Here is a 56300-nt window from a genome sequence, read left to right on the forward strand (position 1 = left end):
TGTGACTCCTCGGCGAGGGCCGCGTTGTCCAGTTTCGCGACTGCGGTCAGCAGTCGGTCCGTGGCCTCACGTACAGATCGCAGGTCGTGCACATGATCAGTCATGACGGCGAGCCTAGTGGCTCACCCGGCCCGGCCACACGATTGGGTGAAGCGGTCTGCGGAGTGCCGTAAATCGAATGTGCGTGCTATACGCTCGGAAGTCCAAGGACCCAGTCCATCGCAGAGGCGCCCCCCATACCCTGGGACGGGGGCCCGTGCCCCCGCTCTCTCAAGAAAGGTGCGGACCGGCGTGACCGACCGTCTCATCGTTCGTGGCGCTCGCGAGCACAACCTGAAGAACGTCTCGCTCGACCTGCCCCGCGACTCACTCATCGTCTTCACCGGACTCTCCGGGTCGGGCAAGTCCTCCCTGGCCTTCGACACGATCTTCGCCGAGGGCCAGCGCCGCTACGTCGAGTCGCTCTCGTCGTACGCCCGCCAGTTCCTCGGGCAGATGGACAAGCCCGACGTCGACTTCATCGAGGGCCTCTCCCCGGCCGTCTCGATCGACCAGAAGTCGACCTCGCGCAACCCGCGCTCGACCGTGGGCACCATCACCGAGGTCTACGACTACCTCCGCCTGCTCTTCGCCCGCATCGGCAAGCCGCACTGCCCCGAGTGCCGCCGCCCCATCTCGCGCCAGTCGCCGCAGGCCATCGTCGACAAGGTGCTCGCGCTTCCCGAGGGCAGTCGCTTCCAGGTGCTCTCGCCGCTGGTGCGCGAGCGCAAGGGCGAGTTCGTCGACCTCTTCGCCGACCTTCAGACCAAGGGCTACAGCCGGGCGCGGGTGGACGGGGAGACCATCCAGCTCTCCGAGCCGCCCACGCTGAAGAAGCAGGAGAAGCACACCATCGAGGTGGTCATCGACCGCCTCACCGTCAAGGAGAGCGCCAAGCGCCGGCTCACGGACTCCGTGGAGACCGCCCTCGGCCTCTCCGGCGGCATGGTCATCCTGGACTTCGTCGACCTCGCCGAGGACGACCCCGAGCGTGAGCGGATGTATTCCGAGCACCTCTACTGCCCGTACGACGACCTGTCCTTCGAGGAGCTGGAGCCGCGCTCCTTCTCCTTCAACTCGCCCTTCGGCGCCTGCCCCGAGTGCACCGGTATCGGTACGCGCATGGAGGTGGACCCGGAGCTGATCGTTCCGGACGAGGACAAGTCCCTGGACGAGGGCGCGGTCTCGCCGTGGTCGCTCGGCCACACCAAGGACTACTTCCAGCGGCTGATCGGCGCGCTCGCCCAGGAGCTGGGCTTCCGTACCGACATCGCGTGGGCCGGGCTGCCGGCGCGCGCGAAGAAGGCCCTGCTGTACGGCCACAAGACGCAGATCGAGGTCCGCTACCGCAACCGGTACGGGCGGGAGCGGGCGTACACGACGGCCTTCGAGGGCGCCGTGCCGTTCGTCAAGCGGCGGCACGCGGAGTCGGAGAGCGACGCCAGCCGCGAGCGCTTCGAGGGCTACATGCGCGAGGTGCCCTGTCCGACCTGTGAGGGAACCCGCCTCAAGCCGATCGTGCTCGCGGTGACGGTGATGGAGAAGTCCATCGCCGAGGTCGCCGCCATGTCGATCAGCGAGTGCGCTGACTTCCTGGGGCGGATGCGGCTCGACGCCCGCGACAAGAAGATCGCCGAGCGGGTCCTCAAGGAGGTCAACGAGCGGCTCCGCTTCCTCGTGGACGTCGGTCTCGACTACCTCTCGCTCAACCGGGCCGCCGGCACCCTGTCGGGCGGCGAGGCCCAGCGCATCCGGCTCGCCACCCAGATCGGGTCCGGTCTGGTCGGCGTGCTCTACGTGCTGGACGAGCCGTCCATCGGTCTGCACCAGCGGGACAACCACCGGCTGATCGAGACCCTGGTGCGGCTGCGGGACATGGGCAACACGCTCATCGTGGTCGAGCACGACGAGGACACCATCAAGGTGGCCGACTGGGTCGTGGACATCGGCCCCGGCGCCGGCGAGCACGGCGGCAAGGTGGTCCACAGCGGCTCGCTGAAGGAGCTGCTGAAGAACACCGAGTCGATGACCGGGCAGTACCTGTCGGGCAAGAAGTCCATCGAGATCCCGGACGTCCGCCGGCCCGTGAACGGGGAGCGCAAGCTCACCGTCCACGGTGCCAAGGAGAACAACCTGCGGGACATCGACGTGTCCTTCCCGCTGGGTGTGCTGACGGCCGTCACCGGCGTCTCGGGCTCCGGCAAGTCCACCCTGGTCAACGACATCCTCTACACGCACCTGGCGCGCGAGCTGAACGGCGCCCGCTCGGTGCCGGGCCGACACACGCGGGTCGACGGCGACGACCTCGTCGACAAGGTCGTGCACGTCGACCAGTCGCCGATCGGCCGCACCCCGCGCTCCAACCCGGCCACGTACACGGGCGTCTTCGACCACGTGCGCAAGCTGTTCGCGGAGACGATGGAGGCGAAGGTGCGCGGCTATCTGCCGGGCCGCTTCTCCTTCAACGTGAAGGGCGGCCGGTGCGAGAACTGCGCCGGTGACGGCACGATCAAGATCGAGATGAACTTCCTGCCGGACGTCTACGTCCCGTGCGAGGTCTGCCACGGCGACCGGTACAACCGGGAGACGCTGGAGGTCCACTACAAGGGCAAGTCCATCGCGGAAGTCCTGAACATGCCGATCGAGGAGGCCCTGGGCTTCTTCGAGGTCGTGCCGACCATCGCGCGCCACCTCAAGACGCTCAACGAGGTCGGGCTGGGCTACGTCCGCCTCGGCCAGTCCGCGCCGACCCTGTCGGGTGGTGAGGCGCAGCGCGTGAAGCTGGCCTCCGAGCTCCAGAAGCGGTCGACGGGCCGGACGGTCTACGTGCTGGACGAGCCGACCACCGGTCTGCACTTCGAGGACATCTCGAAGCTGATCAAGGTGCTCTCCGGGCTGGTGGACAAGGGGAACTCGGTGATCGTCATCGAGCACAACCTGGACGTCATCAAGACCGCCGACTGGGTCATCGACATGGGCCCGGAGGGCGGCTACGGCGGCGGTCTGGTGGTGGCCGAAGGCACGCCGGAGGCGGTGGCCTCGGTGGGCGCCAGCCACACCGGCAAGTTCCTGCGGGACATCCTGGGCGCGGACCGGGTCTCCGACGCGGGTGCGTCCCCGGTGCGGGCCACGGCGAAGAAGGCTCCGGCCAAGAAGGCTCCGGCGAAGAAGGCCGTGGCCACCAAGGCGGCGGCCGCGAAGAAGACGGCCCCGGCGAAGAGGACGACGACCCGGGCGCCCAAGGCGTAGCCGCCGCGCGGCGTCCGGGAGCGGTTCGCGTACGACGGAAGGGTCCGGCCGACGGCCGGACCCTTCCGTCGCACGCCCCGGCGGGAGCGGACGCCACCGTGGGCCGGGCCGGGCCGAGCAGGGCGGAGCCGAGCAGGGCCGGGCCGCCCTGTCAGAGTTCCGCCGCGTACGGCGGCTCCGCGCCCGCCCGGGTGCAGGTCAGGGCCGCCGCGTGGGCGGCGTGGGCCAGGACCTCCGGCCAATCCACCGGTCCGCCCGGCCGGGCGGTGAGCCGGTGCAGCAGGGCGGCGTTGACGGTGTCGCCCGCGCCGATCGTGTCCACCACCGTCACCGGACGGGCCGCCGCCGAGTGCTCCCCGCCCTCCCGGGTCCGGACCGTCAGACCCGCCGCGCCCCGGGTCAGCACCACGGCCGACGGCCCCGCCGCCAGCCAGTCATCGACCCGGCCGCCCAGCCAGGCCGCGTCCTCCTCCGACAGCTTGAGCACGCTCGTGTGCGGCAGCAGCCGCTCCAGGAACCGCGCGCGATACGCCGCCGGGTCCGCGATCAGCGCCGGCCGGATGTTGGGGTCCAGCAGGGTCAGCACCCCGCGCCCGGACTCCCGGCGCAGCAAGGCCTCGTACGCGCTCGCACCCGGTTCCAGGACCAGCGAGCAGGTGCCGAGCGCGAGGGCCCGTACCCCGTCGGGGAGGGCGGGCGGCAGCGTGAAGAGCCGGTCCGCCGTGCCCTCGATGTAGAAGCCGTACGAGGCCGAGCCGTCCGGGGCCAGCGAGGGCACGGCGAGCGTGGTCGGCTCCGGTCCGCGCTGGACCAGCGACAGGTCCACCCCGGCGGCCCGCAGCCCGGCCAGCAGACTCTCGCCGAAGCCGTCCGAGGAGACCCGGGAACAGAAGGCCACCTCGGCGCCGAGCCGCCCGAGCGCGAGCGCGGTGTTGTACGGTCCGCCGCCCGGCCGGGGCAGCAGGGCCCCGGGCGGCAGCGCGACGGGCACCAGGTCGATGAGGGCTTCTCCGCCGACGACGATCACGCGGGGGAAGCTACCTCATGGGGCGCGGGTATCGTCGGGTGGGCCGGTGCCCCGGCCGGGTTCCGACCCGCGCCCCCCACCCGCGCCCGCACCCCTCCCCGGGTGCCCGCACCTCGTCCCGTAGCTCAGGAGAACCGCATGTCCGCGCCGCAGTCGCCCGCCCGCCGTACCGTCCTCAAGGGCGCCGCCGCGCTCGCCGGGGCCGCGGGCGCCGGAGCGACCCTCGCGGCCTGCTCCACCGAGACCGACAGCGGGGGCAACACCCCCGCCACCCCCACCGCGCCGGTGGAGCTGGGTGCCGCGGCCGACGTCCCGGTGGGCGGCGCCAAGCTGTACCGGGAGAACAAGCTGATCGTCAGCTGCCCGGCGGAGGGCGAGTACAAGGCCTTCAGCGCCCAGTGCACGCACGCCGGCTGCGTCCTCGACAAGATCGTCGAGGGGGAGGGGAACTGCCCCTGCCACGGCAGCCGCTTCGACGTGAAGACCGGCAAGGTCCTGCGCGGTCCGGCCGCCACCCCGCTGCCCGCGGTCCCGGTCCGGGCCGAGAACGGCAAGCTCGTCGCGGGCTGAGCCGCGTCCGCTCCGACGCCCGCCCCCGGGACCGCGTCCGCGCGTCCGGATCAGTCCCAGTCCCAGGCGATCCCCAGGATCCCGCGCCGCACCGACTGCTCCACCAGGTGCACCGCACGGTGCCGGCCGCTGGGCGTCAGGTCCGCGAGGCCGGTGCGCGGGGCCTCGGGGCCGCCCCGGGCGAAGCGCCGGCAGCGCACCGGCAGGGCCGCCTCGTCGAAGCTGACCTGGAGCATGTACTGGCCGCCGGCGTAGCTGAAGCCGCGCACGTACTCGCCGCTGCGGGCTCCGGTGCCGTCCTCGACCCCGTAGCCGAAGACGTGGGTGTCCCCGCGCCGCAGCCGCGCGTCGAAGAGCAGCTCCGCGACCACCACCCCGGACTCCGGGTGGCGCCGCACCCGGCCCGCGCGGCAGTTCTCGTACGCCGTCACCCGCATCCGGGACACGTCGCAGCCGGGGTCGCCGTGGTGGACGGCGAGATAGCGGTCGACGCCGTCCCGGTGCGCCCGGACGATCTGCTGCGACTCGCGGACCCGTAGCTCGCCCGCCGGTCCGATGCGGACCCGCTCGTGGTGGCCGACCGAGTGCAGCCCACCGTCGGGCGGGAGGTCCATCCCGTCCAGCAGCCGCTCGACCGTCCCGCCCATGCTGAACAGCGCCCGGTAGGAGCGGGTGGGCGGGCGCGCGGACCCGGGGCCGGGATCCTCGGCGGCCAGCAGACGCAGGAGGGCGCCGCCGGGCAGGTCCAGGATCCGCTCCAGGGCGGTGACGGCCCGCAGGGACTCCGGGTGACGCGGGCGCCGGGCGCCCTGCTGCCAGTAACTGAGGCTCGTGACTCCCACCTTGATGCCCTGGGCGGCGAGCCGGTGCTGCACCCGGTGCAGGGGCAGGCCGCGTGCGGCGAGGGCGGCGCGCAGGGCGAGGTGGAAGGGGCCGCCGCGCAGCAACTGGCCGAGTTCCGCCGTGTCCTCGGTCGGTCGCATGGCGACTCCTTCGTGAACGTTCACACGGGCCGGCGCGGGGGATCGCGGCGGTGGCTCCGGGAGACCAGGTGACACGGCAGCAACCGTTCACACCGCAGCCCCACCGTTCACATAGCAATGTCACCGCGTATTGAAGCGTGTTGACCTGATCGCGACAACTCCCTGATGCTCCTGAACAGCGTCCGGACGCGCTCCTCCACCCCCCACACCCCACATCGGGAGGAACGCGATGCGCAACCGAAACAGGCGGCGATCCCCAGCCGCCTGCCTCACCGCCGTACTCACCGCCCTGCTGTTCGCCCTGCCCCTCGGCACCGGCACCGCCGCCGCTGCAGAGGCCGGCACCGACTCCGCCCTCGCCACCAAGCGGCTGAACATCACCATGCAGGCCCAGACGAAGACCAACTGGTGCTGGGCCGCCGGCGGCAACACCATCGCCACCTGGTTCGGCCGGAACTACAGCCAGAACCAGTTCTGCAACGCCGCCTTCAACCGCCAACAGGGCAGCGAATGCCCCAACAACCAGGCCACGCTCGGCAACGTCCAGACCGGGCTGCGCTGGGCGGGCATCAACCCCGGCTCGTACGTGACCGGCTGGCTCCAGTACTCCACCGTCCAGAACGAGATCAACGCCAACAGGCCGATCGAGACCCGCATCCAGTGGTCGAACGGCGGCGGCCACATGCACGTCGTGTACGGCTACGACACCACGAACAACTGGGTCTACTGGGGTGACCCCTGGCCCTCCAGCGACCGCTACAACTGGGCCTCCCACGCCTGGTACGTCGACAACAGCACCTTCTCCTGGACCCACTCCCTCTACCGGATCGGGGCGTGACCGCCATGACCCAGCGCGCCGCCACCGCCGCCGCCGCAGCCGCGGTCCTCGCCGCCACCGCCCTCCTAGGCCTCGCCCCGCAGGCCGCCGCGGCCCTCGCGGGCCCGGTGCCCCAGCCGCAGTCCGCCACCGCCGAGAACAAGGCCGCCGCCGCGCGGGCGGCCACCGCCCCCGACACCCTGGCCACCCTCTCCCGCTTCTTCGCCCGGGAAGGCAAGGTCTCCCTCACGGCCGCGCGTCCCCGGATCGAGGGCGAGGCGATACCGGTCAACCACCTCTCCCCGGAGTTCGTCGCGGGCAGAGCGGGCGCACCCGTCGCCCGCCTGGAATTCCTCGCCGGCAAGGCCGTCTCCTCCGACGGACAGCAGGCCACGCTGTGGACCGCCCGGACGGAGGCCGGCTGGCAGGTCGTGAACATCGCCACCGGCGACGACGAGTTCCGCTACGCGCAACTGGGCGCGGCGAAGCTGCCCGGCGGGACGGTGTTCCGGGAACCGCAGATCGACGCCTGGTACGTGGCCGGGGGCAGCCGGGTGCTGCCGCTGGACGAGGACGCGGTACGGGCCGTGGGCGCCGACGGGACGAGCCTGGCCGCGTATCGCGTGCGCGTGGCTCGGGCGTACGGGGACAAGCTCCCCGGCTCCGCCTATGCCGAGGGCGGGAGGGCGGGAGGCTACGCGGAGGCCGAGGCCGTGCCGGCCGCCGTGACCGCCGTGGCCGCCGACGCCGAGGGTGCGGGGGTGCCATGGGCGGCAGGCGCCGGTGCGCTGGTGCTCGGGGTGCTGGGCGTTGCCGCCGTCCGGCGGTCCCGCCGGGTGGGCGCGCGGGCCTGAGCGGCTGGTCTCCGCCCGCAGGGCCCGGCCCGACCCCCACCTCGGGGCCGGACCCTGCGGGCGGCTCTCCCCGCCCCACCCTCTCGCCGTCTCCCGGGCTCCGCCCGGACCCGCGCCTCAAACGCCGGCGAGGCTGAATCTGCCCGGCGGGGCCTGAAACACCCGGGCTCCGCCCGGACCCGCGCTTCGAGCGCCAGGGGCTGAAAATCCAGCCCCGCCGGCGTTTGAGGCGCGGGTCCGGGCAGAGCCCGCGCAGCTGCCCGCAGCGTTGCGCTCGGATCCGCGGACCGCGCCGGAGGCGTACGGTCCGTTGTCGGTGCGCGCAAGTAGGGTGGTTGGCATGGCCGACCCTTCCAGCTACCGCCCCGAGCCGGGCCAGATCCCGGACTCACCGGGGGTCTACAAATTCCGCGACGAGCACCGTCGGGTGATCTACGTCGGGAAGGCCAAGAGCCTGCGCCAGCGACTGGCCAGCTACTTCCAGGACATCGCCGGCCTGCACCCGCGTACCGCCACCATGGTGACCACGGCCGCCTCCGTCGAGTGGACCGTGGTGTCCACCGAGGTCGAGGCGCTCCAGCTGGAGTACTCCTGGATCAAGGAGTTCGACCCCCGGTTCAACGTCAAGTACCGGGACGACAAGAGCTACCCCTCCCTGGCCGTCACCCTGGGCGAGGAGTACCCGAGGGTCCAGGTCATGCGGGGGCCCAAGAAGAAGGGCGTGCGGTACTTCGGCCCGTACGGGCACGCCTGGGCGATCCGCGAGACCGTCGACCTGATGCTCCGGGTCTTCCCGGTACGGACCTGCTCCGCGGGCGTGTTCAAGCGGTCCGCGCAGATCGGCCGCCCCTGCCTGCTCGGATACATCGGCAAGTGCTCCGCCCCCTGCGTCGGCAAGATCACCCCCGAGGAGCACCGCGAACTGGCCGAGGACTTCTGCGACTTCATGGCCGGCCGCACCGGCGCCTACCTCTCCCGGCTGGAGAAGGAGATGCACATCGCGGCCGAGGACATGGAGTACGAGAAGGCCGCCCGGCTGCGCGACGACATCGGGGCCCTGCGCCGGGCGATGGAGAAGAACGCCGTCGTGCTCGCCGACGCCACCGACGCCGACCTGATCGCCGTGGCCGAGGACGAGCTCGAAGCCGCCGTGCAGATCTTCCACGTACGCGGCGGCCGGGTCCGCGGCCAGCGCGGCTGGGTCACCGACAAGGTCGAGGCCGTCGACACGGCCGGGCTCGTGGAGCACGCCCTCCAGCAGCTGTACGGCGAGGAGAAGGGCGAGGCCGTGCCCAAGGAGGTGCTGGTCCCCGCCCTCCCGGAGGACACGCAGGCGCTGGGCCAGTGGCTCGCCGAGCGCCGGGGGTCCCAGGTCAGCCTGCGGATACCGCAGCGCGGCGACAAGAAGGCGCTGATGGAGACCGTGCACCGCAACGCGCTCCAGTCCCTCGCCCTGCACAAGACCAAGCGCGCGAGCGACCTCACCACCCGCTCCCGGGCCCTGGAGGAGATCGCCGAGGCCCTGGACCTCGACAGCGCCCCGCTGCGCATCGAGTGCTTCGACATCTCCCACCTCCAGGGTGACGACGTCGTCGCGTCCATGGTCGTCTTCGAGGACGGGCTGGCCCGCAAGAGCGAGTACCGGCGCTTCCAGATCAAAGGTCGTGTCGGAGACACGCAGGTCTGGCACGGCGAGGGGCAGGACGACGTCCGCTCCATGCACGAGGTGGTCTCCCGACGCTTCCGCCGCTACCTCCAGGAGAAGCTGAAGACGGGGGAGTGGGACCCCGAGGAGGGCGAGGACGCCGCCGGTTCGGTCCCGGAGGACGACGGGCGGCCCAAGCGGTTCGCGTACCCGCCCCAGCTCGTCGTGGTCGACGGCGGACAGCCGCAGGTCGCCGCCGCCAAGCGGGCCCTGGAGGAGCTCGGGATCGACGACGTCGCCGTGTGCGGCCTGGCCAAGCGGCTGGAGGAGGTCTGGCTGCCCGGCGAGGACGACCCCGTCGTGCTGCCGCGCACCAGCGAGGGCCTCTACCTGCTCCAGCGGGTGCGTGACGAAGCCCACCGGTTCGCCATCCAGTACCAGCGGAACAAACGCGGCAAGCGCCTGAAATCCGGCCCGCTGGACGAGGTGCCCGGCCTCGGTGAGAGCCGCAAGCAAGCCCTGATCAAGCACTTCGGTTCGGTGAAGAAGCTGAGACAGGCGACAATCGACCAGATCTGCGAGGTCCCGGGCATAGGTCGTAAGACGGCCGAGATCGTGGCTGCGGCCCTCGCCCAGGCGGTTCCCGCCGGTCCTGCCGTCAACACGGCCACAGGAGAGATCATTGAGGATGAGACCCCCGCGCCAGCGGGAGCATCGTCCGAACGGGGGACCGAGCAATGACCGAGCACGAGACCACGCACGACCGAGACGGAGCACAGGTGAGTACGGGCACGACAGTGGAGCCCGGCGAGACCGCCGAGGCGGCCATCCCCGAGCTGGTGATCATCTCCGGCATGTCCGGGGCCGGCCGCAGTACGGCGGCGAAGTGTCTGGAGGACCTCGGCTGGTTCGTCGTCGACAACCTCCCGCCGGCCCTGATCCCGACCATGGTCGAGCTCGGCGCGCGCTCCCAGGGCAACGTGGCGCGCATCGCCGTCGTCGTCGACGTCCGCGGCCGCCAGTTCTTCGACGCCCTGCGTGAGTCCCTCGCCGACCTCGACAGCAAGGGCGTCACCCGCCGCATCGTCTTCCTGGAGTCCTCCGACGACGCGCTGGTCCGCCGCTTCGAGTCGGTCCGCCGCCCGCACCCCCTCCAGGGCGACGGGCGCATCACCGACGGCATCGCCGCCGAGCGCGACCTGCTGCGCGAGCTGCGCGGCGACGCCGACCTGGTGATCGACACCTCCAGCCTGAACGTGCACGAGCTGCGCGCGAAGATGGACGCCCAGTTCGCGGGCGACGAGGAGCCCGAGCTGCGGGCGACCGTCATGTCCTTCGGCTACAAGTACGGCCTCCCCGTCGACGCCGACCTCGTCGTCGACTGCCGCTTCATCCCCAACCCGCACTGGGTTCCGGAGCTGCGCCCCTTCACCGGGCTCAACGAGGAGGTGTCGGGGTACGTCTTCAGCCAGCCCGGCGCCAAGGAGTTCCTCGACCGCTACACCGAGCTGCTCCAGCTGATCGCCACCGGCTACCGCCGTGAGGGCAAGCGGTACGTGACCATCGCGGTCGGCTGCACGGGCGGCAAGCACCGCAGCGTGGCCATGTCCGAGAAGCTCGCCGCCCGCCTCGCCTCCGAGGGAGTCGAGACCGTCGTCGTCCACCGGGACATGGGGCGCGAGTGACCTCACGGACCCCGCGGCTGAGCCGCCTGCGCCGCCTCACCCCGGGACGGGGCGAGGACGGCGTGGGCCGCTCCGGCCGCTCCGGCCGCCGACGCGGTGCCACCCCCAAGGTGGTGGCGCTCGGCGGCGGCCAGGGCCTGTCGGCCTCCCTCGCCGCCCTGCGCCGGATCACCGGTGACCTCACCGCCGTGGTCACCGTCGCCGACGACGGCGGGTCCAGCGGCCGGCTCCGGGAGGAGCTCGGCGTGCTCCCGCCCGGCGACCTGCGCAAGGCGCTGGCCGCGCTGTGCGGTGACGACGACTGGGGCCAGACCTGGGCCCGGGTCATCCAGCACCGCTTCCAGTCCGAGGGCGACCTGCACGGGCACGCCGTCGGCAATCTGCTGATCGTCGCCCTGTGGGAACAGCTCGGCGATCCCGTCCAGGCCCTCGACCTGGTCGGGAAGCTGCTCGGCGCGCAGGGCCGGGTCCTGCCGATGTCGGCCGTGCCGCTGGAACTCCAAGCCCTGGTCAGAGGGCACGACCCGGCCCGCCCCGAGGAGGTGGACACCGTCCGCGGACAGGCCACGGTGGCACTGACCCCGGGCGAGGTGCTCTCCGTACAGGTGGTGCCGAGCGACCCGCCGGCCGTGCCGGAGGCCGTCGCCGCGGTCCTGGACGCCGACTGGGTGGTACTCGGTCCGGGGTCCTGGTTCTCCTCGGTCATTCCGCACCTGCTGGTGCCGGAACTGCTCGACGCGCTGATGGAGACGAAGGCCCGGCGGGTGCTCTCGCTGAACCTCGCGCCGCAGCCCGGCGAAACAGAGGGCTTCTCTCCGCAGCGTCATTTGGAGGTTTTGGCCCGACACGCCCCTAAACTCGCCCTGGACGTGGTGCTGGCCGACGAGGCCGCCGTGCCCGACCGCGAGTCCCTCGCCGATGCCGCGAAACGGTTCGGTGCCGCGGTCGAGCTGGCCCCCGTGGCCAGGCAGGACGGTTCTCCGAAGCATGATCCGGAGCTGCTGGCCGCCGCGTACGACCGTATTTTTCGGATGCATGGAAGGATCGGCCCATGGCGATGACGCCTGCGGTGAAGGATGAGATCTCCCGCCTGCCTGTCACCCGGACCTGCTGCAGGAAGGCGGAGGTCTCGGCGATCCTTCGGTTCGCGGGCGGGCTGCACCTGGTGAGCGGCCGCATCGTCATCGAGGCGGAGCTGGACACGGGGATCGCCGCCAGACGCCTGCGCAAGGACATCCTGGAGATCTTCGGCCATTCCTCGGACCTGGTGGTGATGGCCCCCGGCGGACTGCGCCGCGGCAGCCGTTACGTGGTCCGCGTCGTGGCCGGCGGTGACCAGCTGGCGCGCCAGACGGGTCTCGTGGACGGCCGCGGCCGCCCCATCCGGGGTCTGCCCCCGCAGGTGGTCTCCGGGGCCACCTGTGACGCGGAGGCGGCCTGGCGCGGCGCCTTCCTGGCCCACGGCTCGCTCACCGAGCCGGGCCGGTCCTCCTCCCTGGAGGTCACCTGCCCCGGCCCGGAGGCCGCCTTGGCCCTGGTGGGAGCCGCCCGCAGGCTCTCCATCGCCGCCAAGGCCCGCGAGGTGCGCGGCGTGGACCGGGTCGTGGTCCGCGACGGCGACGCGATCGGCGCCCTGCTGACCCGGCTCGGCGCGCACGAGTCGGTGCTGGCCTGGGAGGAGCGGCGGATGCGGCGCGAGGTGCGCGCCACAGCCAACCGCCTCGCCAACTTCGACGACGCCAACCTGCGCCGCTCGGCCCGGGCCGCGGTGGCCGCCGGAGCCCGCGTCCAGCGCGCGCTGGAGATCCTCGGCGAGGAGGTCCCCGAGCACCTCGCCGCGGCCGGCCGGCTGCGCATGGAGCACAAGCAGGCCTCCCTGGAGGAGCTGGGCGCACTCGCCGACCCGCCGCTGACCAAGGACGCCGTCGCCGGCCGGATCCGCCGCCTGCTGGCGATGGCCGACAAGCGGGCCCAGGACCTCGGCATCCCGGGCACCGAGTCGAACCTCGACCTCAGCGAGGAGATGGCCGACAACATGGCCGGATAGGTCCTCCGGCTCGTTCGGTACGGCTGAAGGGGCTCGCGCGATCACTCGTGCGGGCCCCTTTGCCGCACGCCCCATTGACATGAGCATGGGCCGGTCTTGAGTCTGGCGTCCGAACGCTTTCGTGGCAGACGACGCCCAGGGGGGCACATGAGTCACCGCGCGAGATCGATCCTCGCCGCAAGCGCACTCGTCTTCGGAACCACACTCGCCGTGCTACCCGCCGCGGCACAGGCCCAGCCGGTACCCGGCGCCGCATCCGGGGCCGACGAGGTACGGGTCTACGACGCCGACATCACCCGGGAACAGGTCCCGCTCGTCCTCGCCGCGGGGCAGGACGCGCACGAGCTCACCGAGCGGGCCCCGGAGACCGGGACGGCCCACGTCGAGCTCTTCCTCAGCGGTGCCCAGGCCGAGGAACTCGCCGCCCAGGGCGTCAAGCTGGCCGAGCGCAAGGTTCCCGCCCAGGGCCTCGCCCGTGCCAAGGCCGCCGGGGACGGGGTGTTCCGCCCGTACAGCGGCAAGGGCGGTCTCCAGGAGGAGATCCTGCGGACCGCGCAGGAGAACCCGGGGCTCACCAAGGTCGTCTCCATCGGCAAGACCGTCCAGGGCAAGGACATCCTCGCCCTGAAGGTCAGCAAGAACGCCAAGAAGACCAAGGACGGCGACAAGCCGTCGGTCCTCTACATGTCCAACCAGCACGCCCGTGAGTGGATCACCCCCGAGATGACCCGGCGGCTGATGCACCACACCATCGACAACTACGGCAAGGACCAGCGGATCACCAAGCTGGTGGACTCCAGCGAGCTGTGGTTCCTGCTCTCCGCCAACCCGGACGGGTACGACTACACGCACGCGGCCGACGGCCAGCGCCTGTGGCGCAAGAACCTGCGTGACAACAACGGCGACGGGAAGACCGGCCCCGGCGACGGGGTCGACCTCAACCGGAACTTCGCCTTCAAGTGGGGTTACGACAACGAGGGCTCTTCGCCGAACCAGGCGAACGAGACCTACCGCGGCCCGAGCGCCTCCTCCGAGCCGGAGACCGTCGCCCTCGACCGCTTCGAGAAGCGCATCGGCTTCGACTACGCCATCAACTACCACTCCGCCGCCGAGCTGATCCTCTACGGCGTGGGCTGGCAGGTCGCCACCCCCACCCCCGACGACATCGCCTACAAGGCGCTCGCCGGCACCCCGGAGAACCCCGCCGTCCCGGGCTACTACCCGCAGGTCTCCTCGGAGCTCTACACCACCAACGGCGAGGCCGACGGCCACGCCTCCAACGTCAACGGCATCATGATGTTCACGCCGGAGATGACCACCTGCCAGACCGCCTCGGCGAGCGACCCGAACGATCAGTGGAAGCCCGAGGACTGCGCCTCCGGCTTCAACTTCCCGGACGACGAGAAGCTCATCCAGGCGGAGTTCGCCAAGAACATCCCCTTCGCGCTCTCCGTCGGCGAGAGCGCCGCGACCCCGGACCGGCCCAAGTCCTCATTGGGGCTGACCGCCGCCGACTTCACCGTGGACGCCTTCGCCACCTCCTACGTCGCCCGCGGCGAGGACCAGACGGTCTCCGTCACCGCCCGCAAGGCCCTGAAGGACAAGGAACTCAACTTCCGGATCAACGGCGGCCGCACGCACGACGAGGACCTCACGCCCTGGAAGGGCGGAGAGGTCTACGGAGGCGACGACAACAACTGGTTCGACGAGTACCGCGCCGAGGTCGACGGCGCGAAGCCCGGCGACAAGGTCGAGGTCTGGTTCACCGGCCGCGACCGCTCGGGCAAGCAGGTCGCCAGTGAGCACTTCACGTACACGGTGGCCGAGCGGCCCCGCGCGGACGTGCTGGTGATCGCGGAAGAGGGCGCCAAGGCCCAGCACGCCCAGACCTACGTCGACGCCCTGCGCGCCAACGGCAGGTCGGCGGCGGTCTGGGACGTCGCCGTCCAAGGCGCCCCGCACCACCTCGGGGTCCTCTCCCACTTCGGTACGGCCGTCCACTACACCGGGGCCAAGACCTCCGGCGGCGACACCCAGTTGGCGGTGCGCGACTTCCTGAACGAGGGCGGCAAGCTGATCGAGGCCGGTGAGCTGGCGGGCGGCAACGCCCAGGTCGGCCGCGCCGTGACCAACGACTTCAGCCAGTACTGGCTCGGCGCCTACAGCCGCACGAGCACCGCCGGAGCCACCGGCTTCGCCGGCGCCGGCGCGCTGAACGGCGCGCGGGGCACCGTCGGGGACGCCGCGGGCAACCCGCTGAACGCCCCAGGCGGGTACACCGTGACCTCCGAGACCCTGGCGCCCGCGCAGTTCCCGCAGTTCAGGAGCGCCCAGGCGGGAGCCTTCACCGGGGTCGTGAACCCGTACGCCCCCTACGCCGGCACCGGTATGGCCGCGGCCCTGCACACCGACGACGACTGGAAGCGACTCGTCCGCACGATCGACCTCACCGGGGTCACCGCGGCCGACCGGCCGCAGCTGAAGCTGGCGCTCAACTGGAACGTCGAGGAGGGCTACGACCACGCCGCGCTGGAGGCCCGGACCGCCGGCGGCGACGACTGGACCACCCTCCCGGACACGGACGGTCTGAGCAGCTCGACCGTCCCGGAGGAGTGCGCGGCCGGGTTCTTCGTCAACGGCCACCCCTTCCTGCGCCACTACCTCACGCTCGACGCCGCCGGCTGCACCCCGCAGGGCACCAGCGGCACGTGGAACAGCTTCACCGGATCCTCCGGCGGCTGGAAGCAGGTCTCCTTCGACCTGAGCGCCTACGCCGGCAGGACCGTTGAACTCTCCCTCTCCTACGTCACCGACCCGGGCTCGGGCGGCCGCGGCGTCTTCGCGGACGAGGCGCGCCTGTCCGTCAGGGGCGCGGACCAGCCCGTGGAGGGATTCGAGACGTCGCTGGGAGCCTGGACGGCGCAGGCGGCACCCGCCGGAAGCCCCGACGTTCCCGGCGACTGGGCCCGGTCCGGGGAACTGTTCAAGTCCTACGCCGCGGTGACCACGCGTGACACGGTGTTGCTGGGCTTCGGCCTGGAGCACATGCCCACCGCGGCGGACCGTGCCCTACTCGTCGGTAAGGCACTGCGCACACTGCACCGCTGATCGAAGTCCCGTTTCCCACTCACCCTGAGTGACGGGATCGAAGTCCGTGGGTCCCGTTCGGGAGTGTCCGGAACGGGACCCACGCGGGAGTACCCCCGGGAAGTAGGGGGAGTGTCAGGCCCCGACCGATGTCACCCAAAAGCTCACGGAGAGGTAGGGTCGTAAGCGGTCGGGGACATCCCATACAGCTCGCCGGCGCTCTTACCGGCGCACCAACGAGGAGATCGGTTCGTGACGATCCGCGTAGGCATCAACGGTTTTGGCCGAATTGGCCGCAACTATTTCCGGGCGCTCCTGGAGCAGGGAGCGGACATCGAGATCGTCGGTGTCAACGACCTGACTGACAACGCGACCCTGGTGCATCTGCTCAAGTACGACACCATCCTGGGCCGCCTCAAGGCCGAGGTCTCCCACACCGACGACAGCATCACCGTCGGCGGCCAGACCTTCAAGACCTTCGCCGAGCGTGACCCCGCCAACCTCCCCTGGGGAGAGCTGGGCGCCGACATCGTCATCGAGTCGACCGGCATCTTCACGAAGAAGGCCGACGCCGCCAAGCACATCGCGGCGGGCGCGAAGAAGGTCCTCATCTCGGCTCCGGCCAAGGACGAGGACATCACCATCGTGATGGGCGTCAACCACGACAAGTACGACGCGGCCAACCACCACGTCATCTCCAACGCCTCCTGCACCACCAACTGTGTGGCGCCGATGGCCAAGGTCCTCGACGAGAACTTCGGCATCGTCAAGGGCATGATGACGACGGTCCACGCGTACACGAACGACCAGCGCATCCTGGACTTCCCGCACTCGGACCTGCGTCGCGCCCGCGCCGCGGCCGAGAACATCATCCCGACCTCCACCGGTGCCGCCAAGGCCACCGCGCTGGTCCTCCCGCAGCTCAAGGGCAAGCTCGACGGCATCGCCATGCGCGTCCCGGTCCCGACCGGCTCGGTGACCGACCTGGTGCTGGAGCTCTCCCGCGAGACCACGGTGGAAGAGATCAACGCGGCCTTCCAGAAGGCTTCGGAGGGGCAGCTCAAGGGCATCCTCGACTACACCGAGGACGCGATCGTCTCTTCCGACATCGTGAACTGGCCCGCGTCCTGCACCTTCGACTCCTCCCTGACCATGGTTCAGGACGGCACGCAGGTGAAGGTCGTCGGTTGGTACGACAACGAGTGGGGCTACTCCAACCGTCTCGTCGACCTCACCGTCTTCGTCGGCGGTCAGCTCTAAAAACGTAGGGCAAGGCACCACGATGTGAAGCACAGGGTCCGAGCAGCGCAACGATGCGCCGCACGGGCCCTGTTGCTTGCCTCGTTATCCTTCCTCGCCCTTCGAGTGAAGGCTCAAAGGAGTAGAAATACATGAAGACGATCGATGAACTGCTCGCCGAAGGCGTCAAGGGCAAGCGGGTCTTCGTCCGCGCGGACCTGAACGTCCCGCTGGCCGAGGGCACCATCACCGACGACGGCCGCATCCGTGCCGTCCGTCCCGCGATCGCGAAGCTCGCCGAAGCCGGCGCCCGCGTCATCGTGGCCTCCCACCTGGGCCGGCCCAAGGGCACCGGCGTCGAGCCGGCGTTCTCGCTCGCCCCGGCCGCCACGCGCCTCGGCGAACTGCTCGGTGCGGACGTGGCGTTCGCCACCGACACCGTCGGCGCCTCCGCCAAGGAGACCGTCGCGGCTCTCACCGACGGCCAGGTCGCCGTCATCGAGAACCTGCGCTTCAACGCCGGTGAGACGTCCAAGGACGACGCCGAGCGCGGCGCCTTCGCGGACCAGCTCGCCGAGCTCGCCGACATCTACGTCGGCGACGGCTTCGGCGCCGTGCACCGCAAGCACGCCTCGGTCTTCGACCTGCCCGCCCGCCTCCCGCACGCGGCCGGCTACCTCATCGCCACCGAGGTCGGCGTCCTGAAGAAGCTGACCGCCGAGGTCGAGCGCCCGTACGTGGTGGTCCTGGGCGGCGCCAAGGTCTCCGACAAGCTCGCCGTCATCGACGAGCTGCTCGGGAAGGCCGACCGCATCCTCATCGGCGGCGGCATGGCCTACACCTTCCTCTACGCCAAGGGCTACGAGGTCGGCATCTCCCTGCTCCAGAAGGACCAGGTGGAGGTCGTCAAGGAGTACATGAAGCGCGCCGAGGACACCGGCGTCGAGCTGGTCCTGCCGGTCGACGTCCTGGTCTCCTCGGAGTTCCCGGACCTCAAGGGCAAGACCCCGGCCACCTTCGAGATCGTCGACGCGGACAAGATCCCCGCCGACAAGGAGGGCCTGGACATCGGCCCGAAGACGCGTGAGCTGTACGCGTCGAAGATCGCCGACGCCAAGACCGTCTTCTGGAACGGTCCGGTGGGCGTCTTCGAGCACCCCGACTACGCCGGGGGCACCACGGCCGTCGCCCAGGCCCTGCTCGACAGCAGCGCCTTCACCGTCGTCGGCGGTGGCGACAGCGCCGCCGCGGTCCGCATCCTGGGCTTCGACGAGAATGCATTCGGCCACATCTCGACCGGTGGCGGCGCCTCCCTCGAATACCTTGAGGGCAAGACGCTCCCCGGCCTCGCCGCCCTGGAGGGCTGAACCCGTATGACCACGCGCACCCCGCTCATGGCGGGCAACTGGAAGATGAACCTCAACCACCTTGAGGCCATCGCCCACGTCCAGAAGCTCGCCTTCGCCCTCGCCGACAAGGACTACGACGCCGTCGAGGTCGCGGTCCTGCCGCCCTTCGTCGACCTCCGTTCGGTCCAGACCCTGGTCGACGGCGACAAGCTGAAGATCAAGTACGGCGCGCAGGACATCTCCGCGCACGACTCCGGTGCCTACACCGGTGAGATCTCCGGCCCGATGCTGTCGAAGCTGAAGTGCACGTTCGTGGCCGTGGGCCACAGCGAGCGCCGCCAGTACCACGGCGAGACCGACGAGATCTGCAACGCCAAGGTCAAGGCCGCCTACCGGCACGGGATCACCCCGATCCTGTGCGTCGGCGAGGGCCTGGACGTCCGTAAGGCCGGCGAGCAGGTCGCCTACACCCTGAGCCAGCTCGACGGCGGCCTGGAAGGCGTCCCGGCCGAGCAGGTCGAGTCCATCGTGATCGCCTACGAGCCCGTCTGGGCCATCGGGACCGGCGAGGTCGCCACCCCCGACGACGCCCAGGAGGTCTGCGGGGCGATCCGCGGTCGGCTCGCCGAGCTGTACTCGCAGGAGCTGGCCGACAAGGTCCGCATCCAGTACGGCGGCTCCGTGAAGTCCGGGAACATCGCGGCGATCATGGCCCAGCCCGACGTCGACGGCGCCCTGATCGGCGGCGCCGCGCTGGACGCGGAGGAGTTCGTCAAGATCGTCCGCTTCCGCGACCAGTGAGTATGCGGTAGGGCGGATCCGTCGTACCCTTGCGGGGGCCAGAGGCTGATGCATCAGCCCCTGGCCCCCGTGCACATCTCGCAAAGCCGGAAAGCCCGAAAAAGCCAGAAAGTAGGAATCAGCCGTGATTATGGGGTTCTCGATCGCCCTGATCGTCTTCAGCGCCCTGCTGATGCTGCTCGTGCTGATGCACAAGGGCAAGGGCGGCGGCCTCTCCGACATGTTCGGCGGCGGTATGCAGTCGTCGGTCGGCGGTTCCTCCGTCGCGGAGCGCAACCTCGACCGCATCACCGTGGTCGTCGGTCTGCTGTGGTTCGCGTGCATCGTCGCGCTCGGCCTGCTGACGAAGTCGAGCACCTGACCGTTCTGGCCATTCCGGCAGTCCGGTCGGCACCGCCCGGCCTATCATGAGGTTCTGCGCCCTGGTTGCGGAACGAGTTATTCTGCTCCCCCACCCGAGGGGATGATCCCGTGAGTTGGGCTCTACGTACCCGGGGCGTTTCAGCAGGAACATCCTCACGCTTGGCGGCACCATCACGCAGGGGAGTTACGACCGTGGCAAGTGGCAACGCGATCCGTGGTAGCCGGGTCGGAGCGGGGCCGATGGGTGAGGCGGAGCGCGGCGAGTCCGCGCCCCGTCTGCGCATCTCCTTCTGGTGCTCGAACGGGCACGAGACGCAGCCGAGCTTCGCCAGCGACGCGCAGGTGCCCGACACCTGGGACTGCCCGCGCTGCGGGTTCCCGGCCGGCCAGGACCGGGACAACCCGCCCGCGCCGCCGCGCACCGAGCCGTACAAGACGCACCTGGCGTACGTACGGGAACGGCGCTCGGACGCCGACGGCGAGGCGATCCTCGCCGAGGCGCTCGCCAAGCTCCGTGGCGAGATCTGAGCCGGCTCGAAGAGTGTGACGTGAGGCCCGGTGACACAGGAACTTCTCCTGTGTCACCGGGCCTCTTTGTGTGCGTTCTGCCGCTTGCGATCCCTTAAGTTGGTGAACGGCGGGGCACGACAGGACGGAAGAAGTGGGTTGATGTCCGAGATGAACGCAGGCACGCGTACGAAGCTGACCCGGACGCCCGAGTGGCTTGCACTCGGCAAGCACCGGGAGGAGTTCGGGCAGACGCATCTGCGGGAGCTGTTCGAGGAGAATCCCGGCCGCGGCGCCGGCTACACCCTGCAGGTCGGGGACCTGCACATCGACTACTCGAAGCACCTCGTCACCGACGAGACGCTCGCGCTGCTCCGCGAGCTGGCCGACGCCACGGGCGTGGCCGAGCTGCGCGAGGCGATGTTCCGCGGCGAGAAGATCAACACGACCGAGGACCGGGCGGTGCTGCACACCGCCCTGCGCGCACCGGCCGACGCGGTCGTCGAGGTGGACGGCGAGAACGTCATCCCCGAGGTGCACGCCGTCCTCGACAGGATGGCGGCCTTCTCCGACCAGATCCGGTCGGGCGCGTGGACCGGCTTCACCGGCAAGCGCATCCGCAACGTCGTCAACATCGGCATCGGCGGCTCCGACCTCGGCCCGGCCATGGCCTACGAGGCCCTGCGCGCCTTCACCGACCGCGATCTGACGGTGCGCTTCGTCTCCAACGTCGACGGCGCCGACCTGCACGAGGCCGTGCGGGGCCTGGACCCGGCCGAGACGCTGTTCATCATCGCCTCCAAGACCTTCACCACCATCGAGACCATCACCAACGCCACCTCGGCGCGTGGTTGGCTGCTCGACGGACTGGGCGGGGACCAGGCCGCCGTGGCCCGGCACTTCGTGGCGCTGTCCACCAACGCGGAGAAGGTCACCGACTTCGGCATCGATCCGGCCAACATGTTCGGGTTCTGGGACTGGGTCGGCGGACGCTACTCCTTCGACTCCGCCATCGGCCTCTCGCTGATGATCGCGATCGGCCCGGACGCCTTCCGCGAGATGCTCGCCGGCTTCCACGCCATGGACGAGCACTTCCGTACGGCGCCCGCGCACGAGAACGCGCCGCTGTTGATGGGCCTGTTGGGGATCTGGTACGGCGCCTTCTTCGACGCCCAGTCGCACGCGGTGCTCCCGTACAGCCACTACCTCTCGCGGTTCACGGCGTACTTGCAGCAGCTCGACATGGAGTCCAACGGCAAGTCCGTGGACCGCGACGGCAATCCGGTGGAGTGGCAGACGGGCCCGGTGGTCTGGGGCACGCCCGGCACCAACGGACAGCACGCCTACTACCAGCTGATCCACCAGGGGACGAAGGTGATCCCCGCGGACTTCATCGGCTTCGCCCGGCCGGTGGCGGAGCTGGAGGCCGCCCCGGCAGCCCAGCACGACCTGCTGATGGCCAATTTCTTCGCGCAGACCCAGGCGCTGGCCTTCGGCAAGACCGCCGACGAGGTGCGGGCCGAGGGCGCCCCGGAGTCGCTGGTCCCGCACAAGACCTTCCACGGGAACCACCCCACGACCACCGTCCTGGCCGGGGAACTCTCCCCGTCGGTGCTGGGCCAGCTGATCGCGCTCTACGAACACAAGGTGTTCGTCCAAGGCGCGGTGTGGAACATCGACTCCTTCGACCAGTGGGGCGTCGAGCTCGGCAAGGTGCTCGCCAAGCGCGTCGAGCCCGCGCTGACCGAGGGAGCGGACGTGCCGGGGCTGGACGCCTCGACGAAGGCCCTGGTGGCCACGTACCGGAAGCTGCGCGGCCGCGGCTGACCCGAACGTGTGAAGGGCCCGCCTCCCGGTACCGGGAGGCGGGCCCTTCACACGTCGGCCGCCGTCAGGAGGAAGCCGGGGGGTACATCCCGGTCGGCAGCTTGGCCGCCGCCGCACGGTCCAGGAGCCACAGGGTGCGGGAGCGGCCGTACGCCGCCGCGGCCGGGGCCTGGACCCCACCCGCGCCGCCGAGGGCCAGGGAGACCGCCCCGGCCTTGTCCTCGCCCGCGGCCAGCAGCCAGACCTCACGGGCCGCCCGGATCGCCGGGAGGGTGAGCGAGATCCGGGTGGGCGGGGGCTTCGGGGCGCCGTGCACGCCGACCACCGTGCGCTCGGTCTCGCGGGCCGCCGGGTGCTCCGGGAACAGCGAGGCCACGTGCGTGTCCGGGCCCACGCCCAGCATCAGCACGTCGAAGGTGGGGACCGGACCGTGGTCCTCCGGGCCGGCCGCCCTCGCCAGCTCGGCCGCGTAGGCGGCCGCCGCGGCGTCCACGTCGCCGCCGTACGGGCCGTCGGACGCGGGCATCACGTGCACGCGGGCGGGGTCCACCGGGACCGCGTCCAGGAGGGCCTCACGGGCCTGGGTGTGGTTGCGCTCCGGGTCGTCGGCGGGGACGTACCGCTCGTCGCCCCACCACAGGTCCAGCCGGGACCAGTCGATCGCGTCCCTCGCGGGGGCGGTGGCGAGGGCCGCGAGCAGGCCGTTGCCGTTGCGTCCGCCGGTGAGGACGACGGACGCGGTGCCGCGGGCCGTCTGCGCGTCCACGATCTTCGTGATGAGCCGGGCCGCGGTGGCCTGAGCCATCAGTTCCTTGTCCCGGTGGACGACGACCTGGGGAGTCGTCATACCCATGTGCTGCCGCCTTGTCGGTAGATCGGGGGTGCGGGTGCCGCTGCGCGGCCCCGGTCCTCAAACGCCGGACGGGCTGAAATACAGCCCCGCCGGCGTTTGAGGCGCGGGGTCTGGGGCGGAGCCCCAGCAAGGTCCCGCAGGGGTACTACTTGGCCGCGGTCTTCTTCGTCGGCTTGGCGGCCGGCTTCGAGGGCTCGGCCTTCGCCGGAGCCGCGGCCTCGGCCTTGGCGGGAGCCTCGGGCTCCGCCGGCTCCGAGACCGACGCCTCCAGCCGTGCCACGCCGAACTTCAGCGAGGCCTCGTAGGTGTTGTCCGGGTCCAGCCTGCGCAGCTCCTCCGCGAGGAGCTCGGCCGTGTCGCGGCGCTTGAGCGCCACCGCACGGTCGGGCTGCCCCGGCATGCACAGCGTGGCCAGCGCGCCGTCCGCCCGGTCCAGGACGATGTCGCCGTCCTTGGTGGACAGACGTACGGCCGTCAGACCCGGGCCGGAAGACAGCGTGCGCTTGACGGGGACCTGGAGCCGGTCCGCCAGCCACATGGCCAGCAGTTCGCAGCTCGGGTTCTCGTCCTCGCCCTCGACGGTCGCCGAGACGACCGACAGGGCCTGCTGGTCCAGTGCCGCGGCCAGCATGGAGCGCCACGGGGTGATCCGGGTCCACGACAGGTCGGTGTCGCCGGGGGCGTACGCCCCCGCCCGGCCGCCGAGCGCCCTGATCGGGTCCTCGCAGGAGTACGTGTCCGTGATCCGGCGCTGCCCCAGCGCCCCCAGCGGATCGCCCGCCAGGTCCGCGGGAGCACCGTCCGGCCACCAGACGACCACGGGGGCGTCCGGCAGGAGCAGCGGGAGAACCACCGACTGGGCGTGGTCGACCAGTTCGCCGTGAAGGCGGAGCACAACCGTTTCACCGCTGCCGGAGTCCGCCCCGACGCGGACTTCCGCGTCGAGCCGGGCGTCGCGGCGGCTGCGTGGCGAGCGGCTGGCCCGCTTGATGACGACGACGATCCGCGAGGGGTGTTCGTGGGACGCGTCGTTCGCCGACTTGAGCGCGTCGTACGCGTTCTCCTCGTCGGTCACGATCACCAGCGTGAGGACCATGCCGATGGCCGGCGTGCCGATGTCCCGGCGTGCCTGCACCATCGCGGCATTGATCTTGCTGGAGTTGGTCTCCGTGAGGTCGATCTTCATGGCCGGCGCCAGCTCCGTCCGTCTCGTGCGAGCATCTCGTCCGCCTCGACCGGCCCCCAGGTGCCCGACGGGTACTGCGCGGGCTTGCCGTGCTTGTCCCAGTACTCCTCGATCGGGTCGAGGATGTTCCAGGACAGTTCGACCTCCTGGTGACGCGGGAAGAGGTTCGCGTCGCCGAGGAGCACGTCGAGGATCAGTCGCTCGTACGCCTCGGGGCTCGACTCCGTGAAGGACTCGCCGTAGGCGAAGTCCATCGTGACGTCCCGGACCTCCATGGAGGTGCCCGGAACCTTGGAGCCGAAGCGGACCGTCACGCCCTCGTCCGGCTGGACCCGGATGACCAGGGCGTTCTGCCCCAGCTCCTCGGTCGCGCCCGACTCGAACGGCAGGTACGGCGCCCGCTTGAAGACGACCGCGATCTCGGTCACCCGACGGCCCAGGCGCTTGCCCGTCCGCAGGTAGAACGGGACGCCCGCCCAGCGACGGTTGTTGATCTCCAGGCGGATGGCCGCGTAGGTGTCGGTCTTCGACTTGGGGTCGATGCCGTCCTCTTCGAGGTACCCGACGACCTTCTCGCCGCCCTGCCAGGCCGCCGAGTACTGGCCGCGCACGGTGTGCTTGCCCAGGTCCTCCGGCAGCTCGACGGCGGTCAGCACCTTGAGCTTCTCGGCCACCAGCGCCTTCGGGTGGAAGGAGCCGGGCTCCTCCATCGCGGTCAGCGCGAGCAGCTGCAGCAGGTGGTTCTGGATGACGTCACGGGCCGCGCCGATGCCGTCGTAGTAGCCCGCCCGGCCGCCGATGCCGATGTCCTCGGCCATGGTGATCTGTACGTGGTCGACGTACGACCGGTTCCAGATCGGCTCGAACATCGTGTTGGCGAAGCGGAGCGCCAGGATGTTCTGGACGGTCTCCTTGCCGAGGTAGTGGTCGATCCGGAAGACCTCGTCACGCGGGAAGACCTCGTGGACGACCTTGTTCAGTTCCTCGGCGCTCTTCAGGTCGTGTCCGAAGGGCTTCTCGATGACGGCACGCCGCCAGGAGCCCTCCTTCTGCGCCAGCCCGTGGTCCTTGAGCTGCTGGACCACCTTGGGGAAGAACTTCGGCGGGACGGACAGGTAGAAGGCGAAGTTGCCGCCCGTGCCCTGTGCCTTGTCCAGTTCCTCTATGGTCGCCTTCAGGGTCTCGAAGGCGGCGTCGTCGTCGAAGTCGCCCGAGACGAAACGGCAGCCCTGCACGAGCTGCTGCCACACTTCCTCGCGGAAGGGCGTCCGGGAGTGCTCCTTGACGGCGTCGTGGACCACCTGCGCGAAGTCCTCGTCCTGCCACTCGCGACGGGCGAACCCGATCAGCGAGAAGCCCGGCGGGAGCAGGCCTCTGTTGGCCAGGTCGTAGACGGCAGGCATCAGCTTCTTGCGCGACAGGTCACCCGTAACGCCGAAAATGACCAGGCCGGACGGCCCCGCGATACGCGGGAGCCGCCGGTCCTGTGCGTCACGAAGCGGGTTCGCTCCGTTTACAGACAAGGTGTTCAGGCCTCCGTGGGGGCGAGGCGCTCAAGCTCCGCCTCGGTCGACTTCAGCAGGTCGTTCCAGGACGCCTCGAACTTCTCGACGCCCTCGTCCTCGAGCAGCTGCACCACATCGTCGTACGAGATGCCCAGCTTCGCGACCGCGTCGAGCTCGGCGCGCGCCTGCTCGTAGGTGCCGCGCACGGTGTCGCCCGTGATCTGCCCGTGGTCGGCGGTGGCCTCCAAGGTGGCCTCCGGCATGGTGTTCACCGTGTTCGGGGCGACCAGGTCGTCCACGTACAGGGTGTCCTTGTACGCCGGGTCCTTGACGCCGGTCGAGGCCCACAGCGCACGCTGCTTGTTGGCGCCGACCCGCTCCAGGGCGGTCCAGCGCTCCGAGGCGAAGACCTCCTCGTAGGCCTCGTAGGCCAGACGGGCGTTGGCGAGCGCCGCCTTGCCCTTGAGGGCCTTCGCCTCGTCGGTGCCGACCGCGTCCAGGCGCTTGTCGATCTCCGAGTCCACACGGGACACGAAGAAGGAGGCGACCGAGTGGATCAGCGAGAGGTCCAGGCCGGCGGCCTTGGCCTTCTCCAGACCCGACAGGTACGCGTCCATGACCTCGCGGTAGCGCTCCAGCGAGAAGATCAGCGTGACGTTGACGCTGATGCCCTTGCCGATGACCTCGGTGATCGCCGGCAGGCCGGCCTTGGTCGCCGGGATCTTGATGAGCGTGTTCGGGCGGTCCACCAGCCAGGCGAGCTGCTTGGCCTCGGCGACGGTCGCCGGGGTGTTGTGCGCCAGACGCGGGTCGACCTCGATCGACACGCGGCCGTCCTGGCCGTCGGTGCGGTCGTAGACCGGGCGCAGGATGTCGGCGGCGTCCCTGACGTCCGCCGTCGTGATCATGCGCAGGGCCTCTTCCACGGTGACCTTGCGGGTCGCGAGGTCGGTGAGCTGCTGCTCGTAGCCCTCGCCGCCGCTGATGGCCTTCTGGAAGATCGCCGGGTTGGTGGTGACACCGACCACGTGCGACTGGTCGATGAGCTCGGCCAGGTTGCCGGACGTGATGCGCTTGCGGGACAGGTCGTCCAGCCAGATCGCGACGCCTTCGTCGGAGAGGCGCTTGAGTGCGTCTGTCATGGGATTACATCTCCTACTTGGGTTGCGTACCGGCGTCAGCGCGCGGCGGCGGCGAGGGATTCGTTGGCGGCGGCCACGACGTTCTCGGCGGTGAAGCCGAACTCGCGGAAGAGCACCTTCGCGTCGGCCGAGGCACCGAAGTGCTCCAGCGAGACGATCCGGCCGGCGTCACCGACGTAGCGGTGCCAGGTCAGGCCGATGCCCGCCTCGACCGCGACACGGGCCTTCACCGACGGCGGCAGGACGCTGTCCTTGTACTCCTGGTCCTGCTCCTCGAACCACTCGACGGACGGCATCGAGACGACCCGGGTGGGAACGCCCTGCGCCTGGAGCTGCTCGCGGGCCTCGACGGCCAGGTGCACCTCGGAGCCGGTACCGATGAGGAGGACCTGCGCCGGGCCGCCCTCGGCCTCGAACAGGACGTAGCCGCCCTTGGCGGCCGCCTCGTTGCGCTCGTAGGTCGGCACACCCTGGCGGGTCAGCGCGAGGCCGTGCGGGGCACCCTTGCCGAAGACCTTGGTGTGGCGGCGCAGGATCTCGCGCCAGGCGATGGCGGTCTCGTTGGCGTCGGCCGGACGGACGACGTTCAGGCCCGGGATGGCGCGCAGCGAGGCGAGGTGCTCGACCGGCTGGTGGGTCGGACCGTCCTCGCCCAGACCGATGGAGTCGTGCGTCCACACGTACGTCACCGGCAGGTGCATCAGCGCGGAGAGGCGGACGGCGTTGCGCATGTAGTCGGAGAACACCAGGAAGGTGCCGCCGTAGATGCGGGTGTGGCCGTGCAGGGCGATGCCGTTCATGGACGCGGCCATGGCGTGCTCGCGGATGCCGAAGTGGATGGTGCGGCCGTACGGGTCGGCCTCCGGCAGCGGGTTGCCCACCGGCAGGAACGAGGAGTCCTTGTCGATGGTGGTGTTGTTCGAGCCGGCCAGGTCGGCCGAGCCGCCCCACAGCTCCGGGATGACCGCGCCGAGCGCGCCGAGGACCTTGCCGGAGGCGGCGCGGGTGGCGACACCCTTGCCCGCCTCGAAGACGGGGAGCTTGTCCTCCCAGCCCGCGGGCAGCTCGTTGGCGTTGATGCGGTCGAACTCGGCGGCGCGCTCCGGGTTGGCGGTGCGCCAGGCGGAGAACTCCTTCTCCCACTCGGCCTTGGCCTCGCGGCCGCGGTCGAGGGCCTTGCGGGTGTGGGCGATGACCTCGTCGGAGACCTCGAAGGTCTTCTCCGGGTCGAAGCCGAGCACGCGCTTGGTGGCCGCGACCTCGTCGTCGCCGAGCGCCGAGCCGTGGGCGGCCTCGGTGTTCTGGGCGTGCGGGGCGGGCCAGGCGATGATCGAGCGGGCCGCGATGAAGGACGGGCGGCCGGTCTCGGCCTTGGCGGCCTGGAGGGCGGCGAAGAGCGCCTTCGGGTCGAGGTCGCCGTTCTCCTGCTGCTCGACGCGCTGGACGTGCCAGCCGTACGCCTCGTAGCGCTTCATGGTGTCCTCGGAGACGGCCGTCTCCGTGTCACCCTCGATGGAGATGTGGTTGTCGTCCCACAGCAGGACGAGGTTGCCGAGCTTCTGGTGGCCGGCCAGCGCGGACGCCTCGTGGGAGATGCCTTCCTGGAGGCAGCCGTCGCCCGCGATCGCGTAGATCATGTGGTCGAACGGGGAGGCGCCCGGGGCGGCCTCCGGGTCGAACAGGCCGCGCTCGTAGCGCGAGGCCATGGCCATGCCCACCGCGTTGGCGATGCCCTGGCCGAGGGGGCCGGTGGTGGTCTCGACGCCCTTGGTGTGGCCGTACTCAGGGTGGCCCGGGGTCTTGGAGCCCCAGGTGCGGAATGCCTCGAGGTCCGCCAGCTCCAGCCCGAACCCACCGAGGTAGAGCTGGGTGTAGAGCGTCAGGGACGAGTGCCCCGCGGAAAGCACGAAGCGGTCGCGGCCCACCCACTCGGGGTCCGCCGGGTCATGCCGCATCACCTTCTGGAAGAGGGTGTACGCGGCGGGGGCCAGGCTCATCGCCGTACCGGGGTGGCCGTTTCCGACTTTCTGGACCGCGTCGGCGGCCAGGATGCGGGCGGTGTCTACGGCCCGCTGGTCCAGTTCGGTCCACTCGAGCTCTGTGGTGGTCGGCTTGGTGCTCACCGTGGGTCAGGGCTCCTCTCCACATGTTCGTATCCCGGTGACGAACGGTGCACCGGCGATTCCGAGCCTACCCCCGCAACGGCGTGCAGCTATTCGAGTGCAGGCGGTCCGTCACCGCGCCGCCGACCCTTGTTCACCCGCCCACGGGCATCCGGTGTGGCCCGTGCCCCGTATATATGCACGGTCCGATCGGCCCAACACGAAGCGACCCCGGCGCGGGGCGACGTAAGCGCAACGTCTACAGTGGCGTGGTACGCGCAAGCCTTAACCGGGCCTTCATGTTGTGAACGGCCCGAGTCGGAGCTTGCTGGATTCTCTCTCAGGGGTGTGCGTGACGGCCGTCGAATCCCGTCCAGCGGGGGTGCTCGGGACGAGCCCCGGTCAGCGGCCGCTCGGGACCCGCGTCATGGCTTTCGTGGCATTGACCAAGCCGCGGATCATCGAACTTCTGCTGATCACCACAGTGCCGGTGATGTTCCTCGCCGAGCAGGGTGTGCCGTCGCTGTGGCTGGTCCTCGTGACCTGCTTCGGCGGCTACTTGTCGGCCGGCGGCGCCAACGCGCTGAACATGTACATCGACCGCGACATCGACGCGCTGATGGACCGGACCTCGCAGCGCCCTCTGGTGACCGGCATGGTCAGCCCGCAGGAGTGCCTGGCCTTCGGTCTCACCCTCGCGGTCGTCTCCACGCTCTTCTTCGGCCTGCTCGTCAACTGGCTGTCGGCGGCGCTGTCACTCGGGGCGCTCCTCTTCTACGTCGTGGTCTACACGATGCTGTTGAAGCGGCGCACCGCGCAGAACATCGTCTGGGGCGGCATCGCCGGCTGCATGCCGGTGCTGATCGGCTGGTCGGCCGTCACCAACACGGTCTCCTGGGCCGCGGTCATCCTCTTCCTCGTCATCTTCTTCTGGACGCCGCCGCACTACTGGCCGCTCTCGATGAAGGTGAAGGACGACTACGCGCGCGCCGGTGTGCCGATGCTCCCGGTCGTCGCGGGCAACAAGGCCGTGTCGCGCCAGATCGTCCTCTACAGCTGGGTGATGGTGGCGGTCTCGCTGCTGCTGACCCCGCTGGGGTACACCGGCTGGTTCTACACCGCGGTCGCGCTGGCGGCGGGTGGCTGGTGGCTGTGGGAGGCGCACGCGCTGCACGCACGCGCCAAGGCGGGCATCACGGGCGGCAAGCTCAAGGAGATGCGACTGTTCCACTGGTCGATCACCTATGTGTCGCTGCTGTTCGTGGCGGTGGCCGTGGATCCCTTCCTCCGTTGATTACTCGCCGGTAGCATGGCTTCCATGGGAGACACCGCAGACACCGCCGCCGCGGACACCGCAGGCGCCGCGGAGAAGAAGCAGGACCGTAAGGCCGCGAAGCTGGCCAAGCAGATCGACGCGTTCGCCAAGCAGCACGGCGGCGTCGAAGGCCAGCTCGCCCACATCGGCCAGGCCGGCACCCGGATCGTGCTCGTGGGCACGGACGGCGGCTGGGGCGACCTGGTGGCCCCCACCTTCACCGTGGCGCGGCTGGCGGCGGAGAAGGCCGGGCTGACCCTGCACGACGAGTTCGACGGGGAGTTCGCCGCGCGCGTGCGCACCGGCCCGTACGAGTGGACGCGGATGGCCGGCATCCAGATCGGCGGACCCCAGAACCCGGCGGCCTAGGCCCGCCGGCGCGTCCGGGGACCCGGGAGTGCCGTCTCGGTCAACAGCCCGAGCAACACCTCACACCCCGCTCACCCGTTAGGACGTGTGGAAGCCCCTTCCTCACGTCCGCAACGGGATGCCCGGATGATCGAAACGCCGCCCCTGGTGGACCAGTACTGCCACGGAGTACTCCGTACGGAGCTGGGCCTGGGTACCTTCGAGGCCCTGCTGATGCGCTCGGCCGGCCCGCCCGCCGCGGGCACCACCTTCTTCGACACGCAGACCGGCTTCGCGGTGCGCCGCTGGTGCCCGCCGCTGCTCGGGCTGGAGCCGCACGCCGCCCCCGCCCGCTACCTGGCGCGGCGGCGCGAGCTGGGCGCGGCCGAGACCACCCGGCGGCTGCTGAGGGGGTCGGGCGTCGCGGCCTATCTGGTCGACACCGGGATGCCCGGAGACCTCACCGGGCCCAAGGAGCTGGCGCTCGCCGGGGACGCCGAGGCCTTCGAGTCGGTCCGGCTGGAGTTACTGGCCGAGCAGGTCGCCGACACCTCCGGGACGGTGGGCGCCTTCCTCGCGAACCTCGCCGAGGCCGTCCACCACGCCGCCCGCGGGGCCGCCGCCTTCAGCTGTGCCACGGCCTTCACCGGCGCGGACACCCCGGCCGGCGCCCAGGAGCCGCCCGGTCCCGGGGCGGTGCGCGGGGCGGCCGGGCGGTGGCTGGCCCGGCGGCCGCGGGGCGGAGCGGTGGGGGACCCCGTACTCCTGGCCCACCTGCTGTGGAGCGCGGTGGCGACGGGGCTGCCGCTCCAACTGCACACGGACGAGGCCGACCCGGCCGCGCTGACCGGGTTCGTACGGGCCACCGCGGGCCTCGGGACCCGGCTGGTGCTGCTCGGCGGATACCCGCACCACCGCCGCACCGCGCAGCTCGCGGCGGCCTTCCCGCACGTCTACGCCGATACGGGCACGGCCCTCGGGCGGACGGGGGCGCGGGCCGCGGCGGCCCTGGCGGAGCTGCTGGAGATCGCTCCGTTCGGGAAGGTGCTGTTCTCCAGCGGCGGCCGGCAGCTGCCCGAACTGCACGCCGTGGGCGCCCTGGTGTTCCGCGAGGCACTGGGCCGGGTGCTGGGCGGCTGGGCCGCGGACGGCTCCTGGTCCTGGCGGGACGCGGAACGGGTGGCCGCCCTGGTCGCGGCGGGCAACGCCCGCCGCGTCTACCGACTGGACACGCCGTAGAGCCGCCGGGCTACGCGGCGGAGAGCTGCGGGTCGCTCTGGGCGGGGATCTCCGCCTGCTCGTAGGGGCGCTCGCGCAGGCTCAGGGCGACCCGGACCACGGCGATCCACACCAGGCAGGAGCCGAGCATGTGGGCGGCGACCAAGGCCTCGGGGACCTGGGTGGCGTACTGGACGTAGCCGATCGCGCCCTGGGCGAGCAGCACGATCAGCAGGTCACGGGCGCGGGCCCGGGTGTCGGCGGGAGCGTCCACGACGCGCAGGACCAGCCACATGGCGATACCGAGCGCGCACACCACCCAGGCGGCGACGGCGTGCACGTGGGCGGTGGTGTCCCAGTCGAAGGGCATGCGCTTGATCTCGCTGCTGTCGCCGGCGTGCGGACCCGAGCCGGTCACGACGGTGCCCGCCGCGATCAGGACGAGCGTGGTCGCCAGCAGCGCCCACGACAGCTTGCGCACCGGACCGGGCACCCGCGGCCGCGGGGAGCCGTCGCCCTCGCGGGTGCGCTGCCAGGTGACCGTGGTCACGGCGATCAGCGCGGTGGCGAGGAGGAAGTGTCCGGCCACGCTGTACGGGTTGAGACCGGTGCGGACGGTGATCCCGCCGAGCACGGCGTTCGACATCACGATCGCGAACTGGACCCAGCCGAGCTTCGTCAGGGAGTGCCGCCAGGGCTTGGCCGAACGGGCCGCGACGATTCCCCAGCCGACCGCCGCGCTGAGCACGTAGGTCAGCATCCGGTTGCCGAACTCGATGGCGCCGTGGAAGCCCTGCTCCTGCGTCACGATCAGGCTGTCGTCGGTGCACTTGGGCCAGGTGTCGCAGCCGAGGCCGGAACCGGTCAGCCGTACCGCGCCGCCGGTGACGACGATGGCCACGCTCATGACGAGCGCGGCGAGTGCGGCCCGCTGGACGATCCGGGGTGACGGGGTCCAGCGGCTGGCGATGTGGGCGAGGGGGTTCAACACGCCCCATATCGTAGGCGACCCCTTGTGCAAACTTTCACGAGGGGGTGGGCAGGGGTGCGTCCGGCCCGACGGCCAGCCGGTACCGCGCTCCCGCAGGGTCCCCCTCCTCGTGCCACCACAGCAGGACGCGCCAATGGGTGGCGTCGCCCGGGTAGTCCGCCGAGTCGACGAACCCCCGTAATAATTCGCCCGCTACATCCTGTGCCGTCCGATTCCTTACTTCTGTGGTGCTGTGCCAGGGATGTTCCAGTACGTTCCACAGTCCGTCAGGTCCACGCACCTCGAAGCGCCACACCGCGAGCCAGGGGGTGACCTCCAGCATCGTGCGGACCTGTTCGGCGTCGAGGCCCAGCCCGGCCGCGATCGCGGGCTCCGCCACCCCCTGGATACGGGCGGCCACCACGGCCCGGGGCAGCAGTCGTTCGGGCAGCAGCCCCTGGGTGCGCAGGCTGACCAGCGCGCCGAAGGTCAGGAAGCGCAGCCGCAGTTCCAGCTGGCGGCCGATGTGGTCGAGGGCCTCCTCGGCCTCCGCCGCTTCCTCCGCGGCCGGGTCCGCGAGCAGCAGCTGCCGGAAGTCGGACTCGGCGGCCACGGCCCAGGCCACGGCCTCCTCGGCGAACCCCAGCTCGGCGAGGCGGTCCCCGAGGAACACCTTGGCCTGGGCCAGGCCCCGCCGGTTCACCGGATCCCGATGGTCGAGTCCCGCCCAGACCTCCACCGCGGTACGGGTCAGATCGCGGGCGCGCTCACCGGCCGCCCGTTCCATGGCGCTCGGACCCTCGCCGACGGCCGGGCCCAGCGGGTGCTTCGGCAGCCGGGCCCCGTCGCTGAGCGGCCAGGACAGCCAGACCCCGTGGTTGATCAGCCCGCGGGCGTACCAGCGGGCGAACTCGGGGGAGTGCCCGGCCGCCCGCTCGGAGCTGCGTAAGCCCTCCTCGATCGTGGCGAGGGCGCCGGCGCGGTCCCCCGCGGCGAACCGCAGGGCGGCCCGATCGGCGAGGCGCAGCCCGAGCAGCGCGGTGCACCGCGGGTCGTCCGGGAACGCGCGCAGGGCGCCGATCAGCTCGTCGAGGAGCCGTTCGCGCTCCGCGGGCTCCGCGTGCTCCGCCCCCGAGCGCACCCGTGCCCATCGATCGTCCAGCCGTAGAACGGCATCCCGCTGCACCATGTCCGCCCCCCGGCTTCATGTGTGAGGGGCCCATCCTCGCGGCATCGCCGCCAGGAGGGGAGGGATTTCATTCCCAGCGGAAGAGCCGCGCGGCGGCGCCCAGACCGAGTACGGCCCAGCCCGCCAGGACGGCCACGTCGCCCCACGGGAGCGAGGCCCCGTGCTGGAGCACCTCGCGCAGCCCGTCGGACAGGGCCGAGATGGGCAGCAGGCCCAGGATCGACCGCACGGCGTCCGGGAACTTCTCCAGCGGCACGATCACCCCGCCGCCGACCAACAGCAGCAGGAAGACGAGGTTGGCGGCGGCCAGGGTCATCTCGGCCTTGAGAGTGCCCGCCATCAGGAGCCCGAGGCCGGAGAAGGCGGCGGTGCCCAGCAGGATCAGCGCGGCCACCGACAGCGGGTTCCCCTGCGGGGACCAGCCCAGCGCGAGGGCGATCACCGTCAGCAGGGCGATCTGCAGCACCTCGGTGACCAGCACCGACAGGGTCTTGGCGGCCATCAGGGCCCAGCGCGGCAACGGGGAGGCTCCCAGCCGCTTGAGGACCCCGTAGCGGCGGTCGAAGCCGGTGGCGATGGCCTGGCCGGTGAAGGCGGTGGACATCACGGCGAGCGCCAGGATCCCCGGCGCGAGGAAGTCCACGGACCTGTCACTTCCGGTGTCCACGATGTCGACCGCGGAGAAGAGGGTCAGCAGCAACGCCGGGATGATCACGGTGAGCAGCAGCTGTTCCCCGTTGCGCAGCAGCATCCGGGTCTCCAGCGCCGTCTGCGCGAGGATCATGCGGGACACGGGCGCGGCCCCCGGGCGGGGGGTGAACGTACCGGCGCTCATGCGCGTAGCTCCTTACCGGTCAGTTCCAGGAAGACGTCTTCGAGGGTGTGCCGCTCCACCGTGAGGCTGCTCGGCATCACGCCGTGCTGCGCGCACCAGGAGGCGACGGTGGCCAGCAGCTGCGGGTGGACGTCGCCGGTGACCCGGTAGACGCCCGGGGTGAGCTCGGCGGCCTCGGTGCCGTCGGGCAGCGCCTTCAGCAGCGAGGCGAGGTCGAGGGAGGGGCGGCCGGTGAAGCGCAGGGTGTTCTCGGCGCCGCCGCGGCACAGCTGCTCGGGGCTGCCGTGGACGACGACCCGGCCCGCGTCCACGATGGCGACCTCGTCGGCGAGCTGCTCGGCCTCGTCCATGTGGTGGGTGGTGAGGACGACGGTGACCCCGTCGGTGCGCAGTTCCCGTACCAGGTCCCAGGTCGCGCGGCGGGCCTGCGGGTCCAGGCCGGCGGTGGGCTCGTCGAGGAAGACCAGCTCGGGGCGGCCGACCACGGCCATGGCCAGGGCCAGGCGCTGCTGCTGGCCGCCGGAGAGCCGGCGGTAGGGGGTGCGGCCGCAGCCGCCGAGTCCGAGGCGTTCCACCAGGGTGGCGACGTCGAGCGGGTCGGCGTAGAGCTTGGCCATGTGGCGGAGCATCTCGACGGCGCGGGCTCCGGAGTGGACGCCCCCGGACTGCAGCATCACACCGATCCGCGGGCGCAGGGCCTCGGCCTGGGCGACCGGGTCGAGGCCGAGGACGCGGACGGTGCCGGCGTCGGGGCGGAGGTAGCCCTCGCAGGTCTCCACCGTGGTCGTCTTGCCCGCGCCGTTCGGACCGAGGACCGCGGTGACGGAGCCGCTCCGGACGGTGAGGTCCAGGCCGTCCACTGCGGTCTTGGTGCCGTACCGCTTCACCAGTCCGCGGATCTCCACGGCGGGGTCGTTGCTCATGAGGGGTGAGTCTACGGAGCCGGAGGAGGGGGCGGAGGCGCCGGGGTCGAGGCCTCTTCGTCGCCGGCTCGCCCTCTCCGCCCCGCCTCTGCCCCGACTCTTCGTCGCCGGTTCGGCGTCGGATCCGCTCCGGAGAATCGAACGCCGCGTCGCGAATACAGCTCTTTTCAGCCGGTCGGTCCTGGAAGCGTCGGCATGTTTCCGTGATCTTTTCCGGAGATCGCCTTTCCCGGTGCCCAAGAGCCGCCGCGGGCACAGGTGTGCTGGTGGGAGCGGTTCGCGGGCTCCTCGGAGGAGTTCGGGAAGGTAGCGGAATACCCGCATCCGAATAACTCTCCGTCGATAAATAAGGTAACCCTTAGTGATGGAGGCCACCAGGCGTGGCGTCCATCACGGCTTGTCGTCGCTCGGTTAATTACGCAACAATGGCGTTGTGAAATACGGCGAACGGCAGATCGACACCCCTCAGGGGGAGCTCGGCACCGGGGAGCGGTCAACCCGCAACCGGGTGGCGCGCTCGATCCTGGACCACGGTCCGTCCACCGTCGCCGACCTCGCCCAGCGTCTCGGCCTCACCCAGGCCGCCGTCCGCCGCCACCTCGACACGCTCGTCACCGACGACGTGGTCGAACCCCGTGAGCAGCGTGTGTACGGTGCGCGCACCCGGGGTCGGCCCGCCAAGGTCTTCGCGCTGACCGACTGCGGCCGCGACGCCTTCGACCAGTCCTACGACACGCTCGCCGCGGACGCCCTGCGCTGGATCGCGCAGTCGGTAGGCGGCGGCGAGCAGGGCGAGGTGGCCGTCGCCGCCTTCGCCAGGTCGCGGATGGAGACGCAGGCGCGCGCCTACCAGGAGGCCGTCGAGGCCGCCGCACCGCAGGAGCGCACAGAGGCCCTTGCCAGGGCGTTGACCGCGGACGGGTACGCTGCTACGGCGAAGAGCGCTCCCGGTCCGCACAGCGGTGAACAGCTCTGCCAGCACCACTGCCCGGTCGCGCACGTCGCCGAGCAGTTCCCGCAGCTCTGCGAGGCGGAGACCGAGGTCTTCTCCCGCCTGCTCGGGACCCATGTGCAGCGCCTCGCCACGATCGCCCACGGCGACGGGGTGTGCACGACGTTCATTCCGCGTAGCGCGAGCACCACACAGACCGACACATCAGCATCTGCAAGTACGGCCGGGAGGAACCCCGCATGACCACGGAGATCGCTCACCCTGAGCTCGATGGCCTGGGCACCTACGAATACGGCTGGGCCGACTCCGACGCGGCCGGTGCCGCTGCCAAGCGGGGTCTGTCCGAAGATGTCGTCCGCGACATCTCGGCGAAGAAGTCCGAGCCGGAGTGGATGCTCAACCTCCGCCTCAAGGGCCTGAAGCTGTTCGACAAGAAGCCCATGCCGAACTGGGGTTCCGACCTCTCGGGCATCGACTTCGACAACATCAAGTACTTCGTGCGTTCCACCGAGAAGCAGGCCGCTTCGTGGGAGGACCTGCCCGAGGACATCAAGAACACGTACGACAAGCTCGGCATCCCGGAGGCGGAGAAGCAGCGCCTCGTCGCCGGTGTCGCGGCCCAGTACGAGTCCGAGGTCGTCTACCACCAGATCCGTGAGGACCTGGAGGAGCAGGGCGTCATCTTCCTCGACACGGACACCGCGCTCAAGGAGCACCCGGAGCTCTTCCAGGAGTACTTCGGCACGGTCATCCCGGTCGGCGACAACAAGTTCGCGTCGCTGAACACCGCGGTGTGGTCCGGCGGCTCCTTCATCTACGTCCCCAAGGGCGTGAAGGTCGACATCCCGCTCCAGGCCTACTTCCGTATCAACACGGAGAACATGGGCCAGTTCGAGCGGACGCTGATCATCGTCGACGAGGACGCCTACGTCCACTACGTCGAGGGCTGCACCGCCCCGATCTACTCCTCGGACTCGCTGCACAGCGCCGTGGTCGAGATCATCGTCAAGAAGGGCGGCCGCTGCCGCTACACGACGATCCAGAACTGGTCGAACAACGTCTACAACCTGGTCACCAAGCGCGCCGTGGCGTACGAGGGCGCGACCATGGAGTGGATCGACGGCAACATCGGTTCCAAGGTCACCATGAAGTACCCGGCCGTCTACCTGATGGGCGAGCACGCCAAGGGCGAGACCCTGTCCATCGCCTTCGCGGGCGAGGGCCAGCACCAGGACGCCGGCTCCAAGATGGTCCACATGGCGCCGCACACCTCCTCGAACATCGTCTCCAAGTCGGTGGCCCGAGGCGGCGGCCGCACCTCGTACCGAGGCCTGGTCGAGATCGGCGAGGGCGCCCACGGCTCGAAGTCCAACGTGCTCTGCGACGCGCTCCTGGTCGACACGATCTCCCGCTCGGACACGTACCCCTACGTGGACGTCCGCGAGGACGACGTCTCCATGGGCCACGAGGCCACGGTCTCCAAGGTCTCCGACGACCAGCTCTTCTACCTGATGAGCCGCGGTATGACGGAGTTCGAGGCCATGGCCATGATCGTGCGCGGCTTCGTCGAGCCCATCGCGCGTGAGCTGCCCATGGAGTACGCGCTGGAGCTGAACCGGCTGATCGAGCTGCAGATGGAGGGATCGGTCGGCTGACCGCCGGTCGCGCGGCGTTCCCCGCCGCACATCCTTCTACGTAGGCAGTGTTCTTCAAAGAGAGTGAGCAAGACGACAGCCATGGCTGAGGCTCAGAACATTCCGGCGGGTTCGACCACCGCCGGCGCGATCGCGGTGGCCGCCGAGTCCACCGTCGCCACCCGGATGAGTGCGCCCCCGTCCTTCGACGTGGCGGACTTCCCCGTTCCGAACGGCCGCGAGGAGGAGTGGCGCTTCACGCCGCTCGCCCGCCTCAAGGGCCTGCACGACGGCACCGCGGTCGCCAACGGCACCATGAAGGCCCAGATCGACGCGCCCGAGGGCGTCACGGTCGAGTCGGTGGAGCGCGACGACGCGCGCATCGGCAAGGCCGGCACCCCGGTGGACCGGGTCGCCGCCCAGGCGTTCTCGTCCTTCGCCAAGGCCACGGTCGTCACCGTGCCCAAGGAGACGGTCCTGACCGAGCCGGTGCGCGTGACGCTGCACGGCGAGGGCGGCACCACCTTCGGTCACACCGTCTTCGACGTACAGGCCTTCGCCGAGGCCGTCATCGTCATCGACCACACCGGTGACGGCGTGCGCGCCGCCAACGTCGACTTCCTGGTCGGCGACGGCGCCAAGCTCACCGTCGTGTCCGTGCAGGACTGGGACGACACCGCCGTCCACTGCTCCCAGCACAACACGCTGGTCGGCCGTGACGCGACCTTCAAGTCGATCGTGGTCACCTTCGGTGGCGACGTCGTCCGCCTCCACCCGCGGATCAGCTACGCCGGCCCCGGCGGCGAGGCCGAGCTCTTCGGCCTGTACTTCACGGACGCCGGCCAGCACCAGGAGCACCGCCTCCTGGTCACGCACGACGCCCCGCACTGCAAGTCGAACGTGGTCTACAAGGGCGCGCTCCAGGGCCAGGACGCCCACGCCGTCTGGATCGGTGACGTGCTCATCCAGAAGAGCGCCGAGGGCACCGACACCTACGAGATGAACCGCAACCTCGTCCTCACGGACGGCGCGCGGGTCGACTCCGTGCCCAACCTGGAGATCGAGACCGGCGAGATCGTCGGCGCCGGCCACGCCTCCGCGACCGGCCGCTTCGACGACGAGCAGCTCTTCTACCTGCAGGCCCGTGGCATCCCGGCCGACGAGGCCCGCCGCCTGGTCGTCCGCGGCTTCTTCGCGGAGCTCGTCCAGCAGATCGGTGTCGACGACATCGAGGAGCGTCTGCTCAACAAGATCGAGACCGAGCTCCAGGGTTCCGTCTGATGAATTACGTCAAGGCCTGCGCGCTCAGCGAGCTGGAGGAGGACACCCCCAAGCGGGTGGAACTCGACGGCACGCCGGTCTCCATCGTCTCCACCGAGGGGGAGGTGTTCGCGATCAACGACATCTGCTCGCACGCGAACGTCTCGCTCTCGGAGGGCGAGGTCGAAGACTGCATGATCGAGTGCTGGCTGCACGGGTCGGCCTTCGACCTGCGCACCGGCAAGCCCTCGGGCCTGCCCGCGACGCGCCCCGTCCCCGTATACCCCGTAAAGATCGAAGGGGACGACGTGCTCGTCTCCCTCACCCAGGAGTCCTGAGGTATCCATGGCAACGCTTGAAATCCACGACCTGCACGTCTCCGTCGAGGCCGAGAACGGCGCCCGCGAGATCCTCAAGGGCGTCGACCTCACCGTCAAGCAGGGTGAGACGCACGCCATCATGGGTCCGAACGGCTCCGGCAAGTCCACCCTGGCGTACTCGCTCGCCGGTCACCCGAAGTACACCATCACCGGTGGCACCGTGACGCTCGACGGCGAGGACGTCCTGGAGATGTCCGTCGACGAGCGCGCCCGCGCCGGCGTCTTCCTCGCGATGCAGTACCCGGTCGAGGTCCCCGGTGTCTCGGTCTCCAACTTCCTGCGCACCTCGGCCACCGCGATCCGCGGCGAGGCGCCGAAGCTGCGTACCTGGGTGAAGGAGGTCAAGTCCGCGATGGAGCAGCTCCAGATGGACCCGGCCTTCGCCGAGCGCAACGTCAACGAGGGCTTCTCCGGCGGTGAGAAGAAGCGCCACGAGATCCTGCAGCTGGAGCTCCTCAAGCCGAAGATCGCGATCCTCGACGAGACCGACTCCGGCCTGGACGTCGACGCCCTGCGCCAGGTCTCCGAGGGCGTCAACCGCGTCCGCGCGACCGGTGAGGTCGGCACGCTGCTGATCACGCACTACACGCGGATCCTCCGCTACATCAAGCCCGACTTCGTCCACGTCTTCTCCGAGGGCCGCATCGCCGAGTCCGGTGGCGCCGAGCTCGCCGACAAGCTGGAGGCCGAAGGCTACGAGTCGTACAGCACGAAGGGTGGCGCGACCGCGTGACACAGTTGCCTGGCCTCCTCGACATCGAGGCGATCCGAAAGGACTTCCCCCTTCTGGATCGTGTGGTCCACGACGGGAAGAAGATCGTTTACCTGGACAACGCGGCGACCTCGCAGAAGCCGCGCCAGGTGCTCGACGCGCTGAACGAGTACTACGAGCAGCACAACGCCAACGTCCACCGTGGCGTGCACGTGCTCGCCGAGGAGGCCACGGCGCTGTACGAGGGCGCTCGCGACAAGGTCGCCGCCTTCATCAACGCGCCGAGCCGCGACGAGGTGATCTTCACCAAGAACGCCTCGGAGTCGCTCAACCTGGTCGCGAACATGCTCGGCTGGGCGGACGAGCCCTACCGGGTCGACCGCGAGACCGAGATCGCCATCACGGAGATGGAGCACCACTCCAACATCGTGCCGTGGCAGCTGCTCTCGCAGCGCACCGGCGCGAAGCTGAAGTGGTTCGGCCTCACCGACGACGGCCGGCTCGACCTGTCCAACATCGAAGAGGTCATCACGGAGAAGACGAAGATCGTCTCCTTCACGCTGGTCTCCAACATCATGGGCACGGTCAACCCGGTCGAGGCGATCGTGCGGCGAGCCCAGGACGTCGGCGCCCTCGTGCTGATCGACGCCTCCCAGGCCGCCCCGCACATGCCGCTGGACGTGCAGGCGCTCGGCGCCGACTTCGTGGCCTTCACCGGCCACAAGATGTGCGGCCCGACCGGCATCGGTGTCCTGTGGGGCCGCCAGGAGCTCCTGGAGGACCTGCCTCCGTTCCTCGGTGGCGGCGAGATGATCGAGACCGTGTCGATGCACGCCTCGACCTACGCCCCGGCGCCCCACAAGTTCGAGGCGGGTACGCCCCCGATCGCCCAGGCCGTCGGCCTCGGCGCGGCCGTGGACTACCTGACCGCGATCGGCATGGACAAGATCGCCGCGCACGAGCACGCGATCACCGAGTACGCGATCAAGCGTCTCGCGGAGGTGCCCGACCTGCGGATCATCGGCCCCACCACGGCCGAGGACCGCGGCGCCGCGATCTCCTTCGTCCTGGGTGACATCCACCCGCACGACGTCGGCCAGGTTCTGGACGAGCAGGGCATCGCGGTCCGCGTGGGACACCACTGCGCGCGCCCCGTCTGCCTGCGCTACGGAATTCCTGCGACGACGCGAGCGTCTTTCTACCTGTACTCCTCTCCGGCCGAGGTCGACGCGCTGATCGACGGGCTGGAGCACGTACGGAACTTCTTCGGCTGACGGACGAGGCGACGAGGACGCAGTGAAGCTGGATTCGATGTACCAGGAACTGATCCTGGACCACTACAAGCACCCGCACGGGCGTGGCCTGCGCGACGGCGATGCCGAGGTGCACCACGTCAATCCGACGTGCGGTGACGAGATCACGCTGCGCGTGAAGTACGACGGCGAGACGCTGACCGACGTCTCCTACGAGGGCCAGGGCTGCTCCATCAGCCAGGCCAGCGCGTCCGTGCTGAACGAGCTGCTCGTGGGCAAGGAACTGGCCGAGGCGCAGAAGATCCAGGCGGTGTTCCTGGAGATGATGCAGTCCAAGGGCAAGGTCGAGCCCGACGAGGCCATGGAGGAGGTGCTGGAGGACGCGGTCGCGTTCGTCGGCGTCTCCAAGTACCCGGCTCGCGTGAAGTGTGCTCTGCTGAGCTGGATGGCGTGGAAGGACGCGACGGCCCAGGCTCTGGGCGACGCGGAGAGGAAGACGGCATGACCGAGAACGCGACGCCCGAGGCGTCGATCAAGCCGGCCACCGAGGAGGAGGTCCGTGAGGCCCTCTACGACGTGGTCGACCCCGAGCTGGGCATCGACGTCGTCAACCTGGGCCTGATCTACGGCATCCACATCGACGACGCGAACATCGCCACCCTCGACATGACCCTGACCTCGGCGGCCTGCCCGCTGACGGACGTCATCGAGGACCAGGCGAAGTCGGCGACGGACGGCATCGTCAGCGAGCTTCGGATCAACTGGGTCTGGATGCCGCCGTGGGGCCCGGACAAGATCACGGACGACGGCCGCGAGCAGCTCCGCGCGCTCGGCTTCAACGTCTGAGCGGCTCCGAGTTCTGAACGAGGAAGGGCCCCCGGCATCGTGCCGGGGGCCCTTCTCGTGTCCGCGGGGCACTCGGGCCGCTCAGTCGTCCTTCGGCCGGTCGGGCAGAGTGTCCGGCTCCGTCTCCGTCTCCGGCTCAGGCTCCGTCTCCGGTTCGGGCCGCGGCTCCGGCCGGTCCGAGTGCGCGACGGTGGGCGCGTCGGCGTCCGTGAGCGTGTGGGCGAGCGTGTCCGCGGGCGTGTCGGCGGGCGGGGCCGAAGGCGGGGTCGCGGGCGGGTTCGTGGGCGAGGGCACGGGTCCGGCGGCGGGAGCCGGCGCGGCGAGTTCGGCGAGGATGGCCTGGGCGAGGTTCTCGCGCCGGATCCGCTGGTCCACGTACAGCAGATTGCTGAACAGCTGGGTGTACCCGATCTGGAACATCTGGCTCACGCCGCCGCCGACCATGATGCACAGGAAGGCGAACGCGAGGGCGACGATCATGCCGGTCGGCGGGCCGGACCCCTCCGCCACCTCGCCCGTCTCGGCCATGATCGGGATCATCCCGAACGTGCCGATGAGCTGGAAGGGCATCTGGATCATGTAGGCGATGCTCATCGCGATCATGCTGCCGACCAGGGTGATGCCGAAGATCCGCCACCAGTCGCCCTTGACCAGCGCGGCCGAGCGGCGCAGCGCGGTACCGGGGCCGGCGTTCTCCATCACCGCCACGGCGGGGGCCAGGCTGAGCCGGGTGCCGAGCCAGACCGACACCGCGGCGGCGGGCAGCAGGAGTACGGGCAGGAGGACCAGGGCCGCGGGCGACGGGTCGCCGCCGGAGACGGAGGCGACCATCACCGGAATCCACACCGCCATGGCGGCGAGCACGGGAGCGCCCGCGATCAGCCCCGTGAGCACCAGCGTGCCCAGGACGGAGGGAGTCCGCCGCAGGGCCGTGCGCCACGTCGCGCGGAAGGTGGTGGGCCGGCCGAGGACCGCCTGCTGGAGGACCGCCGGGCACGCGGCGGTGACCACGGCCATGCTCAGCAACCCCACGGCGAACAGCAGCACGAACAGCGTGACACCCGCGACGATGATCGGCGTGAGGTGCTCGGCCGCCGGGTCCTGCCCGTAGGGCGGGTCGAAGACCGGCTCGATGTGGTCGTACACCGCGGCGACGGCGATGCCCGCCAGCAGGCCCATGACCAGCAGGCACAGGCCCAGCACGGCCAGCATCACACCGGCGAGCCGCTTCCAGTGGCGGCCGAGGGTGGCGAAGGTGGCGCTCACGACGTCCCCGAGGCCCAGGGGCTTCAGCGGTACCGTCCCGGGCTGCGGCGGTGGCGGCGGGGCCCATCCACCCCAGTGGGGCGCGCCGCCCGGGACTCCCGGCCCGCCCGGCCCGGGTGCCCCCGTGGATCCCCACCCTGCGTTCTGCGTCATGCGTGTGCTCCGTCTTCTCGTTCCCCCGACGAAGGCACACCGTATCTCAGCATGTCAGGAGCATGGCAGCGGATTCGCCCGGATGTGTACGCCCGTACGCATCGCTGTGTACAGTTGTACGCATGCCCTACGTCATGCTTGCCGCGGCCATCGCCGCCGAGGTCGCCGGAACCACCGCCATGAAGTACAGCGACGGCTTCACCAAGCTGTGGCCGTCGCTGGGCACCCTGCTCGGCTACGCCATCGCCTTCACCCTGCTCGCGCAGACGCTGAAGTCGATGTCGGTCGGCACGGCGTACGCGATATGGGCGGGCGTCGGCACCGCCGCGATCGCCGCCATAGGCATGGTGTTCCTGGGCGAGGCGGCCACCGCCGCCAAGATCGCAGGCATCGCCCTGGTGATCGGCGGCGTGGTCCTGCTGAATCTCGGCGGGGCCCACTGATGCCCGCCGGCGGGCGGCGGTACGACCCGGACCGGAGGCAGCGGATCATCGACGCCGCGCTCCGGGTGGTGGGCGAGCGGGGCATCGCCGGGCTGACCCACCGCAGCGCGGCCGCCGCCGCCGACGTACCGCTCGGGTCGACGACGTACCACTTCAAGACGCTGGACGACCTGTTGGTCGCCGCGCTGCGCCAGACCAACGAGGGCTTCGCCCGGGCGGTGGCGCGCTCCACCGCCCTGGCCGACCCCGACGCGGACCTCGCCGAGGCCCTGGCCCGCCTGCTCGGGGAGTCCCTCGCGGCGGACCGGGGCCGCGTCGAGCTGGAGTACGAGCTCTACCTCGCGGCGTTGCGTCGCCCGGCCCTGCGCCCGGTGGCGGCGCAGTGGTGCGAGGCGGTGGCGGCGGCGCTGACCCCGCGGACCGACCCGGTGACCGCGCGGGCGCTGGTGGCGGCCATGGACGGGATCGGGCTGCAGGTCCTGCTGACGGACGCCCCGTACGACGAGGCGTACACCCGCGAGATCCTCGGGAGGCTGCTGCGGCCCGGGCGGGATGGGGCCGGATCGTCCGGTCCGTCGGGCGCCTGAGGACCGGCATCGGTTCGGGTCGTGCCCGGAGGACGGGGCGGCGCGGAGTCGTCCGCGCGGCAGGGCCCTAGCCCGCGGAGCGCACGGCCGTCAGCGCCGCCTGCACGCTCGCCTCGATGTCCTGGATCGGGTAGATCACCTCGCGGACCGTGCGGTCGCGGTCGATGACCAGCGTCAGCCGCTTGATCCGGCTCGTGCCCGCCGCGCGGAACGTCGGCAGGCGCAGCGCGGCGGTCAGGGCCAGGTCCGCGTCCGACAGGAGCGGGAACCGCAGCCGCTCGTGCTCCGCGAACTCCCGCTGCTCGTCCGGGCGCTGGGTCGACACCCCGTGCACGGTGGCGCCGGCCGCGGTGAACTCCGCGAGCTGGTCCCGGTAGGTGCACGACTCGAACGTGCATCCCTTGGCGCCCGGGATCCCGGCCCAGCCGGGCGGGTAGGACGCGGCGCGCGCGTACGCGCCCGGGAAGCAGTACAGGACCGTGAACGGCGTGTCCGCCACCGGGTCGCTCGACTCGCCGAAACGGTCCGGCAACAGCAGCGGCGGCACCCGCGTACCGCGCAGCGCGTGCACCCGTTCCGCCTCGCGCGAGGCCTCGTCGGTCGTCGCCGTCATCTCTCCCTCTCCCAGGACCCAGGTGTCTCCCCAGTCCTGGAGGGCCACCAGGACGGGCAGCAGCCCCCGCCCGCGCGGGGTCAGCCGGTATTCGTGCCGCACCGGACGTTCCTGGTACGGCTCGCGCGACAGCACCCCGGCCTCGACGAGCAGCTTCAGTCGTTCCGCCAGCACCTTGCGGGACATCCCCAACTCGCGCTGGAGCTCGTCGAAGCGGTGCAGACCGCGTGCGGCGTCGCGCACGATCAGCAGCGTCCACCAGTCGCCCACCACATCGAGGGCCTGGGCGATGGCGCAGTCCGCGTCGCCGAGGTGTGTGCGCTGGGCCATGGCACTCCTTTGTCCGTTGACCCCAAGGCTGCCATGCTGACATAGTCAGTTCCTAAAGGGAACTTACTCGATGGACGCAGGGGGACACGGGTGTGCTGCAGGGCTTCAAGGACATACCGAGGGTTGTGTGGCTGCTGGCAGCGGGGGTCTTCGTCAACGCCGTCGTCAGCTTCACGTTCGTCTTCGTCTTCCTCTACCTGACCGGCCCGCGAGGCCTCGGCGCCGCCCAGGCGGGCCTGGTCGTCGGCATCGGCGGCGTCGGATTGATCGCCGGCAACTTCACCGGCGGCTGGTACGGCGACCGCTTCGGCCACCGCCGGGTGCTGCTCGCCGCCGCCACCCTCGGCGGCATCGCCCTGACCGTGCTCCCGCTGCTGCCCACCCCGCTGCTGTACGCGGCCCTGCCGGTGGCCCAGTACGCCTCCGGCGTGATCCGGGCCGCCAACTCCGCGCTGGTCGCGGTCGCCGTCCCGGAGGGGGCCCGCCGCCAGGCCTTCGCCCTCGTACGCTGCGTCTCCAACGGCGGATTCACCCTCGGGCCGCCCCTGGGCGCCCTGGTCGCCACCGGCCTCTCCTACGACTGGCTCTTCGTCGGCGACGGCATCGGCACGCTCCTCTTCGCCGTCTGGACCGCGCGGGTCGTCCCGGCCCGCGGCGTCTCCCGCATACCCGCCGTGGCCCAGGACGGGGGTCCGGGCCACGGCGAACAGAGCCTCTGGCGCGAACTGGGCGCCCGCCCCGCCGTGCTGGTGCTGCTCGGCGCGATCCTGGTGACCGACGTCGTGTACCGCCAGCAGTACTCCACCTTCCCGGCCTTCCTCGCCGACCACGGCCTGGACGCGCGCGTCTTCGGGCTCGTCGTCGCCCTGAACGGAGGGGTGATCCTGCTGCTGGAGCTGCCCGCCGCCGTAGCCCTGCGCGAGCGGCCCGCCCTGCCGGTCATCGGCACCGGGATGGTGCTCGTCGGGTCCGGGTACGCGGCGCTGCTGCTCGGGGCCGGGATCGGGAGCGCCGTGGCGATGATGATCCTGCTCAGCCTCGGGGAGATCCTCTACAAGACCACCGCCACCGCCTACATGGCCGACCAGGCGCCCGAGCACGCCATCGGACGGTTCCAGAGCCTGTACGCGGGCGTGTCGGTCAGTGGGGTCGTCCTCGGGCCGCCGCTCGGTGGAGCCCTCTACTCCGCCGCGCCCGGACTGCTGTGGCCGCTCTGCGCGGTGCTCGCCGCGGGGGCGGGTGCGGCGCTGTGGGGGGCGCATGTCCGGCGGGCCCGGCACGCCGCGCGACCCGCGCGACCGGCACATGAGACCGGTTCGCGACCGAAGGCCGTCGCCGGTTAGGTTTCGGATATGACTGCTACGCGTACCACCGGCGCCGTCGCCGCCGGACTTGCCACCATCACCGCCGACGGCACCGTCCTCGACACCTGGTTCCCCGCCCCCGAGCTGGTCGCCGAGCCCGGCCCGGCCGGCACCGAGCGCCTCACCGCCGACCAGGCCGTGGAGCTGCTCGGCGCCGCCGCGGCCAAGGCGATCCGCACGGACGCGGTCCGCGGCGTCGAGGTCGTAGCCGTCCGCACGGTGATCTCCTCCCTGGAGGACAAGCCGCTGGACGCGCACGACGCGTACCTGCGCCTGCACCTGCTCAGCCACCGCCTGGTCAAGCCGCACGGCCAGAACCTCGACGGCGTCTTCGGCCTGCTGACCAACGTCGCCTGGACCTCCCTGGGTCCGGTCGCCGTCGACCAGGTCGAGACCGTCCGCCTCAACGCGCGCGCCGAGGGCCTGCACCTCCAGGTCACCTCGATCGACAAGTTCCCGCGGATGACGGACTACGTCGCCCCCAAGGGCGTGCGCATCGCCGACGCGGACCGCGTCCGCCTCGGCGCGCACCTCGCCGAGGGCACCACCGTCATGCACGAGGGCTTCGTCAACTTCAACGCCGGCACCCTCGGCACCTCCATGGTCGAGGGCCGCATCTCCGCGGGCGTCGTGGTCGGCGACGGCTCCGACATCGGCGGCGGCGCCTCCACCATGGGCACCCTCTCGGGCGGCGGCAAGCAGATCATCTCGATCGGCGAGCGCACCCTGATCGGCGCCGAGGCGGGCGTGGGCATCGCGCTCGGCGACGAGTGCGTGGTCGAGGCCGGCCTCTACGTCACCGCCGGCACCCGGGTGACCCTGCCGGACGGCCAGATCGTCAAGGCCCTGGAGCTCTCCGGCGCCAACAACATCCTCTTCCGCCGCAACTCGGTGACCGGCGCCGTCGAGGCCCGCCCGTACAAGGCGGCCTGGGGCGGCCTGAACGAGGTCCTGCACAGCCACAACTGACGGCGACCGCCGGCCCCACCGGCCGGTGGCGACCCCGTCACCACGAGCGCCCTCTCGCCGTCCACCGCGGCCGGGAGGGCGCTCGGCCGTTGTCGGAGCCAGGTCCCCGGGTGCGGGTACTCGGGCGGGACTGAGTATCCGCGCGCTGGTGGCCTGCGGGGCCCGGGGGAAGGCTGGGGGCATGCGACGACGAATAGACCTCGGTCCCACCTCCCCCCTTCCGGTCGCCCTGGCACTCGCCCTGACGGCAGCCGCCGCATGGGCCGCATGGCTCGGCTGGGACCAGCACCGCGACGTGCAGCCCGACGGCACGGAGACCGGACCCTACGAGGCCTGGCAGGTGATCGGGCTCGGACTGACCCTGCTGGTGCCCGTGTGCTGGGCGGCGTACCGGGGTCTCGCGGTGAGCGCCGTCGCGGGGGTCACGACCGGCCTGACCTGTGCCGCCTTCTACGACTGGTCGGACGATGCCAGCGGACTCTTCGTGATCGGCGTGGGCATGGTCATGGTGGGGAGTCTGGCGGTGACGGCCGGGGTCTGCGCCCTGATCGGCGCCCTGAAGCCGAAGACGCCGACGGCCCGCCGCGGCGGATAGGACGCGGGCGCGCCGTACTCAGTGCAGCGGGATCGTGCGGACCAGGCCCGCGAAGGCCTGCTTCTCCGCCTCGGTCAGCTCCACCGACTCCATCGGGTGCCCGGCGGAGCCGCGCTGGGACGGGATCATCGGCAGGCTCTCGACGGCGGCGGGCTCCGCGTGGGGGAACCGGGCGTCGCCCCGCAGGTGGCGGAGGCCGGTGAACGAGACGATCGCGGCCACGAGCAGGACGGCGAGGCCGATTTCCTGAGCGAGGGAGATGGAGGGGAGCACGAGGATCCTCCGGGAGTGCGGTCGGTACGAGCCGGTACAAGATCGAGCGTGGAAATACTCAACCACCACAACCGGTCGATTCGGTAGGGATGTGTCGAGCGTCACGCCAGGGCCGAAAGTCCCTACCTTGTCCGGGAAGGCCCGGTTACGGCTCCAGGTGCAGCTTGAAGCCCTCATGGCTGCGGGCGAAGCCCAGCCGCTCGTAGAACCGGTGCGCGGCCGTCCGTCGCTTGCTGCTGGTCAGCTGGACCAGGCCGCAGCCGCGCGCGCGGGCCCGCTCGACGGCGAGCCGCATCAGCTCGGCTCCGAGCCCGGAGCCCCGCCGATCCGCTCGGATCCGTACCGCTTCCACCAGGGCCCGCTCCTGACCGTCGCGGCCCAGGCCCGGGATGTACGTCAGCTGGAGGCAGCCGAGGACGACCTCGCCCGCCCCGCCCGCCCCGTCCGTTCGGCTCGGCCCGTCCGTGAGGACCAGCATCTCGTTGCGCGGGTCCGCCCCGATCGCCGCGAACGCCCGCTCGTGCGCCTCGCCGACCACGATCGACGCCGGGTCGAGGACCGTGTCCTCGTCGGCGAGCAGGGCGAGTACGGCGGGCAGGTCCTGGCGCGTGGCCTCACGGAAGATCATGGCCGGATTGTGGCAGGGGGCCCGGCCGGGACGGCGGCCGGACCCCCTGCGGCTGCGGGACCCGAAGGGTTACGGGCGGAAGCGCAGCACCTGCGGGTCGTGGTCGCTGTTCTGCGCCGAGAACTCCGCGTTGATGTGCACGCTGTCGTACGTGAACTTCTTGATCGCCGGGCTGGTCAGGATCTGGTCCAGCACCTGCGCGTTGCCCTGGTAGACGTACGAGTAGCGCTCGGCCTTCGGCAGCGACTTGATCGCCGGGTACAGCGCCCCGCCGTCCGCCAGCGCGTCCGTCGTCGCCGAGAACTCGAAGTCGTTGATGTCACCGAGGACCAGGACGTTGGCGTTCTTGTCCTCGGCCAGGATCTGCTTCACGAAGCCGTTCACGGCCTGCGCCTGCTGCAGTCGCTTGGCCTCCGAGGAGCGGACCGGCGGCTGGTGGTGCGAGGTCAGGCCCTCGTCGCCACCCTTGGAGCCGAAGTGGTTGGCGATCACGAAGACCGTCTTGCCACGGAAGACGAACTCGCCGGCCAGCGGCTTGCGGCTGTCCGCCCACGCCGGGTTGGCGGGGTCGACGCGGCCGGGGGAGTGGGTCAGGGCGGCCTTGCCGTTGACCTTGGTCACGCCGGTCGCGGTCACCGCGTCACCCGGGGCGCGCTCGGTGAAGGAGACCCGCGCCGGGTTGAAGAGGAACACCTGGCGGATGTTGCCGCCGGGCTCGCCGCCGTCCTTCTTGTCCTCCGGGTTGACGGTCCGCCACTGGTAGGCCGGGCCGCCGGCGGCCGAGATCGCCGCGGTGAACTTGGCGAGGGTCTGCTCGGCCGAGACGGTGCCGTCGTTCTTGGCGCCGTTGTCGTCCTGGATCTCCTCCAGGGCGAGGACGTCGGGGGAGGCCAGGTTCTCGACGACGGCCTTCGCCAGCGCGTCGAACTTCTCCTGCGGGTCGGTCGGGTCGAGGTTCTCGACGTTGTACGTGGCCACCGCGAGCTCCTGCTCGGCCTGCGGCTTGGTCTTCTCGGGGGCGAGGGTGCCCGCCTTGACGGTGCCGAGCGTGCGGGCCACCAGCGTGTAGCCGCCGAACTGGTTGAAGTCCAGCGGGCCCTCGGTGGTTCCGGTCAGCCGGTCGCCGACGTTGGCCACCGGGAAGGGCTGCTGCGCGAGGGGCGCGAGCTGCTGGATCTGCAGCCGGCCGGTGTTCTGGGACTCGTAGGAGCCGTAGACGGTGCCGCCGCGCTTGGCGGTGTTCTCCCAGCCCTTCACGGTGACCCACAGCTCCGCGTACGGGTCGGTGGCGCCGACCACGCGGGAGGTGCCGATCTTGACGTTCATGCCCTCCAGCGACTCGTAGTGGTCGAGGGCGTAGCGAGCGGGCTCCAGGGTGAGGCCGTTGATGCTGCCGCCGGCGGCCGTGTCACCGGCCGGGGCGTACTCGGCGGGCACCGTGTACTCGTTGATCGCGGTGGCCTCGGGCAGCGCGTTGCCGGAGGAGACCACGGTGACCGTCGGCTTCGAGATCTGGGTGACCGACTGGTTGCCGGAGGTCAGGCCGCCGGGGATGTACTCACCCACGGTGCCGGAGACCTTCACCGCGTCGCCCACGGCGACGGTCGGGACCGCGTTGGTGAAGACGAAGACACCCTCGCTGGTGGCGTCGTTGTCGTCGGCGTCCGGGTCCTGGATCCAGAAGCCGCGCGAGCCGTACGTACGTACGCCCGTCACGATGCCCTCGACGTCCGTGACCTGCTTGCCGTTCAGCGGGGATATCCGGGTGGTGCCCTGAATGTCGTGGATGCGTATCGGATCGGCGGACACGGCGCCTTCGGCCGCGTCGGCGGAACCCGCGAGCAGGCCGGTGGCCAGTGCGGTGGCGACGAGGGCCGCGACGGCGGCGGAACGGGGATGCGAGGAGCGCATGGGCAGGAACTCCGGTGTGGGAGAGGGAAAAGGTGGGGGGTGCGGCAGCGAGATCTGCGGACGGCAAGCCGCTCCCTGTACATCTACGCGCGTCAATTTCCTGTGTGGCCAGCAAAGTTGTCAAGCCCTCCAGGGAATACGACAGCTGACTGTGGGATGAACCAAAGGAGATGGCCCGCCGGACACGCCCGAAATGCGTCTACGCTGGAGCGCCGTACGAAGGCCACACCTGTCATCTGCGCCACATCCGCATGCCCGCACTGCCCGTCATGTCGGCCATGTCAGCGAAATCCGGGCGCAAGTGACGGTCCGGCCGGCCGTGCGGCCGTGTCACCAACGCCACACCCCGTTCCACTCCGTTTCACCCCGCCCCACCCCCGCCCCACCCCCGATCCACCGCCGCCCCACCCCCGTTGCACCCCGTCCCACCGCGTTCGCGAGGAGAACCGCCCCATGTCCGCAGACTCGCACCCCACGCTGCCGCCCGTACGGCTGCGCTCCGACGCGGAACTGGCCCGCGACGCCCTCGGCGCCCCGCTGTTCGCGCGCGCCGTGCGGCTCGCCCGCTGGGCCGGACCCGGCACCCGCGTGGGAGTCGGTGGCGAGCTGGCCACCGACCAGCTGCCCGAGGCCGCCGCGACGCTCGGCCTCGACCTCGCCGACGAGGACTCCGCCGGGTACGCGAGCCAGGCCTGGCGGGTGGCCGTGGACACCGGCCTGGTCGACGTGACCGAGCCGGAGGACGACAACAGGGAAGGCGACGAGGAGCGCTTCGGCACGGCCGCGCCCGGTGAGGACCTCGCGCTGGTGACGACCGGTGCGCCCGGCGACGTGCTCGACCTCTGGCTCGCGGCCCTGGACACGGTGCTCGCCGACGCGGCCGTGCCCGACCTGGACGACCTCGTCGACGCGCTGGACGCGGGCGGCGAGATCGACTTCGACCGGCTGGACTGGAACCCCGGGCGCGAGGCGGACTTCCTCGACGGGGTCCTCGCCAATCTCTACCTGCTCACCGTCACCGAGGGCGGGGCCGCGGACGGGCCCGTTCCGCTGCCGGTGCTCGCCGCGTCGATGATCGTGCCCGACGGCATGGGCGAGCCGACCGATGCCGTGCTGGAGCAGGTCTCGGACGCGATGATGCGCCTCGACGACCAGTTCCGGCAGCTGGAGCCGATCGGGCTGGTGGAGTTCCGGCCCGTCGACGAGGAACTGATGGCGGAGGCCGACGGCCCCCTGGAGTCCGAGACCGCGGGCGCCGCGGACGACGAGGACGTCTCCCGCTACGGAATGGTCCGCCTGACCCCCCTCGGCCTGTACGGGATCCGGGCCCGGATGCTGGAGGCCGGGGTCGACGCCCCCGCCGTCGGCGAACTGGCCGAGAAGGGCGCCGACGCCCTCCTCGACGCGGTCTCCCTCTACTCCGAGAACGCCGCCCAGGCCGAGATCGAGCAGTGGCTGGCCGGCCGGGAACAGCCCGCCGCGGCCGCCGAACTGCTGGCCGCCGCCCGCGGGGACGACGAGGGCGGCCCGCTGCGCCGGCTCCGGTGCCAGCAGGCCCTGGCACCGGCCGGGCCGGAGGCCGAGCCCGCGGTCCGCTCGGTGCTGGACGACCCGGAGCTCGGCGGGCTCGCCCGGGTCTGGCTGGCGGAGCGCGGGGTGGGCGACGTACCGGCCCCGGACCCGGAGATGGTGTTCTGGCTGACCGTGGACACGATCGCGGCGCAGCTCGCCGCCGATGGTGAGACGGAGGAGCTGCCGCTCCTGATGGAGACCCTGACCGCTCACCACACGGGCTTCTTCGAGCAGGTGTGGCGGGTGGAGCACCCGGCCACGGCGTACGTCCTGGAGGCGATGGGTCGCCTGCACCCGGACAAGAAGGCGGCCAAGGAGGCCCGCAAGGCCGCGTTCAAGGCTCGCTCCCGCCGCCCGGCCTGATCCAAGGGTTCCCAGGTCGTCGCTGCCGGATCCCGCCCGGCCCGCACCGCCCGGCACGTCCGGCAGTGTCCGGCAGTGTCCGGCAGGGACGACTCGGACCGGCAGGGACGACTCAGACCGTCGTGTGCCGGCCGCCGCCCGCGACGCTCCAGCCGGTGAGTTCGGGCTCGACCGTGGGGAGCGCCCACGGATCCAGGGTTTTGTCGCAGAGCTCCGCCAGGAACTGGACCATGCCGCCCTCGTAGTGCCACCAGGCGCTGTTGTGGGAGCCGACGGTGACGGGCCAGTGGTCCGGCTCGTCCCCGAGCACACTCCAGTAGAACTCGTCGCCTTCCTGCGAGTTCCCCCAGAGCATCAGCACCGTCGAGGCGAGCTCGTCCGGACGCAGCTCGGGGCCCTCTCCTGCGAGCTCCCCGGCACACTCCGCCGCCCAGTCGCCTTCCTCGCCGGGCAACGGGCAGCAGAGGCCCAGGAAGTCGTCCAGTTCGAAGGCCGGATACCACTCGGTGAGCGCCTTGAAGTCGGACGGCAGCGCCGTTCCGATCCGTTCCTCGATCGCATGCCAGTCGAAGACGGCCCGTTCCCTCCGGCGGAGCCTCAGCAGCCCGGGCACCGCGCGCTCCAAGGCGGCGATCGCCTCGTCGGGGTCGAGGATCCTGCGTACCGGCTTCTGAGTTCCTATGAGTTCTTCCACGGGCGCAGCCTGCCAGAACGCGTCCGGCGGCCGGGTGCTCGGGTCGGGTGCCCGGTCGGGTGCTCGCGAGGTGCCCGGGAGGGCGGTGACATCGCGCCGTTCCTGGGGCCGGAGTTGGCCATTCCGGGGTGGGTCAAGGGGTCGGTTCCTCGTGGTGGGTAGTTCAGCCGCCGTTCACGTGCGGGCGAGAGCGTGTGCGCCGACGACCGCACGACAGGCGCACCACATCCCCACCCTGGAGACCCGATGCCGCTCAGCCGTAGAGACTTCACCGCCCGTACCGTCATCGCCGGCGCGGGAGTCGCGCTCAGCGGGGCGGTCGGCGCGCTCGCCACCGCCCCCGGGGCGCTCGCCGCCGAGGACAGCGCCGATCGCGACGCGCACGGGCGGCCCTGCGAGCCCGGCTACGGCCCGCTCGTCCCCGACCCGGCCGGACTGTTGGCCCTGCCGGCCGGGTTCACATACCGCGTCATCACGCACAGCGGGGTCACCAAGCTGGACTCCGGCGAGACCACGCCGTCCAACCACGACGGGACCGCCGCCTTCTCGGGCCACCGCGGCGTCACCCTCCTCGTCAACAACCACGAGCTCAAGGGCAAGCGGGAGAGCTGGGCCCACCCCGTTCCCCTCACCGAGGGACTGGTCTACGACCCGGCGGCGGCCGGCGGGTGCACGGTCGTCGAGGTCCGGCGCGGCGGCGAGGTCGCCGAATGGGTGGGCATCGCCGGTACGTCGACCAACTGCGCGGGCGGCGCCACCCCCTGGAACACCTGGCTGACCTGCGAGGAGAACTCGGACCTCGCCGGAAAGAACGGGATGACGAAGGACCACGGCTACGTCTTCGAGGTCGACCCGCACGACCGGCGCGCCAACCGCGACCCGCGGCCGATCAAGGCCTTCGGGCGCTACGACCACGAGGCCGTGGTCATCGACCCGCGCCAGGGGCACGCCTACCTGACCGAGGACGCCTCCGGCCCCAACGGGCTGCTCTACCGCTGGACCCCGCCCCGCGGCTTCCACCACGGGCGCGGCAAGCTCCGTACGCTCGCGGCCGACGCCGGGGTGCTCCAGGCCGCCAAGTGCATCGACAGCTCCGGCCGGTTCGTCGACGACCTCTCGCGCGCCACGAAGATCGGCACGGTGTACGGGGTCGACTGGGTGGACGTACCCGATCGCGACGCCCGGACCGTACCGGTGCGCAAGCAGTTCGCGGACGGTGTGGTGACGCGCGGGCGCAAGCTGGAGGGCATGTGGTGGGCGGACGGCGGCGCGTACTTCGTCTCGTCCTACGCCCGTGAGGAGAGCCCGGGCGCGGCCCACGACGGTCAGGTCTGGTTCTACGACCCCAAGCGGCGCACGATCCGGCTCACCGTCCTCATCGGGGTCAACGCGGACCCGTCGGTCGACGGCGGCTACGACGGCCCCGACAACATCACCGTCTCGCCGTACGGCGGTCTGATCATCGCGGAGGACGGCTCGGGGCTGCAGCACCTGTTCGGTGCGACGGAGTCGGGACGCACCTACCCGCTGGCGCGCAACGAGCTGAACAACGGGTCGGCGGAGGAGCCGGAGTACTCCGAATTCACCGGTGTCTGCTTCTCGCCGGACGGGCGCACGCTGTACGCCAACATCCAGGACCCGGGGATCATGCTGGCCATCACCGGGCCGTGGCGGCGCGGGCACTGACGGCGGCGCCCCGGCGCGGGCGCCACGGCGCGGGCCGACGGCGCCGCCCTCACGGTGCGGGGCGCCGTACGGCCGCTCACAGGGCCGGGGCAACCTCCGTGCGAGAGGCCTCGGCCCACTCGGCGAGCAGGAACTCATACG

Annotated in this window: 52 protein-coding genes (2 of these 52 only partly in view); 33 read left to right on the forward strand and 19 right to left on the reverse strand. The window is 70.9% G+C overall.

Annotation, left to right across the window (positions count from 1 at the left end; translation table 11 throughout):
* A protein-coding gene (locus tag ACWG52_RS28000) for a maleylpyruvate isomerase family mycothiol-dependent enzyme (RefSeq protein WP_386236473.1) crosses the window boundary here: on the reverse strand, positions 1-104 show its start. Its footprint begins 598 nt before the window's first position; only the first 104 of its 702 coding nucleotides appear in the window; its start codon is at positions 102-104; its stop codon lies off the left edge, out of view.
* Positions 105-291: 187 nt separating this feature from the next.
* On the opposite strand from ACWG52_RS28000, the gene uvrA reads away from it, so the two are divergent.
* A complete protein-coding gene (gene uvrA, locus ACWG52_RS28005; protein WP_453126282.1) occupies positions 292-3288 on the forward strand; it encodes an excinuclease ABC subunit UvrA in 2997 nt (998 codons plus the stop codon).
* A gap of 151 nt (positions 3289-3439) precedes the next feature.
* On the opposite strand, the gene ACWG52_RS28010 is transcribed toward uvrA, so the two are convergent.
* On the reverse strand, positions 3440-4315 hold the full coding sequence (locus ACWG52_RS28010; protein WP_389808829.1) for a carbohydrate kinase family protein: 876 nt from the start codon (positions 4313-4315) through the stop codon (positions 3440-3442).
* Between the two features lie 138 nt (positions 4316-4453).
* Here ACWG52_RS28010 and ACWG52_RS28015 point away from each other — a divergent pair, with 138 nt between their 5' ends.
* Positions 4454-4885: a Rieske (2Fe-2S) protein gene (locus tag ACWG52_RS28015; protein ID WP_389808832.1), complete on the forward strand. Its 432-nt coding sequence runs from the start codon at positions 4454-4456 to the stop codon at positions 4883-4885.
* 50 nt (positions 4886-4935) lie between these two features.
* Here ACWG52_RS28015 and ACWG52_RS28020 read toward each other — a convergent pair whose 3' ends face one another.
* Positions 4936-5868 (reverse strand): hypothetical protein, encoded by a 933-nt coding sequence (locus ACWG52_RS28020; protein WP_389808834.1) that lies wholly within the window; start codon positions 5866-5868, stop codon positions 4936-4938.
* A 229-nt stretch (positions 5869-6097) separates the two neighbouring features.
* Here ACWG52_RS28020 and ACWG52_RS28025 point away from each other — a divergent pair, with 229 nt between their 5' ends.
* From ACWG52_RS28025 to pgi, 13 genes are all read left to right on the forward strand, one after another.
* Positions 6098-6706, forward strand: a complete 609-nt coding sequence (locus ACWG52_RS28025) for a papain-like cysteine protease family protein (protein WP_389808837.1) — start codon at positions 6098-6100, stop codon at positions 6704-6706.
* 5 nt (positions 6707-6711) lie between these two features.
* Complete coding sequence (locus tag ACWG52_RS28030) at positions 6712-7539, forward strand: hypothetical protein (RefSeq protein WP_453129083.1); 828 nt, start codon at positions 6712-6714, stop codon at positions 7537-7539.
* Positions 7540-7879: 340 nt separating this feature from the next.
* Positions 7880-9925 carry an excinuclease ABC subunit UvrC gene (gene uvrC, locus ACWG52_RS28035; protein ID WP_389808840.1) on the forward strand — a complete coding sequence of 682 codons (2046 nt, stop codon included), beginning with the start codon at positions 7880-7882 and terminating at the stop codon, positions 9923-9925.
* Positions 9922-10869, forward strand: coding sequence for an RNase adapter RapZ (gene rapZ, locus ACWG52_RS28040; RefSeq protein WP_030720410.1), 948 nt, complete (start codon positions 9922-9924; stop codon positions 10867-10869). The genes uvrC and rapZ overlap by 4 nt, the downstream gene beginning before the upstream one ends.
* Positions 10866-11930, forward strand: coding sequence for a gluconeogenesis factor YvcK family protein (locus ACWG52_RS28045; RefSeq protein WP_389808844.1), 1065 nt, complete (start codon positions 10866-10868; stop codon positions 11928-11930). Before rapZ ends, ACWG52_RS28045 begins: the two co-directional genes overlap by 4 nt.
* Entirely contained in the window at positions 11921-12916 is a 996-nt protein-coding gene (whiA, locus tag ACWG52_RS28050; protein ID WP_030009075.1) for a DNA-binding protein WhiA, read from the forward strand. Before ACWG52_RS28045 ends, whiA begins: the two co-directional genes overlap by 10 nt.
* Positions 12917-13063: 147 nt before the next feature.
* Positions 13064-16024, forward strand: coding sequence for a M14 family zinc carboxypeptidase (locus ACWG52_RS28055; protein ID WP_453126287.1), 2961 nt, complete (start codon positions 13064-13066; stop codon positions 16022-16024).
* A gap of 231 nt (positions 16025-16255) precedes the next feature.
* Positions 16256-17263, forward strand: a complete 1008-nt coding sequence (gene gap, locus ACWG52_RS28060) for a type I glyceraldehyde-3-phosphate dehydrogenase (protein WP_030009077.1) — start codon at positions 16256-16258, stop codon at positions 17261-17263.
* Positions 17264-17394: 131 nt separating this feature from the next.
* Entirely contained in the window at positions 17395-18609 is a 1215-nt protein-coding gene (locus ACWG52_RS28065) for a phosphoglycerate kinase (RefSeq protein ID WP_389808851.1), read from the forward strand.
* A gap of 6 nt (positions 18610-18615) precedes the next feature.
* Positions 18616-19392 carry a triose-phosphate isomerase gene (tpiA, locus tag ACWG52_RS28070; protein WP_365265478.1) on the forward strand — a complete coding sequence of 259 codons (777 nt, stop codon included), beginning with the start codon at positions 18616-18618 and terminating at the stop codon, positions 19390-19392.
* Between the two features lie 130 nt (positions 19393-19522).
* Entirely contained in the window at positions 19523-19753 is a 231-nt protein-coding gene (gene secG / locus ACWG52_RS28075) for a preprotein translocase subunit SecG (protein WP_030720398.1), read from the forward strand.
* A gap of 194 nt (positions 19754-19947) precedes the next feature.
* Complete coding sequence (locus ACWG52_RS28080) at positions 19948-20283, forward strand: RNA polymerase-binding protein RbpA (protein WP_010352468.1); 336 nt, start codon at positions 19948-19950, stop codon at positions 20281-20283.
* A 150-nt stretch (positions 20284-20433) separates the two neighbouring features.
* Positions 20434-22089, forward strand: coding sequence for a glucose-6-phosphate isomerase (pgi, locus tag ACWG52_RS28085; protein ID WP_389809126.1), 1656 nt, complete (start codon positions 20434-20436; stop codon positions 22087-22089).
* A gap of 64 nt (positions 22090-22153) precedes the next feature.
* Here the strand turns inward: pgi and pgl are convergent, their stop codons facing one another.
* The 5 genes from pgl to tkt form a co-directional block, all read right to left on the reverse strand.
* Positions 22154-22936 (reverse strand): 6-phosphogluconolactonase, encoded by a 783-nt coding sequence (pgl, locus tag ACWG52_RS28090; protein ID WP_389808854.1) that lies wholly within the window; start codon positions 22934-22936, stop codon positions 22154-22156.
* Positions 22937-23087: 151 nt separating this feature from the next.
* A complete protein-coding gene (opcA, locus tag ACWG52_RS28095) occupies positions 23088-24128 on the reverse strand; it encodes a glucose-6-phosphate dehydrogenase assembly protein OpcA (protein WP_389808857.1) in 1041 nt (346 codons plus the stop codon).
* Complete coding sequence (gene zwf, locus ACWG52_RS28100; protein WP_030720386.1) at positions 24125-25651, reverse strand: glucose-6-phosphate dehydrogenase; 1527 nt, start codon at positions 25649-25651, stop codon at positions 24125-24127. Before zwf ends, opcA begins: the two co-directional genes overlap by 4 nt.
* 5 nt (positions 25652-25656) lie before the next feature.
* Entirely contained in the window at positions 25657-26775 is a 1119-nt protein-coding gene (gene tal, locus ACWG52_RS28105) for a transaldolase (protein WP_389808860.1), read from the reverse strand.
* Between the two features lie 35 nt (positions 26776-26810).
* Complete coding sequence (gene tkt / locus ACWG52_RS28110) at positions 26811-28898, reverse strand: transketolase (protein WP_389808863.1); 2088 nt, start codon at positions 28896-28898, stop codon at positions 26811-26813.
* A gap of 331 nt (positions 28899-29229) precedes the next feature.
* On the opposite strand from tkt, the gene ACWG52_RS28115 reads away from it, so the two are divergent.
* The 3 genes from ACWG52_RS28115 (at position 29230) to ACWG52_RS28125 (ending at position 31779) form a co-directional block, all read left to right on the forward strand.
* Complete coding sequence (locus ACWG52_RS28115; protein ID WP_453126290.1) at positions 29230-30171, forward strand: heme o synthase; 942 nt, start codon at positions 29230-29232, stop codon at positions 30169-30171.
* A gap of 15 nt (positions 30172-30186) precedes the next feature.
* Positions 30187-30561: a hypothetical protein gene (locus ACWG52_RS28120; protein ID WP_389808867.1), complete on the forward strand. Its 375-nt coding sequence runs from the start codon at positions 30187-30189 to the stop codon at positions 30559-30561.
* A gap of 126 nt (positions 30562-30687) precedes the next feature.
* Positions 30688-31779: an amidohydrolase gene (locus ACWG52_RS28125; protein ID WP_390139597.1), complete on the forward strand. Its 1092-nt coding sequence runs from the start codon at positions 30688-30690 to the stop codon at positions 31777-31779.
* A gap of 10 nt (positions 31780-31789) precedes the next feature.
* On the opposite strand, the gene ACWG52_RS28130 is transcribed toward ACWG52_RS28125, so the two are convergent.
* The 4 genes from ACWG52_RS28130 to ACWG52_RS28145 form a co-directional block, all read right to left on the reverse strand.
* Positions 31790-32758, reverse strand: coding sequence for a COX15/CtaA family protein (locus tag ACWG52_RS28130; RefSeq protein ID WP_389809129.1), 969 nt, complete (start codon positions 32756-32758; stop codon positions 31790-31792).
* A gap of 25 nt (positions 32759-32783) precedes the next feature.
* Entirely contained in the window at positions 32784-33917 is a 1134-nt protein-coding gene (locus ACWG52_RS28135) for a hypothetical protein (RefSeq protein WP_390139595.1), read from the reverse strand.
* Between the two features lie 67 nt (positions 33918-33984).
* Entirely contained in the window at positions 33985-34752 is a 768-nt protein-coding gene (locus ACWG52_RS28140; protein WP_389808876.1) for an ABC transporter permease, read from the reverse strand.
* Positions 34749-35675: an ABC transporter ATP-binding protein gene (locus tag ACWG52_RS28145; protein ID WP_453126293.1), complete on the reverse strand. Its 927-nt coding sequence runs from the start codon at positions 35673-35675 to the stop codon at positions 34749-34751. Before ACWG52_RS28145 ends, ACWG52_RS28140 begins: the two co-directional genes overlap by 4 nt.
* Positions 35676-36108: 433 nt before the next feature.
* Between ACWG52_RS28145 and ACWG52_RS28150 the strand changes: the two genes are divergently transcribed.
* The 8 genes from ACWG52_RS28150 to ACWG52_RS28185 all read left to right on the forward strand — a co-directional run bounded on the left by ACWG52_RS28150 (position 36109) and on the right by ACWG52_RS28185 (position 42712).
* Positions 36109-36870: a helix-turn-helix transcriptional regulator gene (locus ACWG52_RS28150; RefSeq protein WP_389808879.1), complete on the forward strand. Its 762-nt coding sequence runs from the start codon at positions 36109-36111 to the stop codon at positions 36868-36870.
* Complete coding sequence (gene sufB / locus ACWG52_RS28155; RefSeq protein WP_375933696.1) at positions 36867-38282, forward strand: Fe-S cluster assembly protein SufB; 1416 nt, start codon at positions 36867-36869, stop codon at positions 38280-38282. Before ACWG52_RS28150 ends, sufB begins: the two co-directional genes overlap by 4 nt.
* An 81-nt stretch (positions 38283-38363) precedes the next feature.
* Complete coding sequence (sufD, locus tag ACWG52_RS28160) at positions 38364-39542, forward strand: Fe-S cluster assembly protein SufD (protein WP_389808882.1); 1179 nt, start codon at positions 38364-38366, stop codon at positions 39540-39542.
* Positions 39542-39859, forward strand: a complete 318-nt coding sequence (locus ACWG52_RS28165) for a bifunctional 3-phenylpropionate/cinnamic acid dioxygenase ferredoxin subunit (RefSeq protein WP_030388907.1) — start codon at positions 39542-39544, stop codon at positions 39857-39859. Before sufD ends, ACWG52_RS28165 begins: the two co-directional genes overlap by 1 nt.
* Before the next feature lie 7 nt (positions 39860-39866).
* Positions 39867-40634 (forward strand): Fe-S cluster assembly ATPase SufC, encoded by a 768-nt coding sequence (sufC, locus tag ACWG52_RS28170; protein ID WP_030720347.1) that lies wholly within the window; start codon positions 39867-39869, stop codon positions 40632-40634.
* On the forward strand, positions 40631-41887 hold the full coding sequence (locus tag ACWG52_RS28175; RefSeq protein ID WP_030009137.1) for a cysteine desulfurase: 1257 nt from the start codon (positions 40631-40633) through the stop codon (positions 41885-41887). The genes sufC and ACWG52_RS28175 overlap by 4 nt, the downstream gene beginning before the upstream one ends.
* A 22-nt stretch (positions 41888-41909) precedes the next feature.
* The gene (sufU, locus tag ACWG52_RS28180) at positions 41910-42371 is read left to right on the forward strand and encodes a Fe-S cluster assembly sulfur transfer protein SufU (RefSeq protein ID WP_030720344.1); all 462 of its coding nucleotides are present in this window, start codon (positions 41910-41912) and stop codon (positions 42369-42371) included.
* Entirely contained in the window at positions 42368-42712 is a 345-nt protein-coding gene (locus ACWG52_RS28185; protein ID WP_030009139.1) for a metal-sulfur cluster assembly factor, read from the forward strand. The genes sufU and ACWG52_RS28185 overlap by 4 nt, the downstream gene beginning before the upstream one ends.
* A gap of 81 nt (positions 42713-42793) precedes the next feature.
* Here the strand turns inward: ACWG52_RS28185 and ACWG52_RS28190 are convergent, their stop codons facing one another.
* Positions 42794-44131 carry a hypothetical protein gene (locus tag ACWG52_RS28190; protein ID WP_389808889.1) on the reverse strand — a complete coding sequence of 446 codons (1338 nt, stop codon included), beginning with the start codon at positions 44129-44131 and terminating at the stop codon, positions 42794-42796.
* 122 nt (positions 44132-44253) lie between these two features.
* On the opposite strand from ACWG52_RS28190, the gene ACWG52_RS28195 reads away from it, so the two are divergent.
* Both ACWG52_RS28195 and ACWG52_RS28200 read left to right on the forward strand, forming a co-directional pair.
* Positions 44254-44574, forward strand: coding sequence for a DMT family transporter (locus ACWG52_RS28195; protein WP_030720338.1), 321 nt, complete (start codon positions 44254-44256; stop codon positions 44572-44574).
* Positions 44574-45161: a TetR/AcrR family transcriptional regulator gene (locus tag ACWG52_RS28200; RefSeq protein ID WP_389808893.1), complete on the forward strand. Its 588-nt coding sequence runs from the start codon at positions 44574-44576 to the stop codon at positions 45159-45161. The genes ACWG52_RS28195 and ACWG52_RS28200 overlap by 1 nt, the downstream gene beginning before the upstream one ends.
* Before the next feature lie 67 nt (positions 45162-45228).
* Here ACWG52_RS28200 and ACWG52_RS28205 read toward each other — a convergent pair whose 3' ends face one another.
* Positions 45229-46104: a winged helix-turn-helix transcriptional regulator gene (locus tag ACWG52_RS28205; protein WP_389808896.1), complete on the reverse strand. Its 876-nt coding sequence runs from the start codon at positions 46102-46104 to the stop codon at positions 45229-45231.
* Between the two features lie 95 nt (positions 46105-46199).
* On the opposite strand from ACWG52_RS28205, the gene ACWG52_RS28210 reads away from it, so the two are divergent.
* The 3 genes from ACWG52_RS28210 (at position 46200) to ACWG52_RS28220 (ending at position 49032) form a co-directional block, all read left to right on the forward strand.
* Positions 46200-47447, forward strand: a complete 1248-nt coding sequence (locus ACWG52_RS28210) for an MFS transporter (RefSeq protein ID WP_453129084.1) — start codon at positions 46200-46202, stop codon at positions 47445-47447.
* Positions 47448-47456: 9 nt separating this feature from the next.
* Positions 47457-48437, forward strand: a complete 981-nt coding sequence (gene dapD / locus ACWG52_RS28215) for a 2,3,4,5-tetrahydropyridine-2,6-dicarboxylate N-succinyltransferase (protein WP_030720326.1) — start codon at positions 47457-47459, stop codon at positions 48435-48437.
* Between the two features lie 181 nt (positions 48438-48618).
* On the forward strand, positions 48619-49032 hold the full coding sequence (locus ACWG52_RS28220) for a hypothetical protein (protein WP_389808902.1): 414 nt from the start codon (positions 48619-48621) through the stop codon (positions 49030-49032).
* Positions 49033-49050: 18 nt separating this feature from the next.
* Here the strand turns inward: ACWG52_RS28220 and ACWG52_RS28225 are convergent, their stop codons facing one another.
* The 3 genes from ACWG52_RS28225 to ACWG52_RS28235 all read right to left on the reverse strand — a co-directional run bounded on the left by ACWG52_RS28225 (position 49051) and on the right by ACWG52_RS28235 (position 51844).
* The gene (locus ACWG52_RS28225; RefSeq protein ID WP_389808905.1) at positions 49051-49305 is read right to left on the reverse strand and encodes a hypothetical protein; all 255 of its coding nucleotides are present in this window, start codon (positions 49303-49305) and stop codon (positions 49051-49053) included.
* 145 nt (positions 49306-49450) lie between these two features.
* Positions 49451-49933 (reverse strand): GNAT family N-acetyltransferase, encoded by a 483-nt coding sequence (locus tag ACWG52_RS28230; RefSeq protein ID WP_389808908.1) that lies wholly within the window; start codon positions 49931-49933, stop codon positions 49451-49453.
* 69 nt (positions 49934-50002) lie between these two features.
* Positions 50003-51844, reverse strand: coding sequence for an endonuclease/exonuclease/phosphatase family protein (locus tag ACWG52_RS28235; RefSeq protein ID WP_389808910.1), 1842 nt, complete (start codon positions 51842-51844; stop codon positions 50003-50005).
* A 453-nt stretch (positions 51845-52297) separates the two neighbouring features.
* On the opposite strand from ACWG52_RS28235, the gene ACWG52_RS28240 reads away from it, so the two are divergent.
* Entirely contained in the window at positions 52298-53779 is a 1482-nt protein-coding gene (locus ACWG52_RS28240) for a hypothetical protein (RefSeq protein ID WP_389808912.1), read from the forward strand.
* 112 nt (positions 53780-53891) lie between these two features.
* On the opposite strand, the gene ACWG52_RS28245 is transcribed toward ACWG52_RS28240, so the two are convergent.
* Positions 53892-54473, reverse strand: coding sequence for a hypothetical protein (locus ACWG52_RS28245; RefSeq protein WP_453126299.1), 582 nt, complete (start codon positions 54471-54473; stop codon positions 53892-53894).
* Positions 54474-54719: 246 nt separating this feature from the next.
* On the opposite strand from ACWG52_RS28245, the gene ACWG52_RS28250 reads away from it, so the two are divergent.
* Positions 54720-56159, forward strand: a complete 1440-nt coding sequence (locus tag ACWG52_RS28250; protein ID WP_389808917.1) for an alkaline phosphatase PhoX — start codon at positions 54720-54722, stop codon at positions 56157-56159.
* 76 nt (positions 56160-56235) lie between these two features.
* On the opposite strand, the gene ACWG52_RS28255 is transcribed toward ACWG52_RS28250, so the two are convergent.
* Positions 56236-56300: the final stretch of a hypothetical protein gene (locus ACWG52_RS28255; RefSeq protein WP_167745547.1), read on the reverse strand. The gene runs 112 nt beyond the window's last position; 65 of the gene's 177 nt are visible here — the last part of the coding sequence; the start codon falls outside the window, past its right edge — the gene reads right to left on this strand; the stop codon is at positions 56236-56238.

The sequence above is a fragment of the Streptomyces sp. CLCI03 genome, from assembly GCF_053615355.1.

What these genes read in the sequence shown, in the direction of transcription:
- tpiA (WP_365265478.1), top strand. Translation starts at nt 18,616, where the DNA reads ATGACCACGCGCACCCCGCTCATGGCGGGCAACTGGAAGATGAACCTC.
- ACWG52_RS28230 (WP_389808908.1), bottom strand. Translation starts at nt 49,933, where the DNA reads ATGATCTTCCGTGAGGCCACGCGCCAGGACCTGCCCGCCGTACTCGCC.
- sufD (WP_389808882.1), top strand. Translation starts at nt 38,364, where the DNA reads ATGGCTGAGGCTCAGAACATTCCGGCGGGTTCGACCACCGCCGGCGCG.
- ACWG52_RS28220 (WP_389808902.1), top strand. Translation starts at nt 48,619, where the DNA reads ATGCGACGACGAATAGACCTCGGTCCCACCTCCCCCCTTCCGGTCGCC.
- ACWG52_RS28020 (WP_389808834.1), bottom strand. Translation starts at nt 5,868, where the DNA reads ATGCGACCGACCGAGGACACGGCGGAACTCGGCCAGTTGCTGCGCGGC.
- ACWG52_RS28030 (WP_453129083.1), top strand. Translation starts at nt 6,712, where the DNA reads ATGACCCAGCGCGCCGCCACCGCCGCCGCCGCAGCCGCGGTCCTCGCC.
- tal (WP_389808860.1), bottom strand. Translation starts at nt 26,775, where the DNA reads ATGACAGACGCACTCAAGCGCCTCTCCGACGAAGGCGTCGCGATCTGG.
- dapD (WP_030720326.1), top strand. Translation starts at nt 47,457, where the DNA reads ATGACTGCTACGCGTACCACCGGCGCCGTCGCCGCCGGACTTGCCACC.
- ACWG52_RS28015 (WP_389808832.1), top strand. Translation starts at nt 4,454, where the DNA reads ATGTCCGCGCCGCAGTCGCCCGCCCGCCGTACCGTCCTCAAGGGCGCC.
- rapZ (WP_030720410.1), top strand. Translation starts at nt 9,922, where the DNA reads ATGACCGAGCACGAGACCACGCACGACCGAGACGGAGCACAGGTGAGT.
- ACWG52_RS28185 (WP_030009139.1), top strand. Translation starts at nt 42,368, where the DNA reads ATGACCGAGAACGCGACGCCCGAGGCGTCGATCAAGCCGGCCACCGAG.
- ACWG52_RS28200 (WP_389808893.1), top strand. Translation starts at nt 44,574, where the DNA reads ATGCCCGCCGGCGGGCGGCGGTACGACCCGGACCGGAGGCAGCGGATC.
- ACWG52_RS28205 (WP_389808896.1), bottom strand. Translation starts at nt 46,104, where the DNA reads ATGGCCCAGCGCACACACCTCGGCGACGCGGACTGCGCCATCGCCCAG.
- pgi (WP_389809126.1), top strand. Translation starts at nt 20,434, where the DNA reads ATGAACGCAGGCACGCGTACGAAGCTGACCCGGACGCCCGAGTGGCTT.
- ACWG52_RS28125 (WP_390139597.1), top strand. Translation starts at nt 30,688, where the DNA reads ATGATCGAAACGCCGCCCCTGGTGGACCAGTACTGCCACGGAGTACTC.
- ACWG52_RS28165 (WP_030388907.1), top strand. Translation starts at nt 39,542, where the DNA reads ATGAATTACGTCAAGGCCTGCGCGCTCAGCGAGCTGGAGGAGGACACC.
- ACWG52_RS28145 (WP_453126293.1), bottom strand. Translation starts at nt 35,675, where the DNA reads ATGAGCAACGACCCCGCCGTGGAGATCCGCGGACTGGTGAAGCGGTAC.
- ACWG52_RS28055 (WP_453126287.1), top strand. Translation starts at nt 13,064, where the DNA reads ATGAGTCACCGCGCGAGATCGATCCTCGCCGCAAGCGCACTCGTCTTC.
- ACWG52_RS28250 (WP_389808917.1), top strand. Translation starts at nt 54,720, where the DNA reads ATGCCGCTCAGCCGTAGAGACTTCACCGCCCGTACCGTCATCGCCGGC.
- ACWG52_RS28240 (WP_389808912.1), top strand. Translation starts at nt 52,298, where the DNA reads ATGTCCGCAGACTCGCACCCCACGCTGCCGCCCGTACGGCTGCGCTCC.
- ACWG52_RS28120 (WP_389808867.1), top strand. Translation starts at nt 30,187, where the DNA reads ATGGCTTCCATGGGAGACACCGCAGACACCGCCGCCGCGGACACCGCA.
- sufC (WP_030720347.1), top strand. Translation starts at nt 39,867, where the DNA reads ATGGCAACGCTTGAAATCCACGACCTGCACGTCTCCGTCGAGGCCGAG.
- ACWG52_RS28135 (WP_390139595.1), bottom strand. Translation starts at nt 33,917, where the DNA reads ATGGTGCAGCGGGATGCCGTTCTACGGCTGGACGATCGATGGGCACGG.
- sufB (WP_375933696.1), top strand. Translation starts at nt 36,867, where the DNA reads ATGACCACGGAGATCGCTCACCCTGAGCTCGATGGCCTGGGCACCTAC.
- whiA (WP_030009075.1), top strand. Translation starts at nt 11,921, where the DNA reads ATGGCGATGACGCCTGCGGTGAAGGATGAGATCTCCCGCCTGCCTGTC.
- ACWG52_RS28190 (WP_389808889.1), bottom strand. Translation starts at nt 44,131, where the DNA reads ATGACGCAGAACGCAGGGTGGGGATCCACGGGGGCACCCGGGCCGGGC.
- ACWG52_RS28235 (WP_389808910.1), bottom strand. Translation starts at nt 51,844, where the DNA reads ATGCGCTCCTCGCATCCCCGTTCCGCCGCCGTCGCGGCCCTCGTCGCC.
- secG (WP_030720398.1), top strand. Translation starts at nt 19,523, where the DNA reads ATGGGGTTCTCGATCGCCCTGATCGTCTTCAGCGCCCTGCTGATGCTG.
- opcA (WP_389808857.1), bottom strand. Translation starts at nt 24,128, where the DNA reads ATGAAGATCGACCTCACGGAGACCAACTCCAGCAAGATCAATGCCGCG.
- uvrC (WP_389808840.1), top strand. Translation starts at nt 7,880, where the DNA reads ATGGCCGACCCTTCCAGCTACCGCCCCGAGCCGGGCCAGATCCCGGAC.
- ACWG52_RS28140 (WP_389808876.1), bottom strand. Translation starts at nt 34,752, where the DNA reads ATGAGCGCCGGTACGTTCACCCCCCGCCCGGGGGCCGCGCCCGTGTCC.
- ACWG52_RS28065 (WP_389808851.1), top strand. Translation starts at nt 17,395, where the DNA reads ATGAAGACGATCGATGAACTGCTCGCCGAAGGCGTCAAGGGCAAGCGG.
- pgl (WP_389808854.1), bottom strand. Translation starts at nt 22,936, where the DNA reads ATGACGACTCCCCAGGTCGTCGTCCACCGGGACAAGGAACTGATGGCT.
- ACWG52_RS28195 (WP_030720338.1), top strand. Translation starts at nt 44,254, where the DNA reads ATGCCCTACGTCATGCTTGCCGCGGCCATCGCCGCCGAGGTCGCCGGA.
- ACWG52_RS28025 (WP_389808837.1), top strand. Translation starts at nt 6,098, where the DNA reads ATGCGCAACCGAAACAGGCGGCGATCCCCAGCCGCCTGCCTCACCGCC.